This is a genomic window from Amycolatopsis sp. NPDC104775 (assembly GCF_055583325.1).
In genome coordinates, this window is sequence record NZ_JBVJOE010000007.1 from 422,799 (window position 1) to 471,345 (window position 48,547).

The following is a 48,547-nucleotide window of genomic DNA, read 5'->3' on the forward strand; positions in this document are numbered from 1 at the left end:
CCCAAACAAACGGGGGGTTTCCTCCTGATGGGGGGTCCCCGTTTCCCCCCCCCCCCAGCCGGCGCGCCTTGATCCCATAGAGCCAAATTCGGCAGCTAACACGGAAACGGCCACCCGTCGGGCGGCGGCTGAACGCCGGGCTCAACGGGTGGCCGATGGGAAGGACGCCGAACAAGCTGGTCGTGGTCGGCGATGGCGGTGGTACTACGCGCCGCCCAAGTTCAGGTGCTTATTCGGTTCCAGCGCTGCCTCCGCGAAGGCGGGAAGCTCGACAACCTCAATCCCAGCCTCCTGCATCAGCTCGACGCCGACCACGCCTGTCACGAACTTATCCGGCTCGCGCCAGGCGATAACGCAACGTTTAATACCGGACCGGATGACAAGCTGAGCGCATGGTGTCGGCCGGGACGCACGCTGTGAGCACGGTTCCAACGTGCTGTAGATGGTCGAGCCGGGCAACCGTGGATCATCGTCGGCCAGCTTTGCTAAGGCTGCCTCCTCCGCGTGAACCTTCGAATCGGTCTCACGTGAGTAACCTGTGGCGATCTCGTTTCCATCAGCATCGACAATCACCGCTCCGACCGCGAAGGCGCTCTCTGTCGGAGGACACTTCCACGAAAGCTCTACAGCCTTCTGCATCCAAGCATCGTCATTCATAGCCATATTTACCATAACCTTTGGTAGAGTGATTGATTATTCCGGCGTAGAGTCACTTAGGGCGGCCCTGAATTTCTTAACACTGTTTGCACTCGGCCAACGTTCTAGTTTTTCGTTTAACTGGGCAAGGTAATGCAGAATGCGCGACGATTTAGTTTCTCGGGCAATTTTTAGGGCAGACATTCCGATCTCGCTGGCCGCGTCCGGCTCGCTGGCTCCAGCCTTCGCCATCGCTTGCCAGGCAAGGTAAACGCCTCGGTCTCGACGGTATGTCGAGGGGAGATTGCCCAGTGCTACCCGGAACTTCTCGGCGGCCTGATCGTAACGGTCAAGTGCTGCGAGGCTGTTCCCTTCATAAACTAGGAGATACTCGGAAGTGAAAAACAATCCGTATTTATCTTCTGAAACGCTGGGGATTTGCTCAAGCTTGGACTTGGCTGTCTCGTAAAGTCGGTCACTTTCTTCCGCATTGCCGCGAAGCGCATAACCATGCGCGGCAAAAGTGGCCGCAATTGCGCTTACGCGCGGAGTTTTCGCCATGGAAAACGCTGCTTCGGCAGAGTCAATGGCTTCTGCGGTGTCGTGCAAGTCCGCAGAAAGTTGACTGCGGCGAGCGAGGACGAAAGCTACCGTTTCAGGTTCGCGGGCGTCATGTGCCCATTCCAGGGACTTGGCAACCCAGTAAGCCGCCTCGCTATACTTCCCGGTGTCCTGATGAAGCCAACCTAGAAGGTCCGCAAACTGCGTTTGGACTGCCACCAACTCATGGTAATTATCTCCACGCCATTTGTTCCGCAAAGACTTTATCGTTGCAATTTGCTGGCGCACGGTAAGCATCGCTTGATGCGGGCCGAACAAGTTATCGCTATCCGTTAGCACTGACTTCATTCGTTGGAAGTGTGCAACGGGGTTTATTCCAGATTCAATAATGCTGGAAGCTTGAGCGTCGGCCTCGGCGGAAAAAGAATCTTCGGTTAAGTTGGAATTGCCAGCAAGGAATCCCGCGCCGGAAAGCACACCCATGGACCCATCAACAAATGTTCGCCTTGGGATCTCGACGGTCACCACGTCCCCGCTCTCGGTAGTTGCGGGAAATGCGACCACTTCAGGATTGGCCGCACGAGAGGCGAACGAATCGTCATTCTGTAGTTGAACACGAATTACAGAATCAGATTCAACGGAACGCGCTTCTTCATTTGCTCCGCGGCCACTTTCCTGCGTATTTTCGTCCCCTGGTTCGCGGATTTCTGCGTAATCTTCCGGAACAAAGCTGACACGCTTTTTAAAATCAGCTTTAAATAGATCGTCGACAGCCCATCCGGGCAACATTTCTTCGAGGACGCGACAGTGTCCAGAGTGAGGCAATGTCTTAATGTCACCAGACAGCCAACGATAGAACTGCGCCTTGGCTGGCGGGAATGCATTCGGTATTTCCGCTTTCTTAACGACCCGTTTGTACTCGTCACGGAAAGCCGAATAGCTGTGAAGATGACGCTTTCTGAGCAGCTTTTTCAGGACGGTGGACGTGTCGCCGCCTGCTGCCCCTTGGTCGCCGTCGATGCCGCTCATGGACCCCAGCGTACCAGACATCACCCGGCAGGAAGAGACACCATGAGACTCCAGCTGGACGACACGAGACGACGTGAGCGCGCTGTAGCGGCACCGCGAGACGCGGTCTCTGCCGATAGTAGGTGGTGTCGCCGAGAGTCGGCGCAGACGATGCAGAGGAGTGAGAAGTGAAACGAGGCAACGGAGATGCACGCCTTTTGATTCGATGCGATGAGGTGTGATCGATATGGGCGCGCAGACTCCGTCACGTGACCTCATTACCGTGTGGCAATCCTTGTACAAAAAGTACGCGGACATGTCGACGAAGATGGACCAGAACCCACGTTCTGATGAGGTAGTGGCGCAGTACTGCGCGGTCTCCCGCGAAGTTGCTGCCGCATGGAAGCGGCTTGTTAGGCGGGACGTCGATCCGTGGTGGGTCGTGGCGGCGGTACAAACAGCGGCAGAAGCTTTAGAAGACCAAGCACGCGAATGGGATTTGCACGACTTGGAACATCCGTTGATGACCCGTTCCGGACCCTCATGGTTCGGCGAAAACGAAGAGAACAAGCACTAGATAATCTTAGTCCGGAAAAATTAAAGCATTAAGGGTTAATTATGGCTATTGAGCGTGGTCACCGGTTTAGCATTCCGTTCGAGGAGGCTTTTCCTCAGGGTTTGGTGATGGTCGGCGAGGTGTCGGCGGACAACGAATTTCAGTCCCGGGAAGACCGGGCGGCGAATCGTCCGACTCGTCAACGAGTGGATGAGATGACGGGCAAGCGGCAGTGGAAGTGCACGGTTACGGATCCGGGTGAGGAGAAGGCGAAGCGGGCTTCGTTCGACTTGACGTTTTTGGCGGATGTCCAGCCGGTGCCGACGACGTCGGAGGCGTTGCCGGGAATGCGGCCGATTGAGCTGGAAGGGCTGACGGCGGAGCCGCGTGTCGGCGGACAGGGAGAGTTCAAGTACCAGACGTACGTCTTCCGGGCGACGGGGTTCAAGGCTGTGGCGTCGGGTTCGGGTTCGGGCTCGGCGGGTGCGGCCAAGTCGTCGCGGTCGTCGGCGTCGTCCAATTCGGACGAGTCAAAGGCGGCTTAGTGTGGTCGCGCGGCGTCGTTCGGTGGAGGAGCTGGAAAGGGCGTGGATTGCGGCGTACCAGGCGTACGCGGGTCTATACAACGTCGAACAGCAGGAAAGCACGAACGAAGCGCGTGCACAGCTCGGCCACGCGACAGAAGCGGTAGCGCACCTCTGGCGTGAGTTACAGAGGGTGCAGGCGTGGCCGTGGTGGATCCACGCGGCGGTGACGCTGGCGGTGCAAGATTTCCTGGAACAGGCAGAAGATTTGGCCAGGAATCCGGCGGACCCGAAAGTGCAAGCGACGGCGGAGCGGGTCCAGTTGATCAATCCGCATCGGCTGCCGAGTTCGCGCCCGAGTTCCGGGCGTGGTCGCCGGAACGGCCCGGGTTCGGGTGGTCGGTGATGGCGGCGCGGACGAAAGGCGAGGCTCCGGCCGAGGAATCCGGTGCCGTGGCGGTCGAAGAGCCGGAGCGGCAGAAGCAGCCTCCGAAGGTTGTGACCGCAAAGAAACCGGCGGAAGAACCCCGAACGCTGACGGAGGCGCATAAATGGGTCCGGGACCGGTTCCCGAGGGGAGCAGTGTCGACGGAGGAGGAGTTGGGGTTTCGGCGGGAGAACCGGCGGATGTACATGCGGGTAGCGGATATCGACCGGCTGCATTTTCACGAGGCGATGAGCTTCGTGCTCATGGAAGAGATGAAAATCGCGGAGCTGGAAAACGCCGGACGCGGGAAAGAACCCGGAAGGGGGTGAACGGAGTGGAGGAAGAGGTCGGCCCGGCGGCCCGGTTCGTGCGGGAGCGTCGGCTGGAGCGGGACTGGCTGCAGAAGGACGTCGCCATGCGGGCGGGGTTCTCTCGGACCGCGCTGGCCCAGATCGAGGCAGGGAAACGGATTCTTAGGTCGGTGGCGATGGTGTCCGGGCTGGCGGACGCGCTGGAAGCGTCGCCGTACGCGCTGCTGCTGATGACTGTGGAGGACACGGGGCAGCTTGAGCCGCGGTGGCCTTGCAAGAGCTTTGAGGACGAGCTGAAAGGGCTGGGGCATGGCGGCAATGGAGCGCCGGAATGCTTGCCTGAGTTGGTGTTCCTGTGGCGGACGCGGGTGCGCCGGGAATGCCGGGAGGCTGCGGCGGATGCGAGCCTGTCCGTATCGACGTGGCACAGAATCGAGAGAGGGCTTTACCAGCCGTCGATTCCGGTGCTGGTCCAGGTAGCGGACGGGCTGACATGGGGCTCGCCGTCCAGTCGTCGGCCGTTTCTGATTCAGGCGATGCGCGATCAACGCGAGCGGGAAAGGCTCAAGCGGCACGGCGATACGTGGGATCCGTTGTGGCAGCGTCCCGAGAATTTCCGGCGGCCGTGGGACTACCGCGCCGCGCTGCGGGCGGACAAGAGGAAACAGCGCAAGCAGAGGGAGCAGGAGTTATGACGGACGTCGACGCGGTGACGACCCTGGAGGACGCGCGCAACGAAGCGAAACGGCTTGACCCGGGCGAGCGCGCAGACCTTCCGGAGCTCATCGGCTGGATGCGCCTGGTGGCGCAGCTGTACAAGAACGTCTCCGCGACCGACCCCGAGCACGAGTACGAGGCACGGGCGATGTTCCGCCAGCAGCTGCGAAAGATCGAGCGGTACACGCGGCGGCCGGAATACGTCTCCGACTATGACTAGCGGACCGGCAAGGGTGATCTCCGCGACACGCTGAGCGAATTATTTTCAATCGAATACAGAAAAAGCACGTGGGACGCGTGCTTATGGCTAACGCGTCCCACGTGCCCGGAATTGTCCCTATAAAAAACGCAGAACCGGCCTCATGTCGGCAAACCTGAACCGGTTCTGCGCTGTCCACTGGTGGTGAACGATGACAAAGATAAATGACAACCAACAACACTCGTCAACCGGGGTCACCCGAACGCGCTGCGAAAAATGCCAAAAGTTTGCACGGGTGCTGCCGGGCGAAACCGCGTGCGCCTCGTGCCAGGGCATGTTGCCGCTGGTCCTGCGGTTTCCGGATAGCTGCGCACGGCCCGAGGGCGGTGGTGCCCGATGAACGCGGCAACGGTGCTGATCGGCGGCGCGGGCCTGGCGGTGCTGGTGTGGGTGCTGGCCAAACTCGGCCGCGCTTTCGCCGCGATCGCGGAAACCCTGGCCGCCCTGGCGGTCATCGGCCTGGCCCTGTGGGGCCTCGCGCGGGCGGTCGGCTGGATTGTTCGGCAACTGGCCACCCACTGGCGCACCTGCCTCGCGCTGCTCGCCTTGGGCGCGTGGTGGCACTGGCTCGGCTGGCTCTCGCTGGCGATCACGGCCGGTTCTGTCGGCCTGGTGGCGCTCGTGTGGCGGCTGGGCTGGCGGGTCGGGTTCGAGCAGTGGTGCGGCCGGTGGGTGCGGGCCTGGTGGCTGCGCTGGGCCGTCTACGGGCGCAAGCTCCCGGGCTGGCTGCACGCCTGCGGCCTCACCGTGCGGGACGAAGCGATCCCGGTGGACGTGACGGTCAACCTGGTGTCCCGCCGTCGCAAGCGCGAAGCGGTGGCACAGTCCCGGCGTGACGCGGGCGTGGCCTTCCCGAAACTGCTGCGCGTCCGTTCCGGCCCGTCGTGGGACGAGGTGCGCGTGCGCCTGGTGCCGGGGCAGACCCCGGAGGACTTCGGCGAGGCTGCCCGGGCGCTGGCGACGGCGCGGCGGGTCACGCGGGTGCAGGTGCGGGAGATCTCGCCGGATGTCGTCTCGGTGGACTTCATGCGCCGGGACCTGCTGGCCTCGGCCGTGTCCTGCCTCCCCCTGCCGGAGGTCGCTGAGGCGTCCGCTGTGGACCTGCGGCGGGTGTTCGCCGGTTCCACCGAGTACGGCACGGCCTGGCGGCTGCCCCTGCTCGGCGGCGGCGCACACACCCTCGTGGCCGGTGCGTCCGGCGCGGGAAAGAACTCGGTCATGTGGTCGCCCCTGGTCGCGGCTGCCCCGGCGATCCGGTCGGGGCTGGTGCGGGTGTCCGGTGTGGACCCGAAGGGCATGGAACTCGCCTACGGGCGCGGGATCTTCTCCCGCTACGCCGTGTCCGGCGCGGAAACGCTGGAGGTGCTGGAGGCGCTGCGGGACGAGCTGGAACGGCGCAAGCGGGCGTTTGCCGGGCAGACGCGGGAAGTGCCGCTCTCGCAAGACTTTCCCTTGGAGCTGCTGGAGTTCGACGAGCTGGCGGCGCTGACGCGCTACACCGACCGCAAGACCCGAGAGGCGATCACCGAACACATTTCGGTGCTCACCACGCAAGGTCGGGCGGCGCTGATCTCGGTGCGCGGCTATGTGCAGGACCCGACGAAGGAAACCGTCCCGGTGCGGGAACTGTTCACCCGGCGGGTGTGCCTGCGGGTGACGTCCAAGTCTCAGGTGTCCATGGTGCTCGGCGACGGCGCGTACGAGCGCGGGGCGTGGGCCAACCGCATCCCCGAGAACACGCCCGGTGTCGGCTACGTGTGGGGAGAGGGCATCCGCGAACCCCTGCGCGTGCGCGCCGGGTGGGTCTCTGACGCGACGGTGAAGGCGCTGGAGAACTACGTCACCAACGGCGGGGCTCAGGTGATCGACCTCGCCCAGAACCGCCGTGACAGCAAGGAAAGGGGGACGGCATGAACCGGCTGATGGTCTTCCTCGACGCGATCCGTGACCACCTCGACACGCACGCGCTGCCCCCGGCGTGCTCGGTGGAAGTCACCCCCGAGTCCGGGCCGGTCCGGGTGCAGCTCGACACCTGCGACCTGCCCGGCGTAGCGCGCGGGTTGAGCGTGTGGGCGTCCACTCTCGACGGATCGCGGGCGAGCCTGCGGCGTATCGGGGACGGCACACGGGTTCTGGTGTCGCTGACCGGGCGCACTCCGTGCGGGGTTCCTGTCCGCGTCTACGGCGGGGTGCGGTTCGACCCCGCCACCTTCCCCGACCTGCCCCCGCGCACCGACCAGGACATGCCCGTGTGGCTGCTGCGGCAGTGGGCACGTGCCGGTGGGGAGGTCGCCTGATGACCACCTCCGAACAGGAACACGCTGGTCAGCCAATGCCGGCCACGCTTGCGGGGCCTGCATGGTCCAGCTCCGCGGCTGATGACGAAACCGCTGGTCAGCCAATGCCGGCAAGCGGATCGCGGGAGAAAATCCGCGGTGCGCTTGCCGCCGACGTGGTGAAGGCGACGGCCGAACAGCACGGGGTGTGCGTCCGGCCCTTCACCATGGAAGTGGCCGACACCGATACCGGGGAGCTGCGCTACGTCCCGGTGCCGTGCGGCTCGACGGTGGAATCGGTGTGCCTGCCGTGTGCCCGCAAGGCCAAGGCCCTGCGGCAGGCCCAGTGCCGGGAAGGCTGGCACCTCGCCGAGGAACCCGTCATCACGCGCGCGGAGCCGAGCGAGGCTCAAAGGGAGCTGCTGACCTACCGGGCGGACTTGGCCGCGCACTACCGGGACGCGGTCGAGGCAGGGAACGAGCCGGAAGCGGAGGAACTGCGGGCCGAAGTGTCCAGCGTGGACGCCGAGTTGCGGGAGTCGGGCATGACGGGCCGCCTCCCGGCCCTCGACGCACCCACTAAGAAGGCGGTGAAGCGCTCGACGCGTCGGCGGCAGGACGCGCCGAACCTGCCCCGCAAGAAGGTCGCCAAAACCACCGTGGGAAAGGAGTTCGCGGGCCGGTTCCGGCCGTCGATGTTCGTCACCCTCACCTGCGACACCTACGGCCGTGTCCGTCCGGACGGCTCGCCGGTCGACCCCAGCTCGTACGACTACCGGCGGGCAGCCCGGGACGCGGTGCACTTCGCCGCGCTGGTGGACCGGTGGTGGCAGAACCTCCGCCGGGTCGTCGGGTACGAGGTGCAGTACTTCGCGACCGTGGAACCCCAGAAACGCGCCGCACCCCACCTCCATACCGCGCTGCGCGGAGCCATCTCCCACGAGGTCATCCGCATGGTCACCGAAGCCACCTACCACCAGGTGTGGTGGCCCTCCCATGACGTCATGGTCTACGGCGGGGACCGGAAACCGTTGTGGGACCCAGATGTCCGTTCCTTTGTCGACCCCGAAACCCGGGAACCGTTGACGGCATGGGATGACGCGGTGTCCGAAGTGGAGGAACCGGCGCACGTCGTGCGGTTCGGCGAACAGGTGCACTCCAAGGGAATCCTCGGCGGCACCGAGGAAGCCGGACGGCACATCGGCTACCTGACCAAGTACCTCACCAAGTCCACCGGTGAAGTGGTCGACGCCGAGACTGCCGCGCAGCGTGATCACCACGACCGGTTGCACGCTGAGCTGGCGGTCACCCCGTGTTCGCCGCGCTGCCCGGTGTGGCTGCTCTACGGCATCAACCCCAAGGGGGCCAACGGAAAGACGACTCCGGGGCACTGCCGGGGGCGTGCGCATCGGCGGACCACGCTCGGGCTGCCGGGGCGTCGGGTGCTGGTGTCGCGGAAGTGGTCGGGCAAGACCGTGGCCGACCACAAAGCCGACCGCGTGGGGTTCGTACTCTCTGCCCTGGCGGCGGTCGGGATCGAGAAACCGCGTCCTGATCCGGACAAGCTGGCGTGGCGCAAGGTCGAGCCCGGCGACCCGCACTGTCCGCCCCGGGACCAGCTCGTGATGCGCGCCATCGCCGAACGCCTCACCTGGAAAGCCGAATACGAAGCGGCCCGGCTCGCCGCGTCCGGACCACCACCGCCTGAGCTGCCGGAAACTTCGGCAACTCCGGCGCTGGCGGCCTGACCGGGGAAGGGGGAGACCAAATCATGAGCAACAACCCGCGTGTGCGGCTGGTCAGCGTTGAGGGCCTGTGGAGCCCCGAAGACCTTTCCGCCTACCTCGGCATCCCGGCGGACACGCTCAAAGACTGGCGACTCAAAAGCTACGGCCCGCCCTGGCATCGCCTCGGCAAGCATGTCCGATACGACCCGGCAGAAGTCCGCGACTGGCTAGCCGGTCCCGAAACCATGCCCGCCGCCTGAAAATTTCGGCAACACACAGAAAGGAACACCACGCATGGCACACATCCAAGACCGCTGGTATCGGGACAAGAAAGACCCCGATACCAGCGAAGTCATCACCAACGCCAAAGGTAAACCCGTCCAGGAAAAGACTGAGCTGCACGGCACGGGATTGCGGTACAAGGTCCGTTGGCAAGACCCCGACAAGCGGGAGCGGAGCAAGTCCTTTCCGGACGGAAAGCTAACCGAAGCAAAACAGTGGCTCACGAAGGTAACCAACGATATTTACGCAGGAACCTACACCGACCCAAATAAGGGAAACATTACCTTTCGCGAGTACGCCAAAAAAGTGATGGCCACGCGCTCTCAAGATGAAAGCACCATCGCGATACAAGATATGCGCCTGAACAACTTGATTTACCCATATCTCGGCGACAAGTTAATCAAGTCATTCAAGACGCCAACAGTTATACGAGAATGGCTGGGCTGGCTGCGCGAACAAAAACCGAACATCGCCAGCTCGTACGAACGTGATCTCTTTTACCTGGTTTCCTCTATTCTCGACGCAGCGGTCGACGATGAGGAACTTGATAAGAATCCGTGTCGCAGCCAGTCAATTCAGGCACCAAAGGCGATGCACCGCAAGGTTCAACCGTGGGACGAGGAACGCCTATGGGCCGTCGAAGGCGTGCTTCCGGAGCGCTTCAAACCATACGCTGGAATCGGCGCAGGGCTCGGACTCAGGCAAGGCGAAGCATTCGCTTTCAGCCTTGACAAGGTCGATCGGAAAGAAATGATATACAACTGCGATCGGCAAATGGTAACCGTGAACGGCGTAAATAAATTCAAGCTACCCAAAGGCCACAAGGTCCGACAGATTCCGATAGCACGATCACTCTTGTACGATTTGGACGCGTATGCCGAGCGGTTTCCACCGACGTCCATTACTCTTCCGTGGGCCGAACGAGATGGACGGGAATTCGAGACAATCAACGTGCTAGTAGTCAATCGGCATGGCGGACTTTACCAACGAGTGGCCTTTAGTAATGTCGTGTGGAGGCCAGCATTCAAGACGGCCGGACTGTCCTACCGGGACCGCCAGGACGGCATGCACGCGCTCCGGCACCTGTTTGCCTCGGCGATGCTCGCCCGGGGAGTGAGTATCAAGGAACTCGCGGCCTACCTCGGCCACCACGACGAGGCGTTTACGTTGAAGACCTACACGCACTTGATGGCGTCCAGCCACGACCGGGCGCGGGCCGCCGTGCATGACCTCTTCAGCGGTCGCCCCCGGGCGCAGGAACCCCCGCAGGCGGCTTGACGGCCTGCTGACGGCCTGGCGGCCTAGGCACTGCGAAATTTGCTGTCAATGCCCAGGTCAAACGCTATTTCAGTGACAAACATCCTCCATGAGGAAACGGCCGGAGGGCATCAGGTTCACCAACGTGGGCACGGCCCGGACCAGCTCGTCGAAGTCGCTCATCGTCAGCGGGACGCCAACGCGTCCGGCCAGCGCGAGAAGGTGCACGATCGCGTTGGTGGACCCGCCGATCGCCGCGTTGACCCGGATCGCGTTCTCGAACGCCGCGCGGGTCAGGATCGCCGACGGCCGCAGGTCCTCCTCCACCATCGCGACAATGCGCTGACCGGCCGCCTGCGCGGTCTCGAAGCGGCGCGCGTCGACCGCGGGCCAGGTCGCCGAGCCGGGCAGCTGCATGCCGAGCGCTTCGGCGAGACAGGCCATCGTCGAGGCGGTGCCCATGGTCATGCAGTGGCCGTTCGAGCGGGCCATGCAGCCTTCGGCGAAGAAGCATTCTTCCTCGGTCATCCGGCCGGTTTTGCGTTCTTCCTCGAACTTCCAGACGTGCGTGCCCGAGCCGACGTCCTCACCGCGGAACTTGCCGTTCAGCATCGGGCCGCCGGTGACCAGCACCGCGGGCAGGTCGACGCTCGCCGCGCCCATCAGCATCGCCGGGGTCGTCTTGTCGCAGCCGGAAAGAAGGACGACGCCGTCGAGCGGGTTGGCCCGGATCAGCTCTTCGATCTCCATCGCCATCAGGTTGCGGTAGAGCATCGCGGTGGGGCGCATGAGCGTTTCGCCGGTCGCCATCGTGGGGAACGCGAGCGGGAAGCCGCCGGCCTGCCACACTCCGCGCTTGACCGCCTCGGCGACGCGGTCGAGATGGACGTTGCACGGGGCGAGCTCGGAGGCGCTCACCGCGATCCCGATCACCGGGCGGCCGTCGAACACCTCCGGGCCGAAGCCCTGGGACCGCATCCACGACCGGTGGATCATCCCCGCCCGGCCGGACGCCCCGAACCACGCCGCGCTGCGCCGATCGCTCACCCGCATCCGCCTCCTCCGGGTCTTCGATACCCGATCGGGCGGCTCCTGGCAATCAGCTGAGAATTCCCGCGAACCGGACACTTCGCGGGGACGCCGGGCGTTGGACCGGATGAGAACGCTGCCGGAGACGCGAGGTGTGCGATGAGCTTGATCGGGACCCTGGTCGGGTACGTCCTGACCCTGTTCATCCTGGTGCTGGTGGTCCGGATGGTGCTGGACTGGACCCGCGTGGTGGCCACCGGGCCCGCGTGGCTCGGCCAGGCGCGCCGGATCAGCCACCGCGCGACGGAACCGGTGATCGCCCCGGTGCGGCGGGTGCTGCCGCCGGTACGGGCGGGCGGGGTCGCCTTCGATCTGGCGTTCACGGTGGTGTTCGTGGCGGCGCTGGTGGTGCGGTCGATCGCGTTCGCGCTGTAGGCGGCGCGGGTTCTGCCGCGAGGACGCCGCACCTCGAACTCGGCACCCGGTTTCGGCCCCGACTCGCACCCGCGGGAGCGCAGCCCGCCGTACACTCCGCCTCGTCATCCAGAGGGACGTTGGGGGGCCGCGATGAGCGGGAACAAAGTGCTGGTGGCCGGGGCGAGCATCGCGGGTCCCGCGCTGGCGCATTGGCTGCGGCGGCGGGGAGCCGAGGTGACCGTGGTGGAGCGGGCTCCTGGATTGCGTCCCGGCGGTCAGGCGGTGGACGCACGCGGGGTGGCCAAGGAGGTCATCCGGCGGATGGGGCTGGACGCGGCGGTGCGCGCGGCCTGCACGGACACCGCGGGCGCGCACACCGTGGACGTCGACGGGAACGTGCTGGAGACCTACCGCGCCGACGACGACGGCGGCGACGGATTCATCGCGGAAATCGAGATCTTGCGCGGAGACCTGTCCCAGGTGCTCTACGACGACACCCGCGAGGGCGTCGAGTACGTCTTCGGCGATCGGATCGCCGAACTCGCCCAAGACGCGGACGGGGTCGACGTGACCTTCGAGAGCGGCGGACAGCGGCGCTTCGACCTGGTGGTCGGGGCGGACGGGCTGCACTCGTCGTTGCGCGCGGCGGTCTTCGGGCCGCGCGAGAAGTTCGTCCGCCACCTCGGGCTGGTGCTGTCCTTCTACAGCGTGCCCAACGAGTTCGGGCTGGACCGCTGGTTCCTCGAGTACCAGGACCAGGCGTCCGCGCGCTCCGCGGGCCTGCGGCCGATCCGGGACGCTGCGCGGGCGATGGCCGTGTTCACCTTCCCCGCGGCCGGTTTCGACATCGACTACCGCGATCTTGAAGGCCAGAAACGCCTGCTGCGCGAGCAGATGGCCGGGCTGGGCTGGTTGACTCCGCGCCTTCTCGCGCACCTGGACGACACCCCGGACTTCTACCTCGACCAGGCCGCCCAGGTGGTGATGGACCGCTGGTCGTCCGGCCGCGTGGGGCTGATCGGCGACGCGGCGTACAGCTCGTCGCCGATGTCCGGGGCGGGCACCGGGCTGGCCCTGATCGGCGCCTACCTGCTCGCCGGGGAACTGGCCTCCGCCCAGTGGGAGCCCGAGGCCGGGTTCGCCGGATACGAGGCCCGGATGCGCTCGTTCGTCGAGGCCAACCAGGAGATCGGCCGGCTGCACGCGGAGAGCCGGGCCGTTCCCCGGCCGGACGCCGAACCAGCCCCGGAACCGGACATGGCCGCGCTCACCGCGCTGATCGACCGCGCGCTCAACGGCGTCGAACTGCCCAGCTACGCCGGGGTGCCGGATTACGGGCCGAGCGTCCGGAGCTGATCCGCCGCGGTCAGCCGGGCTTTCCCGCCGCGACGGGGACCGGTTCGCCGCCGGAGCGCCGACGGGCGGCCCAGGAATCGTAGCCGCGCATGAGGAACCGGTGGGCCGGGCGTTCGACCAGGCGGGTGAGCGCCCAGCCGAGGACGACGCCGGTCGCGATCATGGCGGCGGTTTGCAGCAGCGGGTCGGCGCCGAGGCCGGACAGCCAGTGCAGCACGAGGTAGCCGATGGCCTGGTGGATCAGGAAAACGCCGTAGGAGACGCCGGCGAACCAGGTGATCGCGCGCTGGGCGAACGCCGGGAGGAAACGGTTCCAGTCCGGCCCCGCCGCGGCGAGCGAGATCAGCACGATCCCGATCGCGATGCCGATCGTCGAGCCCCATTCGACGTGGATTCCGGTCGGGGTGACGCTCGCGCCGTGCAGCGCGTGCGCGGTGACGCAGAGGACTTCCAGCAGGACGAATTCCGCCGTGGACAAGCGTTTCGTCGTCCAGAGGCGGACCGCGATCCCGGCGACGAACAGATGCCAGCGGTGGAATCCGAACCCGTCGACCACGACGCGGTACCACTCGGGCGGGCCGGCGATCCGCAGCGGCCATTGCGCGAGCGGGAGAAGCAGGGCGGTCCACATCACGACCCGGAACTTGCGGCCGTGGCCCCAGCTGCCGCGGTAGAGCAGAGCGGCGACGGTGAACGCCATGAGCTGGAGGGGAATCGTCCAGTGGGACCCGTCGAGGAACGGGAAGTCGGCGGGCTTCCAGTTCCAGAGCATCAGGAGGTTGCCGGCGAGGTCGCCGAACCGCGGGCTGAACCAGCCGGGCGGCGACAGGTACCGCAGCGCGAAGTAGATCACCACGACGGCGGCGAGAAACGGCGGCAGCAACCGCGCGATCCGCCCCCACCAGTACCGGCGGAGCGACCCGCGCCCGATCGTGACGGCGGCGAAGTACGCGGAAATCACGAGCAGCAGACTCGCCCCGACCTGATGCGGGAACACGAACCGCCGCGCCCCCAGCTCGGGATGCACGACGACGCTCATGTAGGTCGCGTGGTACAGCAGCACCAGCACGACGCACCCACCGCGCACGAGGTCCCAGCTGATCCGCCGGTTCCCCGAAGACACGCTCACCGGACGGAACGAGGACACGCGCGCCACCGTAACTGGTGCGGCTCGCGCGGCGGGGAGGGACCCTGGGGCGTGTCGGGCGGGGCATTTCCGGTACAGGGCGCGGGTTCCCGGGGCGGGGACGGGGGGCGGTTGGGGGAAAGGCGTGGTGGCAGAGGGGTTTCGGCAGGTTGGGTGGTGGGGCGGGCGGGGTGGCTTGGCCGGGCGGGGTTCCGGTGAGCGAGAGGGTTTGGGTTGGGGGCACGGGGATCCGCCCCTTGGATGGGACGGGCGAATGCTTGCTTGGTTTCGCTGGACGGGTCGGGGTGCCGGTGGGGTTGGGGCTGTGGCGCGGCTTGATCGGTCTTGTGGGTGGTCGTGGTCCGGCCGTGCTGCGCGGGTGGCTGCGGGGAGGTATGGGCGGGGTGCCGGGTTCGCGTTGTGGTAGTCGCTGTCAGATCCAGGGGTTGGGGATCTTGGCGCTCGGGTCGCCGACCTCAATGCCGCCCGGAGCCGCGGGAGTCTGGGCGCGGGCCTGGCTGCCGACGCCGTCGGCAGCGGCGGCAATGAAACATGGCTGGCCGCCGGGTTCACGTGACGGTTCCGCTCGCTGCGAGATCGATGGCTCGGCAGCTCGCCTGCGTGCTCGCCTCGCCGCGTTAGGAAGCCGGGCATGCGCCTGCTGGCCGAGACCGTCGGCCGCGCCGCGGCCTCCCGCCGAGCATGGTTCGACCGCCGCAGCGACTACACGTGGCTGGGCCACCGGGCTCGCGCGACGGTTCCGCTCGCTGCGAGATCGAGCACTCGGGATCGCGCCCGCGTGCTCACCTCACTGCCGCCCGGAGACCGCGGGACCGGGTGCGGGACTGCTCGCCGTCGGACGTGTCGCGGCCCTCTCGCTGAGCATGGTCCGACCGCGCTGCAGTGCCGAAACGGCTGGGCTGCGGTTCAGCTCGCTGCGAGCTCCAAAGCTGCGGGACCTCGACTGCGAGTCACTGACCTCGCCGCCGTCCGGAGACTGCGGAGCCCACCGTCGGCCGCGCTGTGGCCTTTCGCCGAGCGTCGTCCGACCGCGCAGCTCGGCGCACGCGTTGCCGACCTCAATGCCGCCAGGGAGTTGTACGAGGCGGATGCAAGCCTGCTGGCGAACGAGGCCGTGGCCGCCATCAGCCGCGACGGGGCCATCAGGCTCGGCCGACCTGGCGAACTTGCTCCTCCGGCTCCAGCCTCCTGCAGGCGCGACCGGCCCGGCACCGGAGCCCGGCCCCGGCACTCGGCCACCTGGCGCCCGGCCCGGCACCCCGCACTCCACACTCGGCATTCCCGCACTCCGCACCCGGCCACCCGGCACCCGGCCACCCGGCGCCCGGCCACCCGGCGCCCGGCCCGGCACCCAGCACTCCACACTCGGCATTCCCGCACTCCGCGCCCGGCGCCCGGCGCCCGGCGCCCAGCACCCAGCACCCAGCACCCAGCACCCAGCACCCAGCACCCAGCACCCAGCACCCAGCACCCAGCACCCAGCGACGGTCTCAGCCTCCGGCCGGGAAGGCAACCTCCTTCGTGGCGACGGTGCCCGCGGTCCGGCCGGGGGCGGACTGGTGGGTCCAGTACAGGTTGGTGTGCGCGATGACCTGCGCGGGCGGCGGCGCTCCCCAGGTGGTGCGGTCCACCGTGGTGTGGGCGTCGCTCACCAAGGTCGCGTCATAGCCCCGGACGAAGGCGCCGTGCAGGGTGGAGCGGATGCAGGCGTCCGTTTCGGCTCCGGCGACCACCAGGCGGCCTACGCCCCGCTCGGCGAGGACCGACTCCAGGGTGGTGTCCTCGAAGGAGTCGCCGTAGGACTTTTCCACCACGGGTTCGGCGGGAGCCGGTTTCAGTTCCGGGACCAGTTCCCAGTCGGTGCTGCCCTTCGCCAAGCCCTCGTCGTTGTGCTGCACCCACACGACCGGGACATCGGCCTCCCGGGCTTTGTCCACCAGCGCGGCCACGTTCGCCACGACGTTGTCCCGTTCGTGCGCGTCCGCGACGACGCCGTTCTGCACGTCGACGACCAGCAGTGCGGTGTTCGGCCGGTCTTTGAGTGTGGTCATCGGATCTTCCCTCCAGTCAGGTACCGCTCACGCTAGCGCCGCCCACCGACAAAAAAGGGGCGGAGTCACTCCGGGCGGAGGGCATCGTGCGGGGAGGACGGGCCGAACTCGGTTTCGAAGCGGGTCAGCAGGCGGGACAGGAGAGCGTTCAGCTCAGCCAGGTCGTCTTCGGGCAGGACGGACGTGAACAGGGACCGCTCTCGTTCGGTGCGCTTTTTCGTGGCGGCGGCCCAGCGGGCGCGGCCTTTGCGGGTCAGGCGGATGGGGCGGCTCCGGCCGTCCGCAGAGGCGGTGACGCGTTCTACCAGGCCTGCCCGTTCCAGGCGGTCGATCCGGACGGTGACAGTGCCGGAGGTGACGCCGAGGCGGTCGCCCAGCTCTTTCGGCGTCAGCACGGCGGAGCGGCCGGAGCGGTGCAGAACCGACAAGGCCTGCCAGTCCCCCGTGCTGAAACCGTATTCCTCCGCGACCCCGCGCAGCACCTGTTCGAACTGCCGCGACAGGCGGCCGATCCGCTGCCGGGCCGCTTCGACCGGGCCGTCGACACCGTCGGGCATCACGGCCAGCCAGTCGGCGAGGCCCGCCCCCACTGAGTCCACCTGGACACTCCCTCGATACTCAAGGTAGTTTGATTTGAGTATCAAAGTAACTGGCCCTGGGGAGGTCCGCAATGTCCGGACGCGTCTGGTTCATCACCGGAGCGAGCAGCGGGTTCGGCCGCGTGCTCGCGGAAACTGTGCTGGCACGCGGGGAAAGAGTCGCGGCGACTGCTCGCGACACGAGCGCGCTCGAAGGGCTGGAGACATTCACCGCGCGGCTGGATGTCACGGATCCGGCATCCGTGGAAGAGGCAGTGAACGCGGCGATAGCCGAGTACGGGCGGATTGACGTGCTGGTCAACAACGCCGGGCACGGACTGGTTGGCGCACTGGAGGAACTGACCGACCAGCAGGCTCGGCAAGTGCTTGAGACCAACGTGTTCGGCGTCCTGAACGTGACTCGCGCGGTGCTGCCGCATTTGCGGGCGCAGCGAAGCGGGCACATCGTGCAGATGTCGTCGGTGGGCGGAGTGGTCGGGAATCCCGGGCATGCGTTGTACGCGACGTCGAAGTTCGCGTTGGAGGGGATGTCCGAGGCGCTCGCCGGGGAGGTCGCGCCGCTGGGGATCCGGGTGAGCCTGGTAGAGCCGGGGCCGTTCCGGACTGACTTCGCCGGGCGGTCGATGACGTTTTCCGAACCCATCGACGACTACCGCGACACCCCGGCAGGCGTGATGCGCCAGCAGTTTTCCGCGCAGGACGGGGCGCAGCCGAACGATCCGGTCAAGGCCGCCGAGGCCATTCTCAAGCTGGTCGACACTCCGGACGCGCCGCTGCGGCTGCCGCTCGGGCCCGAGGCGGTGACCCGCATCCGGGCGAAGCTCGAGCGGCAGCTCGCCGATCTCGCGGCATGGGAGAAGGTTTCGCTGGACACGCGGTATCCGGACGACTGAACGGCCCAGCCGTCCGGACCACCCCGTCAGCCGACGGGGCCCTCAGCGGGCACGACGGTGACGTTCTGCTGCTGACCGGTCTGGTCGACGACGGTGACAGTCAGCTTGTCACCGGGGTGGTGCTGGTCCATCAGGGTGGTCAGCGCGGTGGGCGAGTCGACCGCTTTGCCGTCCACCGCGGTGATCACGTCGCCCGCCGAAAGACCGGCCTTCGCGGCCGCGCCGTCGGGGACGACCTGCTGGATCGCCGCGCCCGAGCCGGTTCCGCCCTGCTGTTGCTGCTGCTGTCCGGCGTCGCTGACGGTCACGCCGAGGAACGCGCTCTTTCCAATGTGGACAGTGTCGGAGCCGGTGCCGCCGACGATCTGGTGCGCGAGGGAAATCGCCTGGTTGATCGGGATCGCGTAGCCCTCGTGTCCGCTGGAGCCGTTCTGCGAACCGTCCGAAGAGCCGTTCTGCGAGCCGTTGCCTTGCGAGTCACCTTGCGAGTCGCCCTGGGAGTTGTCGCCGGGGAAGCCGTTGCCGAGCCCGCTGCGCCCGCGCCGTCCGCCGCCGCCGTTGAACTGGTATCCGGCCGATGCCGCGGTGTCCACGCCGACGACCTGGCCCTGCGCGTTCACGAGCGGACCGCCGGAATCGCCGGACTGGATGTTCGCGTCGACCTGGATCAGGTCCTTCAGCTGTTCGGACGAGCTGTTCGATTCGTCGGACGCGGTGATCGACTGGTTCAGCGCGGTCACCCGCCCGCCCGCCGGGACCGGCGCTCCCCCGGCGCCGCCTGCGTTGCCGAGCCCCACGACCGCGTCGCCGACCTTGACCGACGACGAATCGCCGAGCGTCTCCGTCGCCAGCCCGGACGCGCCGGCCAGTTTGAGCACCGCGACGTCGTGGCTGCGGTCGTAGCCGAGCACGGAGGCGGTGTAGGTCTGGCTGTTGCCGACGTCGGTGACCTTGATGCTGGTCGCGCCCTCGACGACGTGGTTGTTCGTGAGCACCTCGCCGTCGGAGGTGAGCACGATGCCGGTGCCCGCCGCGGCCGCGCCCTGGTAGCCCAGCTCGGTGTTGACGTTGACGATGCCCGCGCTGACCTTCTTCGCGATCGCCTGCGGATCGATCGCGGTGTTCGACGGATTGGTCTGGTTGCCGATCGAACCGAAGTTCTGGTTCCCGGAGACGCTGGGCGGCGCGGACGGCGTCCACACGAAGTGCCCGACCCCGAGCCCGACGGCGACCGACAGCGCGATCGCGCCGACCGTGACGGCCGCGGTCCGCAACGGGTGACTGGAACGCTGCGGCCGATGGTACGGCGTGGCGAACTGCTGAGTCGGGTGCGGCTGCCCCGCGTACTGCGGACCGTACGCACCGGGCGGCGGCGTGCCCCAAGCCTGCTGCTGACCCCAGCTCTGCTGGTACGGCTGATCCGTCCCCGGCGAGTACGGATACGCCTGCCCGCTGTAACCGGGCTGACCCTGGTCGTGCCCGGCGCGCTCCTGCTCGTTCATGGTCCGCTCCCGCGTCTCGTTACCCTCCGCCAGCTCAGGAAACACCCGCTACCTGAGATTTTCCTTGCCGCCGTCCGTGCGGAAGCTGTGTACCCGGACGGCGGCAAGGAAAAGCGGCGACAGCGATCAGCTCACATGCACGTAGTCGACCACCAGCTGTTGCGGGAACTGGGTGGCACCGTCCGGGTCGCCCGGCCAGTCGCCGCCCACCGCGAGGTTGAGGATCAGGTAGAACGGGTGGTCGTACACCCATTTCTTGCCGTTCAAATCCGCCGGGGTGCGGGTTTCGTAGGCCTGCCCGTCGACGAGCCAGACGATCTTGTCCGGCGACCAGTCGACCGCGTAGGTGTGGAAGTCGTCGGAGAAGTTCGGGCCGGTGAACGCCGCGCCGATGCCGCCCGCGCCCGAGTAGCCGGGGCCGTGGATGGTGCCGTGCACGGTGTTCGGCTCCTTGCCGATGTTCTCCATGACGTCGATCTCGCCGTCGTCCGGCCACTGCCCGCCGCCGAGCATCCAGAATGCGGGCCACATCCCTTGCCCGCGCGGCAGTTTCATCCGCACTTCCGCGTGCCCGTACGCCTGGCTGAACTTGCCGGAGGTGTTCAGCCGCGCCGAGGTGTACTGGCAGGCGCCGTACCAGCAGGTGTTGCCGGAGTTCTCTTTCTTCGCGGTGATCACGAGGTGGCCTTGGCCGTCGAGCGCGCCGTTCGCCGCGCCCGAGGTGTACCACTGCCGTTCGTGGTTGTTGCCGTTGTTGTCGCCGGTTTCGTAGTTCCACTTGCTCCCGTCGGCGGGCGAACCGGCCGGTCCGTCGAAATCGTCGGAGAACCCTGCGGCCGGAGCGGCGTTCCCGGCGGGCGCCAGCGCGACCGGGCTGATTAGGGCGAGCGCGGCGGACATCGCGAGGAGGCGCCACCGTGAGGTGTGCGTGGACGTCATTGTCATCCCTCAATCACTCGAGGGGCGGCCTGGCGGCGCCACCCCGGGTTTGTTGTGGATGGCAACAAAGTATGCCCACCAGCGCCTTCACCGGCAAGAGCGCACGTGGGTCATTTTCCGACCGCAGGCGGGTCAGGGCGCTCACGGGAGTGATTCCGGGCAAGACCGCGTGGCCGGACGGGCAAGCGGCCCGGAACTGCCGCTGCTGACGCCTATGCGCTCGGGCGGCGCGAGCGCATAGGCAAGGTTCGCGAGGGCCGCCTTCACGGACTCTGCGTCCCAGGGCTCTCCGCACGACCGCCGCCGCGCAGGAGCGGCGCGAACCAATCAGTCCTCAGTGGACGGACGATCCTCCAGCAGCCACACCACGCCGCTCGGCGGCAGCTGCAGCACCGCCGACGCGGGCTGCCCGTGCCACGGCTCCGCCGTCGCCTCCACCGCGCCCAGGTTCCCGACCCCGGACCCGCCGAACGACTCCGCGTCCGTGTTCAGCACCTCGGTCCAGCGGCCGGCCGACGGGAGCCCCACCCGGTAGTCGTGGTGCGGGATCCCGGCGAAGTTCGCGACGCAGGCCAGCCGCGAGCCGTCCGCGCCCAGGCGCAGGAAGCTCAGCACGTTCCCGGCCGAGTCGTTCGCGTCGATCCAGCGGAAGCCCTCCGGCCGGACGTCGCCGCTGAACAGCGCGGCGGTGTCCCGGTAGATCGCGTTCAGCTGCCGGATCAACTCCTGCACGCCGCGGTGCAGCGGACTCTCCAGCAGGTGCCAGTCCAGCGACCGCGACTCCGACCATTCGCGCGGCTGGCCGAATTCGCCGCCCATGAACAGCAATTGCTTGCCCGGATGCGCCCACATGAACGCCAGCAGCGCACGCAGCCCGGCGGCCTTGTTCCAGTCGTCGCCGGGCATCCGCTCCCACAGCGAGCCCTTGCCGTGCACCACTTCGTCGTGCGACAGCGGCAGGACGAAATTCTCGCTCCACGCGTACACGAGCGAGAAGGTCATCTCGTTGTGGTGGTAGGCCCGGTGGATCGGCTCGTGCTGCAGGTAGCGGAGCGTGTCGTGCATCCAGCCCATGTTCCACTTGAAGCCGAAGCCGAGACCGCCCAGATGCGTCGGGCGGGTGACGCCGGGCCAGGCGGTGGATTCCTCGGCCACCATGACCACGCCCGGGTGCCGCTTGTAGACAGTCGCGTTCAGCTCCTGCAAAAACCTTACGGCGTCGAGGTTTTCCCGGCCGCCGTACTCGTTCGGCAGCCACTCCCCGTCCTTGCGCGAGTAGTCGAGGTACAGCATCGAGGCGACCGCGTCCACGCGCAGGCCGTCGAGGTGGAACTCCTCCAGCCAGAACAGCGCGTTCGCGACGAGGAAGTTGCGCACCTCGTTGCGGCCGAAGTTGAACACGAGCGTGCCCCAGTCCGGCTGCTCGCCGCGGCGCGGGTCCTCGTGCTCGTACAGCGGGCTGCCGTCGAACCGCGCCAGCGCCCAGATGTCGCGCGGGAAGTGCGCGGGCACCCAGTCCACGAGCACGCCGATGCCGCGCTGGTGCAGATGGTCGACGAGGTAGCGGAAGTCGTCCGGCGAGCCGAAGCGCGACGTCGGCGCGTAATACGAAGTGACCTGGTAGCCCCACGAGCCGCCGAACGGATGCTCGGCCACCGGCAGGAACTCCACGTGCGTGAAGCCGGTTTCCTCGACGTAGTCGGCCAGCTGGTCGGCCAGTTCGCGGTAGCCCAGCCCAGGCCGCCACGAGCCGAGGTGCACCTCGTACACGCTCATCGGCGCGTCCGCCCAGTCGGTCGCCTCGCGCCGGGCGACCCACTCGCTGTCGCCCCAGGTGTAGTCCGATTCGGTCACCTTCGACGCGGTCGCGGGCGGGACCTCGGTGGCGAAAGCCATCGGGTCGGCTTTCTCGTGCCAGTGGCCGTCCGCGCCGAGGATGCGGAATTTGTAGCAGCTGCCGGCGGAAACGCCGGGCACGAACAGCTCCCACACCCCCGACGACCCGAGCGAGCGCATCGGGTGGCCGCGGCCTTCCCACCCGTTGAAGTCGCCGATCACCCGCACGCCGCGCGCGGTCGGGGCCCACACCGCGAACGACACGCCTTCGACGACGCCGTTCGGGGTGTCGTACCGGCGCACGTGCGCGCCGAGGACGTCCCACAGCCGTTCGTGCCGTCCCTCGCCGATGAGGTGCTGGTCCAGCTCCCCCACGGTCGGCAGCCAGCGGTACGGATCGTCGGTGACGACAGTGTGGCCGTCGTAGCCGACTTCGAGCCGGTAGTCGCCCGGGTGTTCCGGCAGCGTCGCGGCGAACAGCGCGTCCGCCACGCGTTCCAGCGGCACGCGGCGCTCGCCGGCGACGACCGACACCGAGGTCGCGCCCGGGCGCAGCGCGCGCACGACGATGTCGCCGCCGTCGGCGTGCACGCCCAGCACCGCGTGCGGGTCGTGGTGCTCGCCTCCCAGCAGCCGGTCGATGTCGAGCGGAGACGGCGCCGACGAGGGCAGGTCCGCGGGGACAGCGTTCACGGGGGTCACTCGCTTCCGTCGGTGCTGCGGGCGATCGCCGCCAGGGGCACGCTCAGCCAGTCCGGCCGGTTCGCGTGCTCGTAGGCGACCTCGTACACCGCTTTGTCCAGTTCAAAGACGCGGAGCAGGTCCGCGTGGTCCCGCGGGTCGCCGACCGGGCCGCCGGCGCGGGCGTATCCGGTGCAGAACGCGGTGCGGTTGCGCCGGGCCCATTCCATCGCGTGCCGGGTCACGTCCGCGTTCTCGGGCTGCCCGACGAGCCGCTGGTGTGCCGCGTAGTCGAACGACCGGAGCATGCCCGCGACGTCGCGCAGCGGCGAACGCAGCGCGTGCCGTTCCGCGACCGGGGCGGCCGGTTCGCCTTCGAAGTCCAGCAGCAGCCATCCGCTGACGGTACGCAGCACTTGGCCCAAGTGCAGATCGCCGTGGATGTACTGCATGGAGATCGGCGCTTCGTGCGCGCGCACCGCCTCGAACACCTCGCGCAGCGCGGGCGCGTGCACGGCCAGCTCCGGCACCATTTCCGACACCTGGTCGAGGCGCTCGGTCATCGCGCGCACCGTGCGGTCCAGCTCGTCGCTGTCCGCGGGCTCGACGCCGAGCGCGGTCGCCAGGTCCGCGTGCACCTCGGCCACCGCCGCGCCGAGCCGCTCGGCCTCGCCGGCGAAGTCGCCGCCCGCCTCGTCCGCGGGCTGGTCGGGGTCGGCCAGCAGGTCCCGCACGCTCGTGGTCGCCATCGCCCAGCCGTCGACCGCGTCCGGCAGGAACTCCTGCAGCATCCCCATCGTCGCGGGCTCGCCGTGCAGTTCGCCGGAGATCGAGCCGACCACCCGCGCCACGTGCTTGGACCCGGCGTCCTGCAGCGCCCGGTGCAGCAGCAGGTCCTTGTTCAGGCCGGCGCTGAGCTTGCGGAACAGCTTGAGGATGTACTGCCCGCCGAACACCAGCGAGGTGTTGCTCTGCTCCGCGGTGATCGGCCGCGAGCGCAGCCCGGGTTCGAGCGTCACGTCCGGCTCGGCCGCGAAATGGAGCGTCCCAGCGGACCCGCCCGCCGCCATCCGGTCCAGCAGCCCGGAGGTGAGGTCCGCGTCGCCGCTGGCCTCGTAGAACCGTTCGCCGAGCAGAGCGGCCGACGCCACCTCGGGAATCCCCGACCGGCGGCCGATCAGCAGCTGGTACGGCTCGGTGCGGTCGCCCTGCACCACGTCGACGACCGCGTGCACCAGCAGCGGATCCGGGCCCGCCAGCACGGTGAGGCCGGCCGGGCGCACCGCGTCGACCGGCCGGTCCTTGCCCGCGAACCAGCGCTGCGCGGGCAGCCAGTCCGGCAGCAGTTCGGTCAGCGCGGCCGACACCTCGGACAGGACGGGCGGGGAACCGTGGTCGGACAAGCGGACTCACCTCATTCTTCGGGCTCGAGCAGCTGGAACCAGTAGAACCCGTGCCCGGGCAGCGTGAGCAGGTACGGCAGCTCGCCGATGTCCGGGAAGCGCACCCCGCCGGTCAGCTCGACCGGCGTCGCGCCCTGGTGCGCGGACAGGTCCAGTTCCACCGGCTGCGGGAAACGGGACAGGTTGTTGACGCACAGCACGACGTCCTCGCGGCCGTCCGGGCGCCGCCACCGGCGCTGGTAGGCGAGCACGCTCGGGTTGGAGCCGCCGAGGTCGGTGAAATCGCCCTGCCCGAACGCGTGGTGCTGCTTGCGCACCTCGATCATCCGGCGCGTCCAGTTCAGCAGCGACGCCGCGTTGTCGGCCTGCGCCTCGACGTTCAGCGCCTGGTGGCCGTACACCGGGTCCATGATCACCGGCAGGTAGATGCGGCCGGGGTCGCAGGTGGAGAATCCGGCGTTGCGGTCGGGGGTCCATTGCATGGGGGTGCGGACGGCGTCGCGGTCGCCGAGCCAGATGTTGTCGCCCATGCCGATTTCGTCGCCGTAGTACAGGACCGGCGACCCGGGCAGCGACAGCAGCAGCGCGGTGAACAGCTCCTGCTGGTTGCGGTCGTTGTCCAGCAGCGGGGCCAGCCTGCGGCGGATGCCGATGTTGGCCTTCATCCGCGGGTCCTTGGCGTATTCGGAGTACATGTAGTCGCGTTCTTCGTCGCTGACCATCTCGAGCGTCAGCTCGTCGTGGTTGCGCAAGAAGATGCCCCACTGGGTGCCGGACGGGATCTGCGGCGTCTGCAGCAGGATCTCCGAGATCGGGAACCGCGACTCCCGGCGCACCGCCATGAAGATCCGCGGCATCAGCGGGAAGTGGAACGCCATGTGGCATTCGTCGCCGCCGGACTCCGCGTCGCCGAAGTACTCCACCACGTCGGTCGGCCACTGGTTCGCCTCGGCCAGCAGGATCCGGCCGGGGTACTCGTCGTCGACCACCTTGCGGCAGCGCTTGAGGAAATCGTGCGTGCGCGGCAGGTTCTCGCAGTTGGTGCCCTCCTGCTCGAACAGGTAGGGCACGGCGTCGAGGCGGAACCCGTCGATGCCGATGTCGAGCCAGAAGCGCAGCACGTCGAGCATCGCGTCCTGCACGGCCGGGTTCTCGTAGTTGAGGTCGGGCTGGTGGGAGAAGAACCGGTGCCAGTAGAACTGGCCGCGCACCGGGTCGTAGGTCCAGTTCGAGGTTTCGGTGTCGACGAAGATGATCCGCGCGTCGGCGTAGCGGGAATCGTCGTCGCTCCACACGTAGTAGTCGCCGTAGGGGCCGTCCGGGTCAGAACGCGACTGCTGGAACCACGGATGCGCGTCCGAGGTGTGGTTGAGCACCAGGTCGGTGATCACCCGGATGCCGCGCCGGTGCGCTTCGTCGAGCAGGTACACGAAATCGTCGACGCTGCCGAATTCCGGCAGCACCGCCCGGAAATCGCTGATGTCGTAGCCGCCGTCGCGCAGCGGCGAGGCGTAGAACGGCGGCAGCCACAGGCAGTCCACCCCGAGCCATTCGAGGTAGTCCAGCTTGCTCGCCAGCCCGCGCAGGTCGCCGGTGCCGTCGCCGTTGGAATCGGCGAACGCGCGCACCAGCACTTCGTAGAACACCGCGCTCTTGAACCATTCCGGGTCGCGCGGCGCCTCGTGCGCGTGCCCGAAGTCGTCCGCCTGGGGTTCGACCAGCAGGCCGTCCGCCGTCACTGCCTCCCCGGTGTGCGGCACGTCCGCCAGTCCCGCCGCGGCGCCGGGCCGGCTCTCCTCGTCCATCCGTTCCACCTTGTCGTGAGTGCTGCTGGTGAGTGGTTATCCCGGTTCTCGCCGCGATAACCCCTCACGAGGGGGTTTTTGTCCGGTCAGGCCGCGAGCCTGCGCCGCAGCGCGACGATGTGCGCCACCGCCCGCCACGGTTCGAGCCGGACGAAGTTCGCCTGGCCCCAGTCCCACGTCTCCCCGGTGACCTCGTCGTGCGCGATGAGCCGCTCGGGCCAGTCGAAGCCCAGCGCGGGCAGGTCGAGCCAGAGCGTGCCTTCCTGCGCGTTGTGCGGGTCGAGGTTCACCACCGCGACGACCGTGTCGCCGGTCGCCGGGTCCTGTTTGGAGTAAGCGAGCAGCGCGTCGTTGTCGATGTGGTGGAAGCGCAGCGACCGCATGCCCTGCAACGCGGGGTGCGCGCGGCGAATCGCGTTGAGCCGGGTCAGCCACGGTTCGAGCGAGCGGCCCTCGGCGAGCGCGCGGGCGAAATCGCGCGGGCGCAGCTGGTATTTCTCCGAGTCGAGGTACTCCTCGCTGCCCGGCCGCACCGCCTCGGATTCGAACAGCTCGTAGCCGGAGTACACGCCCCAGGTCGGCGACATCGTCGCGGCCAGCGCCGCGCGCAGCGCGAACATGCCCGGGCCGCCGTGCTGCAGCGATTCGTGCAGGATGTCCGGGGTGTTGACGAACAGGTTGGGGCGGCCGTGGTCCCAGTGCTCGACGAGGTCCGCGCCGAACTCGGTCAGCTCCTGTTTCGTGGTGCGCCAGGTGAAATACGTGTAGCTCTGGGTGAAGCCGAGCTTCGCCAGCCCCCACAGCCGGGCCGGGCGGGTGAACGCCTCGGCGAGGAACAGCACGTCCGGATGCGCGTCCTTCACCGACTGGATCAGCCAGGCCCAGAAGTCCGGCGGCTTGGTGTGCGGGTTGTCGACCCGGAAGATCCGCACCCCGTGCGACACCCAGTGCAGCACGACGCGCAGCACCTCTTCGTAGATCCCGCGCGGGTCGTTGTCGAAGTTGACCGGGTAGATGTCCTGGTACTTCTTCGGCGGGTTCTCCGCGTACGCGATCGTGCCGTCCGGGCGGGTGGTGAAGAACTCCGGGTACTTGACCACCCACGGGTGGTCGGGCGCGGCCTGCAGCGCGAGGTCGAGCGCGACCTCGAGGCCGAGTTCCTCCGCGCGCGCCACGAACGAGTCGAAATCGTCGATCGTGCCCAGGTCCGGATGGATCGCGTCGTGCCCGCCCTCGTCGGCCCCGATCGCCCACGGCGAGCCGACGTCGTCCGGCGTCGCGTGCAGAGTGTTGTTGGGGCCCTTGCGGTTCACGCGGCCGATGGGGTGCACCGGCGGCAGGTAGACGACGTCGAATCCCATGCCCGCGACGCGGTCCAGCTCGCGTTCGGCGGTGGCGAAGGTGCCGTGCACGGCGCGCCCCTGCGCGTCGACCCCGCCGGTCGAGCGGGGGAAGAATTCGTACCAGGAACCGAAAGCGGCGCGTTTGCGGTCGACCCACAGCTTCAGCGCGCGGCCCTTGGTGATCAGCTCGCGCACCGGGAACTCGTGCATCAGATGGCGGACCTCGGGCGAGAGCGCCGGCCCGACGCGCTCGGCGAGATCGCGCTCCTCGTCGCGCAGCGCGGCCGCGGCCCCGGCGAGCAGCGGGCGCTCGGCCCGGCGCTCCGGGCGGCGGGAGACGCGGTCGAGCAGCCGCGCCCCGGTTTCCAGGTCGTTCGCCAGCTCCCCCGGGCCCTGCCCGGCGGCGATCTTCACCTCGACGGCGTGCTCCCAGGTGGCCCACGGATCGCTCCACGCGTCCACCCGATAGGTCCACATGCCCTCCGCGTCGGGCACGATCACCGCGCCGAACCGGTCGAGCCCCCGGCCCTGCTCGGCCATCCGCGTCTGGCGCGCCGCGCGGTCGCCGGGACCGCGCCAGGCGACCGTCGCGGCGACCGCGTCGTGGCCCTCCCGCCAGACCGTGGCGGTGACCGGGAAATGTTCGCCTGCAACGGCTTTGGCCGGATACCGGCCGCAGCTGACCATGGGTGCGACGTCGTCGATCCCGAGCCTGCCGGTCATGGCAACGCCCCTTTTTCACGGTGGGTGGGAGATGAGACGGAGTGCGCTTCCGCGAGCACGGCCAGTGTGCCTGATTCCTCCAAAGCCATTGACAGCGGGGCCTTTCCCGGAAATTCCCGCCACCCGGTCGGGCGAAACGCGCCCATTCGGCGGAACTCCCGGTCGCATTCCCGTCTCCCGCCCGCAACACGCGCGCCTAATCGCGTTAACAATCTTCGGCGCGTTCCGGTGATTACCCGCGGGTATCAGCGGGTACTCCAAGCCGGAATGCCCGCGGCGGCGGCTCCTTAAAGCTGCGGGATCTCCACCGTGTCCCGCGGCGCGCGAAGCAGCAGCAGCGACCGCGCTTCGACGGTGATCCGCGCCTTCGGCTCCAGCACGCCGGGATGGGCCGGAGTGCCGTCGGCGGTGCTGGTGTCCAAAGTGGGCTTGAAGGTCTCGCCGTACTCCGGCCCGGGCAGCACGATCTCGGCCGGTTCCGCGCCCGCGTGGAGCACCAGCAGCCACGAGTGGTCGGTGACGAGCGCGCCCTCGCGGTTGCGCGCCTGGCTGTTCGACCCGTCGATCCACATGCAGAGCGTGCGGCGGTCCTCGTCGAACCAGTCGATCTCGTCGAACTCCTCGCCGTCCGCGCGGAACCAGACGAGGTCGGGCTTGCCGCTGACCGTGGTCCGGCCCTCGAAGAACTCCGGCTGCCGCAGCGCCGGGCTGTGCGCGCGCAGCCGGATCACGCGGCGGGCGAAGTCGAGCATCGGCTCCGAGGCCTCGGTCGGGGTCCAGTCGATCCACGACGTCTCGTCGTCGAGGCAGTAGGCGTTGTTGTTGCCGTGCTGGGTCCGCCACATCTCGTCGCCCGCGGTGAACATCGGCGTGCCGGTGGACAGCAGCAGCGTCGCGAACAGGTTGCGGGCCTGCCGGGTGCGCAGCGCGACGATCGCCGCGTCGTCGGTCTCGCCCTCCGCGCCGTGGTTCCACGACCGGTTGTCGTTCGTGCCGTCGCGGTTGTCCTCGCCGTTGGCCTCGTTGTGCTTTTCGTTGTAGGACACCAGATCCCGCAGCGTGAAGCCGTCGTGCGCGGTGACGAAGTTGATCGACTGCCATGGCCGGCGCAGGTTGTGGTCGTACAGGTCCGACGATCCGGACAGCCGGTACGCGAGGTCGCGCACGCCGGTCGCGCCGCGCCAGAAATCGCGGACGGTGTCGCGGTAGCGGCCGTTCCATTCGGCCCACTGCGCGCCGAAGTCGCCGACGCGATAGCCCTCGCCGGTCGCGTCCCACGGTTCGGCGATCAGCTTGCAGCGCGACAGCACCGGGTCGGTGGTGATCGCGGTGAGCATCATCGACTCGCGGTCGAACATCTCGCCGCGCGGGCGGCCGAGCGTGCTCGCCAGGTCGAAGCGGAATCCGTCGACGCCCATCTCCTGCGTCCAGTACCGCAGCGAATCGGTGACCAGCCGGACGACGGTCGGCGAACCGGCGTCGAGGGTGTTGCCGCAGCCGGTCAGGTCGGCCATGTGCCCGCGGCGGGTGTGCAGATAGTAGGCCGGAGCGTCGAGGCCGCGCAGCGAGAGCGTCGGGCCGTCCGGGCCGCCTTCGCAGGTGTGGTTGAAGACGACGTCGAGCAGCACCTCGATGCCCGCCGCGTGCAGCGCCGCCACCATCGTGCGGAATTCCTCGACCTCGCGGCCCGGCTCGCTCGCGTACCCGGCGTGCGGCGCGAAGTAGCCCAGCGGCGAGTAGCCCCAGTAGTTGTGCCGTCCCGCGCGGATCAGCGAAGGCTCGTCGGCGAACGAGTGCACCGGCAGCAGCTCGACCGTCGTCACGCCGAGGCGGGTCAGATGCTCGATCGCCACCGGGTGCGCGAGGCCGAGGTACGTGCCGCGCAGCGCCTCCGGGATGAACGGATGCTGCTGGGTGAACCCCTTCACGTGCAGTTCGCAGATCACCGATTCCTCGAACGGCACCTCGGGTTTGATCCCGGTGTCCTGCCCGCCCGGCGAGGTGACGACCGACAGCGGCACGGCGCCCAGCGAGTCCACTGTGGACATCGGGCCGCGCTCGGGGTCTCCGGTGAAGCCCTGCGCGGCGTGCAGGCTGACGAGCTTCCCGTCGATCCGGCGCGCGTACGGGTCGACGAGGAGCTTGGCCGGATTGCAGCGGTAGCCGCGGGCCGGGTCGTACGGGCCGTGCACGCGGTAGCCGTAGTGCTGCCCGACCGTGACGCCCGGGACGAGGCCGTGCCAGACGCCGAACGTGCGTTCGGTCAGTTCGATCCGCCGCTCGGAGCCGTCGTCGCCGACGAGGCACACCTCGACTGCCTCGGCGACGGCGGACGTCACCGCGAACCGGACGCCGCCCGCCTCCGGGTGGGCGCCGAGCGGGAACGGGCGTCCGGCGAGGACCTGGTTGTCGGATGCGGGTCGCTGTGCCATGCGCCGATCTTTTCAAACCCGGAGCGGCGGCGTGCTCCGGCGCTTGGCTGAACTTGGCCAGGACAGGGGTAGTGACCTGGGCGGACGGCGCGGCAAGGCGACATCGGCCCGGGCGCGCCCCGCAGGGGCTTGACCTGCTGGAAGCCCCTTCCGCCGGGTCCGCTGACAGTTTTTGTCAGGGCGCCCCGGCATGCTGGCCCCATGCGCGCGAGCCGGCTCGTCTCGATCCTGTTGCTGCTGCAGGCCCGGCAGCCGAGGACCGCCGACGACCTGGCTGCCCGGCTGGAGGTGTCCCCGCGGACGATCTACCGCGACATCGAGGCGCTGAGCGCGGCCGGGATCCCGGTGTACGGCGAACCCGGCCACGACGGCGGATACCGGCTGGTCGACGGCTACCGCACCCAGCTGACCGGCTTGACCAGGCAAGAAGCGGAGGCGCTGTTCCTCACCGGGCTGCCCGCCGCGGCTTCCGGGCTCGGCCTCGGGCCGGTCGTGGCGAACACGGAGCGCAAGCTGCTGGCCGCGCTCCCGGCCGAGCTGCGGTCGCACGCGGACCGGGTCCGCGAGCGGTTCCACCTGGACGCGGCGTCCTGGTATCACGGCGCGGAAGCCACGCCGGAGCTGCCAGCGGTCTCGGACGCGGTGTGGCAGCAGCGTCGAGTCCGGATCCGCTATCAGCGCTGGGCCGCGCCCCACGAAGTCACCCGCACTGTCGAGCCGCATGGCGTAGTGCTCAAGGCCGGACACTGGTACCTGGTCGCCCGGGGCACCGGAGAGTTCCGGACCTACCGGGTGGCGCGGATCGTCGCGGCGGCGATGCTGGACGAGACCTTCACCCGTGCCCCGGACTTCGATCTGGGCCGCTACTGGTCGGAGTACCTGGACGGCTTCGACACCCGGCGCCGCCAGGGCGAGGCGGTGCTGCGGCTGTCGCCGGAGGGGATGCGGCTGCTGCCTCAGCTCGCCGAACCCGCCGTCGCCCACGCCGCCGAGGACGGCGTGGGCGAAGCGGACGGATGGACCCGGGTGGTCGTTCCGGTCGAGCACCCGGACCAAGCCGTCCACGACCTCCTGCGGCTCGGCCCGCTGGCGGAAGTGGTGGCGCCTCAGGAGCTCCGCGACCGCCTGGCCGAGGCGCTCACGACGATGCTGCGCCGCTACGCCGGGTAGAGACCAGCACGAACGACTCCGAGGGCAATACCGTCGCGCTGTCCCCGACCTCGGGATTTCCCCACGAAGCCAGCACCTCCCCGGTCACCGGGAGCTCCGCCGGTTTCGCGCCGAAGTTGCAGGCCAGCCGCAGCCCGCCGCGGTGCAGGACGAGCCACGTGTCGTCCGGCGCGGTCTCGACGACGACCCGGTCCAGCCGCGGATCGGCCAGCTCCGGGTATTCCCGGCGGAGGCGGATCAGCGTCCGGTACAGGCCGAGGATCTCCCGGTGGCCCGGTTTGCCCGGTTCGGTCCAGTCGAGCCGCGAGCGGGCGACGGTGGCCGGGTCCATCGGGTCCGGGACGTCCGTTTCGCCCCAGCCGTGGCTCGCGAACTCGCGGCGGCGGCCGGTGCGGACGGCCTCGGCCAGTTCCGGGTCCGGGAACGACGCGAAGAACTGCCACGGCGTCTCCGCCGCCCACTCCTCGCCCATGAACAGCATCGGCGTGAACGGCGAGCAGAACACCACCGCGGCGCCGCAGGCCAGCAGGCCCGGCGAAACGGTCGCGGACAGCCGGTCGCCGGTCGCGCGGTTGCCGATCTGGTCGTGGTCCTGCAGGTAGGCCAGGAACCGGTGTCCGGGGGCGACGCGCCGGTCCAGCGGGCGGCCGTGCGTGCGGGAGCGGAACGACGACCAGGTCCCGGCGTGGAAGAACGCCTCTCGCAGAGTCTTGGCCAGCGCGCCGGGCTCGGCGAAATCGGCGTAGTAGCCGGTGGTTTCGCCGGTGAGCCTGACGTGCAGCGCGTGGTGCAGGTCGTCGGACCACTGCGCGTGCAGCCCGTAGCCGCCCGCGTCGCGGGAGGTGACGAGCTTCGGGTCGTTCTGGTCGGACTCGGCGATCAGCGTCAGCGGGCGGTTCACGGCCGCCGACAGCGCGTCAACTTCGGCGGCGAGTTCCTCCAGCAGGTGCACGGCGCGTTTGTCGACCAAGGCGTGCACGGCGTCCAGGCGGAGGCCGTCGATGTGGAAGTCGCGCAGCCAGCCCAGTGCGTTGTCGATGACGTAGCGGCGGACTTCGTCGGAGCCGGGGCCGTCGAGATTCAGCCCGGCGCCCCAGTCGGTGCGGCCGGCGAAGTACGGGCCGAACCGGTCGAGGTAGGCACCGGACGGGCCGAGGTGGTTGTAGACGACGTCGAGCACTACCGCGAGCCCGCGCGCGTGACAGGCGTCGACCAGGCGTTTCAGCCCGTCGGGGCCGCCGTACGGCTCGTGCGCGGCACCCCACAGCACGCCGTCGTAGCCCCAGCCCGCAGTGCCGTCGAAGGAGTTCACCGGCAGCAGTTCGACGTGCGTGACGCCGAGGTCGACCAGGTGCCCGAGCCGGTCGACGACCGCGTCGAACGTGCCCGCCTCGGTGAAGGTGCCGACGTGCAGTTCGTAGACCACGCCGCCGGGCAGCTGCCGTCCGGTCCAGGACTGGTCGGTCCAGTCGAACGCGGAATGGTCGTAGACGCGCGACGCTTCGTGCACGCCGTTCGGCTGGCGCAATGAACGCGGATCCGGCAGCGGGCGGTCGTCGTCGCCGAGCAAGAACGCGTAATCGGTGCCGGCGACGTTGGCCTGCCACCAGCCGTCGTCGGCGGCGGTCATCTCATGGTCGGTGCCGTCCACGCGGACGCGGACGCGCTCGGCGGACGGGGCCCACACGGTGAACATCAGGAGTCCTCCCGCACCAGAAGCGCGACCGGGTACCGGTCGAACAACGCGGACGCCGGCGGGGCGTCGCCCACTCCGCGGCCGGTGAGCACGTCAGTCCATTCGCCCGCGCGCAGCGGCAGGACGGTGTCGCGCCAGCCGCCCGCGCGGTCGAGTCCCAGCGGCAGCCGGGTGACTGCCACGGTCAGGCCATCGCCGCGTTCGAAGGCCAGAAGGTGTTCTGCGGCAACGCCTTCGGCATGCAACGGCCGGTAGCCGGTGAACAGTTCCGGCCGGTCCCGGCGCAGGGTCAGCGCGTGATGGACCACCAGGAGTTTCGCCGCGCCGGTGTCGTCGATCTCCGGCTGCTCGCCAGCCTGGACGCGTTCGAGCAGAGAGCGCCGGACGGCGTAGTCGACCTCTCGGCGGTTGTCCGGATCGACCAGCGAGTAATCCCACAGCTCGGTGCCCTGGTAGACGTCCGGCACGCCGGGTCCGGCCAGCTGCACCAGCTTCTGCCCCAGCGAATTCGCCCAGCCCGCGCCGCGCACCCGCTTGACGAACGCCTCGACGTCGGCCGCCAGCTCCGCGTCGCCAAGGACCGCGGAGGGCCACTCGGCGACGGCGCGCTCGAACTCCTCGTCGTGGTCCGTCCACGTGGTGCGGAGTTTCGCTTCCTTCGCGGCCTTGTCGAGATAGTCGCGCAGCCGCTCCGGCGAGATCGGCCACGCGCCCACGAGCGTCTGCCACGCCAGGAGATTCAGCGCGGGCTCGTCGATCCCGCACGCGGCCGTCCAGCGGCGGACCGCGACGGCGAACTCGTCCGCGACCTCCGACAGCGCGGCCATCCGCGCGCGAGTGTCCTCGGAGCGTTTCGTGTCGTGCGTGGTCAGCGTGGTCATCGTGGCCGGGGCCGCCGCTGCCCGGCCCGCGGCCAGCGCGTGGAATTCCCCGAGGCTCAAGCCGAACCGGTCCGGGTTTCCGCCGACCTCGTTCAGCGCGGCGAACCGAGTGAACCGGTAGAACGTGGTGTCCTCGGTGCCCTTCGCGACGACCATGCCGGACGTCTGCTGAATCCGGGTCGCCAGCTCGCCGTCCGGCGCACCGCGCACTTGGCTGTCCAGCGCGTCGAGCGCCGGGGCCAGTTCCGGCCGCCGTTCGCGCGCCCGGGCGACGGCGGTCGCCCAGTGCTCCGAACCCTCCGGCAGATACGAACGGTAGACCGGGAACGCGATCATCACCTCGGCCACGGCGGCGCGGGCGGCGTCGGCGTCCACGCCTTGCAGCAGCGCGGCGATCCGGTGCACCTCGGCGACCAGGATGCCGTCGGTGACCAAGCGCCGCGCGCCTTCCTCGACCGCGTGATAGTCGGTGCGCACGCCCTGCTCGCCCGCGAGCCGGGTGAACGCCGGCGCGGCGGCCGGGTCCACGAACACGCCGGTGATCTCGCGCAGCGCGTCGTAGCCGGTGGTCCCGTCGACCGGCCAGCTCTGCGGCAGCGCTTCGCCCGGGTGCAGGATCTTCTCCGCCACCAGCCACGCCCCCGGCGCGCCTTCGCGGAGCCGCCGGAAGTAGCCGCCCGGGTCGGCGAGGCCGTCCGGATGGTCCACGCGCAGGCCGGTGACGTCGCCGTCGGACACCCAGCGCAGCACCTCGCCGTGCGTCTCGGCGAACACCTCGGGCCGTTCGACGGTGACCGCGGCCAGGTTCGTGATGTCGAAGAACCTCCGGTAGTTCAGTTCCCGGTTCCCGCGCCGCCAGCCGACCAGCTCGTAATGCTGGCGCGCGTGCACTTCTCGCGGCGAGCCGTCGCCGGTGCCGGGCGCGATCGGGAACCGGTGGTCGTAGTAGACGAGTTCGTCCCCTTCGACAGCCAGCTCGTCGTTGTCGTCGCCGAGCACCGGAAGCAGCAGCCGGCCGCGGCTCCAGTCGATGTCGAAGAACGGCGCGTACGGCGAATCCCGGCCGTTCCGGAGAACGTCCCACCACCACCGGTTCGCCTTCGGCACTTCGACGGACATGTGGTTCGGCACGATGTCCACGACGAACCCGAGCCCGGCCTCTTTCAGCCGCGCCGCCAACGCCTTTCGCGCTTCTTCGCCGCCCAGTTCGCCCCGGGCGCGCGTCGGATCGGTGACGTCATAGCCGTGGGTGGACCCGGGTGTCGCGTCCAGCATCGGCGAGCCGTACAACGCTCCGACTCCCAGCTCGTGCAGGTACTCCACGATCGCGGCGGCGTCGGCGAAACCGAACTCCGGCCGCAACTGCACCCGGTACGTCGAGGACGGCGTGCTCATTCGCCCTCCCTGGCGGTGCGCTGGAGAACCACGAGCGACCGCGCGGCGAGGGTGAACTTGCCGCCGCCTTCGACCGGCTCGACGTCGCTGTGCCCGACGACCCCGGTGTCGGTGTCGACCACGACTGTCCATTCGCGACCGTAGCCGTTGCCGGGCAGGGTCATCGCGATGTCCTCCCAGTGCGCGTTGAACGCGAGCAGGAACGAATCGTCCTCCACCGGCATCCCGCGCGGGTCGAGGTCCGGGATCCCTTCCCCGTTCAGGAAAATCACCACGGACTTGCCGAACGCGTCGTCCCAGTTCTGCTCGGTCATCTCCTCGCCGGCCGGGGTGAACCAGGCGATGTCGCCCAGCTCCTCCCCCTTGCGAACCGGCTTGCCCTGGAAGAACCGGCGGCGGCGGAACACCGGATGCGCCTTGCGGAACGCGGTGAGCGCGGCGGTGAACTCGACCAGGCCGGCGTTCTCGGTGGCGAGTTCCCAGTCCATCCAGGACAGTTCGGTGTCCTGGCAGTAGGCGTTGTTGTTGCCCTGCTGGGTCCGGCCGAGCTCGTCGCCGTGCAGCAGCATCGGCACGCCTTGCGACAGCAGCAGCGTGGCGAGCAGGTTCCGCCGCTGCTTGGCGCGCAGCGCGAGGACTTCCTTGTCGTCGGTCGGGCCCTCGACGCCGCAGTTCCACGACCGGTTGTCGTCCGCGCCGTCGCGGTTGTCCTCGCCGTTGGCCTCGTTGTGCTTTTCGTTGTAGGACACCAGATCGGCGAGCGTGAACCCGTCGTGCGCGGTGACGAAGTTGATCGAGGCGAACGGGCGGCGGCCGTCGTCCTGGTACAGATCCGACGAACCGGTGATCCGCGAGGCGAACTCGCCCAGCGTGGACGGTTCGCCGCGCCAGAAATCGCGGACGGTGTCGCGGTACTGCCCGTTCCATTCCGTCCACAGCGGCGGGAAGTTGCCGACCTGGTAGCCGCCCGGCCCGACGTCCCACGGTTCGGCGATCAGCTTCACCTGGCTCACGATCGGGTCCTGCTGCACGAGGTCGAAGAACGTCGACAGCCGGTCGACGTCGTAGAACTCGCGGGCCAGCGCGGAGGCGAGGTCGAACCGGAAGCCGTCCACGTGCATCTCGGTCACCCAGTACCGCAGCGAATCCATGATCAGCTGCAGCGTGTGCGGGCTGCGCACGTTGAGCGAGTTCCCGGTTCCGGTGTAGTCCATGTAGTACCGCGGATCGTCCTCGACCAGGCGGTAGTACGCCTCGTTGTCGATGCCGCGCATGGACAGCGTCGGCCCGAGGTGGTTGCCCTCCGCGGTGTGGTTGTAGACCACGTCGAGGATCACCTCGATGCCGGCCTCGTGCAGGGCGCGGACCATGCCCTTGAACTCCTGCACCTGCCCGCCGTGGCCCTGCATCGCGGCGTACCCGTCGTGCGGCGCGAAATACCCGATCGTGTTGTAGCCCCAGTAGTTGCGCAGGCCCTTTTCGTCGAGGCCGTGGTCGGTGACGAACTGGTGCACCGGCATCAGCTCCACCGTCGTCACGCCGAGTTTCTGCAGGTGCTCGACCACCGCGGGATGCGCCAGGCCGGCGTAGGTGCCGCGCAGCCGCTCGGGGACGAACGGATGCGTCATCGTCATGCCGCGCACGTGCGTCTCGTAGATGACCGTCTCGTGGTAGGGCACCCCGGGCGAACGGTCGTTGGCCCAGTCGAAGAACGGGCTCACCACGAGCGAATACGGCACGTGGCCGGCCGAATCGTCCTCGTTGAACTCCTCGGGGTCGTCGAAGCGGTAGCTGAACAGCGCCTCGGACCAGTCGACGCCGCGGGACAGCGCCTTGGCGTACGGGTCGATCAGCAGCTTGTTCGGGTTGCAGCGCTGGCCGCGGCTCGGGTCGTACGGCCCGTGCACGCGGAAGCCGTAGCGCTGCCCGGGGCCGACGCCGAGCAGGTAGCCGTGGTGGACGAAGCCGTCGACTTCCTCCAGCCGCGACCGGGTTTCGTTCCCCTTGTCGTCGAACAGGCAGAGATCGACGTGCTCCGCCACCTCGGAGAACAGCGCGAAGTTCGTCCCCACGCCGTCATAGGTGGCGCCGAGCGGGTAGGGCTTTCCGGGCCAGGGCCGCACAGGGCTTCTCCTTGGGCATCGGTTTTCGTTGTCCGGACGGGTTTTTCCGAGAGTTTCAGCGCAGCGGGCGGGCCGCGGCGAGCGGGGCGAGGGCTGCCCGCACCCGGGGGTCGGCGAAGAACCCGTCGACGGTGACGGGAAGGGGGATGCGCCAGTTAGGGTACTCATCCACCGTGCCCGGCAGATTCGGCTGGCGCCGTTCGCCGACGACGTCCGCCGGGGAGGTGAGCACCAGCCGCGACGCCGCCGAGGCGAGCAGCGTGTGCAAGGCGACCACCAAGTCGTCGCCGGGAATTCCTTCGCTGGCAACCAGTTCGCGCAGCGCCCGGCGTTCCTCCGCCGCTTCGGCGTACTCCTGCTCCACCGGCCGGTCGAGCTGGCCGAGTTCCGCGCGGACCCGGACGTGCTCGGCGTCGAGCCAGCCGGACACGGTCGGCAGGTCGTGCGTCGAGATGCTGGCCATCGCGTCCGGATCCCAGCGGTCCGGGCGGACGAACGGCTTGCCGGGCGCGTCCCAGTCGCGCTGGAACCACAGCACCGCGGAGCTGAGCAAGCCGCGTTCGTGCATGGTTTCGGTGACGGTGTCCTCGACGGTGCCGAGGTCCTCCCCCACCACGACCGCGCCCGCGCGGTGCGCCTCCAGGGCGAGCACGCCGAGCATCGCTTCGGCGTCGTAGTGCACGTACGTGCCGCGGCCCGCGGGTTCGCCCGGCGGAATCCACCACAGCCGCCACATCCCGGCGACGTGGTCCACCCGGATGCCGTCGGCGTGCCGCAGCACTCCGCGCACGACGTCGCGGAACGGCGCGTACCCGGCTTCGGCGAGCCGGTCCGGCCGCCACGGCGGCAGATTCCAGTCCTGGCCCTGCTGGTTGAACGCGTCCGGCGGCGCGCCGACCCGCACCCGCGCGGCGAACACGTCCCGCAGCGCCCAGGTGTCCGCGCCGCCGGGATGCACCCCGACCGGAAGGTCGTGCACGACGCCGACCGGCATGCCCGCGTCGCGCGCCGCCTGGCGGACGCGATCGAGCTGCTCGTGGCAGAGCTGCTGCAGCCAGCCGTGGAATTCGATCCGCTCGGCCAGTTCCTCGCGCGCGGCGGCCGTCTCGGCGCTGCCGGAGTCGCGCAACGCCTCGGGCCACTCGCGCCAGTCGTTGCCGTGCACCTCGGCGAGCGCGCCGAACGCGGCGAAATCGCGCAGGTCGTCGTCCAGTTCGACGGGGTGCGGATGGTGCGGGCGCAGCAGTTCCAGCGCGGCGCGTTTGGCGGTCCACACGGCGTCGTAGTCGATCAGCTCGCCGATCGGGTCCGGCGCGAGCGCCCGCACCCGCCCCTGGGTTTCCTCGTCGGCGCGGGCGAACGCTTCGGTGTCGGTCACCCGCAGGTAGAGCGGGTTCGCGAAGCGGCGGCTGGACGGCGAATACGGCGATCGTTCGACCGGATGCGCCGGGGCGGGCGCCTGCACCGGGTTGACGAGCAGCACGCCCGCGCCCAGTTCGGCGGCCGACCGGGACGCCATTTCGGCGAGATCGGCGAAATCGCCCATCCCCCACGACTGCTCGGAGTGCAGGGCGTAAAGCTGCAGCATCCAGCCCCACGCGGGCGGCACCGCGGGCAGCTTCGCCGGGACGACGGCGAGCGAAACCCGTTGCTCAGCGGTGACGATCCGGTGCCAGCCGAGCGGAAGGTCAGCCGGAAGTGTGGTGCCGACGTCACGCGTTGTGCCGTCTTCGAGTTCGACAGTGACGGCTTGGCCGAGTTCGCGGGTTTGCCCGGCGCGCACCACGATCGTCGGCGGCAGCGCTCGCGACGCACGGGCTTCTCGCACGGCGGCCAATTCTCGTTCGATTGCTTGTGGAGTACCGGCGTCGACGTCCAGCTGCGCCAATACGGCGATCACCACATCAGGGTCTACCTGCACTTCGACCTGGTCGGCGTTTTCGTAGCGGGTGGCGACTCCGTGGGCGGCGGCCAGTTCGGCCAGTTCGGGAGTCACGTTTCGGTCCGGGGAAGGGGAAGGCGCACCGGACCAGTGTCCCGGGCCGCGGCCCTTGGCGCCATTCGCACCGCCGCCGCGGACGGGCGAAGCGGTGACCGGCCGGTCGGGGGGCGTGCCGGCCGGTCACCGCCACACGAAACGAGAGGGAAGGCGTTCCCGGGAATGACGCGCGGCGGCCGAGTTCACCCATTCAGGCGCTTTTCGCGATTTCAGCGCGCAGGTCCATACCAATGGAGGTAGTGCCGTCCGAAGTGGACTCCGGTCAGGCCCCGGCCGGCTGCCCGAGCTTCCCGGCGAGCCGGTCCAGCCACGCCTCGACCTCGCCCGCCGGCCGGTCCGGCAGGCCGAACACGACCTCGGTCACGCCCGCCTCGGCGAGTTTGGCCAGGCCTTCCGGATCCGGGCGCGGGCCGAGCGCGATCACCTCCGGGTCGCCTTCCCGGCCCTCCTCGCGCCAGATTTCGCGCAACCGCGCGACTTTCGCGGTGATGTCGTCTTCGCCCGGCGTCGTCAGCCAGCCGTCGCTGTGCCGCGCGATCCAGCGGAACGTCCGCTCCGTGCCGCCCGCGCCCACGATCACCGGCACCTGGGGCTGCACCGGTTTCGGCCACGCCCAGCTCGGCCCGAACTCCACGAACTCGCCCGCGTAGCTCGCCTCTTCCTCGGTCCACAGCGCGCGCATCGCCTCGAGGTACTCGCGCAAGGCGGTGCGCCGCCGCTTCCCCGGCACGCCGTGGTCGGCCAGTTCGTCGGTGTTCCAGCCGAATCCGACGCCGAGCGTGACCCGGCCGCCGGACAGGTGGTCCAGGGTCGCGACCGTTTTGGCCAGCGTGATCGGATCGCTTTCCACCGGCAGCGCCACCGCCGTGGCCAGCCGGATCGTCGAGGTCACCGGCACCGCGCTGGCCAGCGCGACCCAGGGGTCGAGCGTGCGCAGATAGCGGTCGTCGGGCAGCGAGGAGTCGCCGGTCCGGGGATGCGGGGCGTCCCGCCGGATCGGGATGTGGGTGTGCTCGGGCACGTAGAAGGTCGCGAACCCGGCCTCTTCCGCGGCCTGCGCGGCCGCCGCCGGGGAGATTCCCCGGTCGCTGGTGAACAGCACGATCCCGTATCTCACCCCCGGCACATTATTAGAACGTGTTTCAGTTGGCAACGACCGCCTGGCCTGCGGATTATTCCTGGGGAAACCCGGGCTTGACGGCGCCCCGGGGCGGGTACTCCACTGGTAATCGCGCACCCGTCGGCCCGTCCTGCCCGAGGAGGGGATCATGCTGCCTTACCGCGACCGCAGCGCCCTGCGGAAGATCGAAGAGGAACTCGCGGCGAGCGACCCCGTGTTCGCCGCGACGCTGAGCCAAGGCGTGCCCCCGGCGCGGACCCGGCGGTGGCAGAAGATCCTGATCCTCGCCGAGATCACCGTCGCCCTGATGCTGGTCTTCGGCCTGATGGCCGGGGAAACCGGCTGGTTCCTGTGGGGCCTGCTCGCCGCGCCGCTGCTGGTCTGGACGCACCGGGCCATGCTGCAGCACGGCCGTGAGCACACGGCCGACGACGAGCCCTGACCTTCAGCGCCGCGCGGCGCGTTCGAGCAGCGGAGTCAGCCGGTACGGCACCATCTCGCGCATGACGAGCGCGTTGTTGGTGCGCTCGACGCCGGGGATTTCCAGGATCTCCCCGGCGATCCGGTAGAGGTCGTCCGCGTCCGTCGCCACCACGTGCACCAGGAGGTCCTGCGCGCCGGTCAGTCCGCGCACCTGCAGCACCTCCGGCACCGCGGCGAGCGCGCGGCCGACTTCGTCCAGCACCCGCTGCCGGGCTTGCACGGTCACGAACGCGGTGAGCGGGTAGCCGAGCGCGGCCGGGTCGATCCGGTGCTCGGCCGAGCGCAGCGCGTCGCCCTGTTCGAGCCGGGCGAGCCGGCTTTGCACGGTGTTGCGGGACAGGCCCAGTTCGTCGGCGAGCGCGACCGCGGTGGCGCGCGGGGTGCGGCCGAGCGCGAGCAGGATCCGGGCGTCGGTGGCGTCGAGCCGCTGAGTGCTGGGCATGCTGCGCAATCCTTTCCACACCGCGCGGTGCTGGCTTGGGCGTTCTGCGCAATGTCGAACGCGCTTGTTGTGCACCCTACCCAGCTCTGCTGGACTGACCTGAACTTTCCGCCCAAGAAAGGCCCGATCCTTCGTGAGCAGCGCCGCCCCCGAACGCCTTCCGGACAACGACACGGTGACCGTCCTGCGCGAGGTGCAGGACCGGGTGCTGTGGCTGTCGACCGCGATCATCGACCACGCCAACCGGGTGCGGCCCAATCCGACCGGGCTCAAGGTCGGCGGGCACCAGGCGTCCAGCGCCTCGATGGTGTCGATCATGACCGCGCTGTGGTTCGCACGGCTGCGCGCGCAGGACCGGGTCTCGGTGAAACCGCACGCCTCCCCCGTGCTGCACGCGATCAACTACCTGCTCGGCGGCCTCGACGAGAAATACCTGACGACGCTGCGCGAATTCGGCGGCCTGCAGAGCTACCCGTCGCGCTCGAAGGACCCGGACCAGGTCGACTACTCCACCGGTTCGGTCGGCATCGGCGCGACCGCCCCGATCTGGGGCGCGCTGGCGCGGCGCTACGTCGAATCGCACGGCGGCGGCGCGGGAGCCGGACGGCAGTACTCGCTGGTCGGCGACGCGGAACTGGACGAGGGCGCGTGCTGGGAGGCGATCCTCGACCCGAACGTGGCCGAACTGGGCGAGGTCGTCTGGATCGTCGACCTGAACCGGCAGTCGCTCGACCGCGTGGTCCCGAACATCGGCGCGACCCGCCTGCAGGGCATGTTCGAGGCGGCCGGCTGGCAGGTGCTGACCGTGAAGTACGGGCGGCTGCTGCAGGACCTGTTCGAGCGGCCGGGCGGCGAGGCGCTGCGGCGGCGCATCGACGAGATGCCGAACCCGGAGTACCAGCGGCTGCTCCGCTGCACCCCGGCCCAGCTGCGCGAACGCCTGGCGACGCCGGAGCTGGCCCCGCTGCTGGACAGCCTCGGCGACGACACCCTGCACGCCGCCATCCGCAACCTCGGCGGCCACGACCTGTCCGCGCTGCTGGACAGCTTCGACGCCATCGAGGACCACCGTCCGACCGTCATTTTCGCTTACACCGTCAAGGGATTCGGCCTCGCCAGCGAAGGACACCCGCAGAACCACTCGTCGCTGCTGACCGCCGAGCAGCTGGGTGCACTGGCCGAACGCGTCGGAATCTCGCCGGACGACCCGTGGCAGAAGTTCCCCGACGGCTCCGCCGCCGCCCGGCTGTGCGCCTCGACCGCCGCCCGCCTGGAGCGGGAACCCGTTGAGCTGCAACCGGTTCCGGCGCTGCCGTCCGACATCGGGCGCACGCCTTCCGGCCGCACCACCACGCAAGCCGCGCTCGGCCGCGCGCTGCTCGACCTGACCCGCGAAGCGCCCGAAGCGGCGGAACTCGTGGTGACGCTGTGCCCGGACGTCTCGTCCAGTACCAACCTCGGCGGCTGGGTCAACAAGGTCGGCGTGTGGTCGCCGCAGGAACGGGTCGACTGGTTCGCCGACGACCCGGAGACGATCCTGCACTGGCGCGAGCGGCCCAGCGGACAGCATCTCGAACTGGGCATCGCCGAGGTGAACCTGGTGAGCGCGCTCGGCGAACTGGGCACGACGTGGTCGCGCTGGGGCCGTCCGCTGCTGCCGATCGGGGTGCTTTACGACCCCTTCGTGGAGCGCGCGCTGGAACCGTGGTCGTTCGGCATCTACGGCGGCGGACAGTCCATTTTGGTCGGTACGCCGTCCGGCGTCACCCTCGCGCCCGAGGGCGGCGCACACCAGTCGGTGACCACGCCGTCGGTCGGGCTCGAACAGCCGGGTTGCGTGACCTACGAACCCGCGTTCGCCCTGGACGTCGAGTGGACCCTGCTGGCGTCGCTTTCCCGGCTCGGCCGCCCCGACGGCACCTCGGCGTATCTCCGCCTGTCGACCCGTCCGGTGGACCAAAGCCTGGCCGCGGTGCCCGCTGATCCGGCCGCGCGGGAACGCCGCCGCCGTCAGGTCGTGGCGGGCGCGTACCCAATCCGCACCGCGGCGGTCGCCCGCCCGGACGTCACGCTGGTGACGATGGGCGCGATGGTCACCGAGGCGCTGGAAGCCGCCGATCGGCTGGACGCGCTGGGCAAGCACGCCGACGTCGTCTGCGTGACGAGTCCCGGCCTGCTGTTCCGCGCCGTGCAAGCACGAGCGGGCCAGGACACCGCCGACACGTGGATCCTGGAGTCGGCGCTGCCGTCGGAACGGTCCGCGCCGATGGTGACAGTGCTCGACGGGCACCCGCACACGCTGGCGTTCCTGGCGAACGTCCACCGCGTGCGGGCGGCGCATCTGGGCGTGACGCGGTTCGGGCAGTCGGGCGACCTGGAAAGCGTGTACCGGCACCACGGCATCGACACCGACAGCATCATCCAGGCCGCGCTGGACGTGGCGGACTGATCCCGGGCGGTCCGGATCGGCCCGTCAGCCGCCGATCCGGACCAGCGACCGGGCGCCCTCGCCGCGCCGCATCCGGTCGAACGCCTCGCCCACCTCGGCGAGCGAAATCCGGTGCGTCACCAAGGTTTCCAGGTCGAGCGCGCCCGACCGGACCTCGTCGGCGAGCGCCGGGATGTCGCGGTCCGGGTCGGAAGCGCCGTAGACCGTGCTGGTGAGCGTGCGGGCGAAGTGGAAGATCTCCAGCGGGCTCAGCACGACCTGCTCGTCCTTCCGCCCGACGCCGACGACCGTGCACTGCCCGCCGCGGCGCACCGAACTCCACGCCGTGCGGATCGTCGTCGCCGCGCCGACGCATTCGAAGGCGTGGTCCGCGCCGCGCCCTTCGGTCAGCCCGCGCACCCGCCTGGCGAGTTTGTCGTCGCTCACCAGGAAATCCGTCGCACCGGCCGCGCGGGCGAGCGCCTCCTTCTCCGGCGACAGATCGGCCGCGATGATCTGCCCGGCACCCGCGAGCTTCGCCCCGAGCACCACGCACAACCCGATCCCGCCGAGCCCGAGCACGAGCACGCTCTGTCCTTTTCGGACCTTCGCGGTGTTGCGCACCGCGCCGACGCCGGTGAGCACCGCGCAGCCCATCAACGCGGCCAGATCGAGCGGCACGCCGTCCGGCAGAGGCACGACAGACCGCCCGGGCAGCACGGTTTCCTCGGCGAAACCGCCAACGCCCAGCAAGACGTTCAGCTGCTCGCCGTCCAGTTCCCCGCGCGGCAACGTGGTGACGCCTTCGATCGCCGAACACAACCAGGGTTCCCCGGCCAGGCAGAACCAGCATTCCCGGCACGCGGCGGCCCAGTTGAGCACCACCCGGTCGCCCGGCTTCACGTGCGCGACTTCGCTGCCGACCTCGGCCACGATTCCGGAGGCCTCGTGCCCCGGCACGAACGGGTACTGCGGGCGCAGCGTTCCGTCCACCATGGACAGATCGGAATGGCACACCCCGGCGGCCGCGATCCGCACCCGCACGTCCTGCGGCCCGACTGGCGGCAGCGCGATGTCGCACACTTCCGGACGCCCGCCCTGCTCGCGCACGATCACGGCTTTGACCACGGTGTCTTCTCCTTCGGGCCGGGCTAGAGCTGGATGGATTTGAGCTCGATGAACTCGTCGAGCGCGGCGCGGCCCATCTCGCGGCCGAGGCCGGACTGCTTGTAGCCGCCGAACGGGGCCAGCGGGTTGAAAGCCCCGCCGTTCACGTCGATCTGCCCGGTCCGGACCTTGCGCGCGAAGGCCAGCGCCCGGTCCTGGTCGGCCGACCACACCGCGCCGTGCAGGCCGTAGCGGGAGTTGTTCGCGATCCGCAGTGCGTCTTCCTCGTCGTCGAACGGGATGATCGACAGCACCGGGCCGAAGATTTCCTCCTGCGCGATCGTCGAATCCGGGTCCACGCCCGCGAAAACTGTCGGTGCGACGAAGTAGCCTGTGGCGGAAGGAGCTTCGGTCCCGCCGGTCACCAGAGTCGCACCCTCCGCGATGCCTTTTTCGATGTAGCCGCGCACCCGGTCGCGTTGCGCTGCCGAGACGAGCGGGCCGAGTTTCGTCTTGGGGTCCAGCGGATCGCCTGTCGTGAACCCTTCGGCGAACGTCTTCGCGAGCGCGGCCGCTTCGTCGTGCTTCTCGCGCGGCACGAGCATGCGCGTCCAAGCCGTGCAGGTCTGGCCGCCGTTGAGGAACGCGTTGGAGACGCCGACCTTGACTGCCGTCGCCAGGTCCGCGTCTTCGAGGATCACGTTGGCGGATTTGCCGCCCAGCTCCAGCGTGACGCGCTTGACCGTGCGCGCCGCCAGCTCCGCGACCCGTGTTCCGGCGCGCACCGAGCCGGTGAACGACACGACGTCCACCTCCGGATGCGTCGCGAGCGCCTCGCCGACCTCCGGCCCGTATCCGGTGACCAGATTGACCACGCCAGGCGGAAAACCGGCCTCGTGGATCGCGTCGAACAGCTGGTAGGCGCTGAGCGGTGCGACCTCGCTCGGCTTCACCACGACCGTGCACCCCGCCGCCAGCGCCGGCGCGATCTTGCAGGTGATCTGGTGCAGCGGGTAGTTCCACGGCGTGATCGCCGCGACCACGCCCGCCGGTTCGCGCACGATCAGCGAGTTGCCGACTTTCTCCTCCGGCTCCTCCTGGCCGAGCAGATCGACGTAGGTCTGCACGTCGGTCTGCGGCAGCGCGGCCTGGATCCGGGTGGCGATCCGCAACGGCGTGCCGACGTCCTTCGCGATCGTCTCGCCGATCTCGTCAGCTCGTTTCGCCAGCCCGTCGGCCAGTGCGCGCAGCAGCTCCGCGCGTTCTGCCCTGGTCGTGGCTGCCCACGCCGGAAACGCCTCGCGCGCCGCCCGGACCGCCCGGTCGATGTCGGCGGCCGTGCCCTCCGGGATGTGCGCCTGGACCTGTTCGGTGGCCGGGTTTTCCACCGGAATCGAGGCTCCGCCGTCCGAACGGACCCATTCGCCGCCGATGTACAGCACGTCGCGCTCAGCCACCGAGTCTCCTCCGACCTAGGTTCTCCCTCGGCCGGATTCTATAGAAAACACTCCGGCTGTCTAGTGCGCCGCGAGCACGCCTTGCGCCGCGAGGAAGTCGACCAGCAGGTCCCCCGCTTCGCGGATGTGCGCCGCCATCGCTTCCCGCGCCGCGTCCGGCTCGCGCTCGTTCAGCGCGGCGAGCACCCGGTCGTGGTCGTCGCGGGCTAGCAGCGGCCAGCCCGGGATGTCGGCGTACGCGGAGAAGGGGACGTACCTGAGCGTCAAGGACAGCATCCAGGTGAACTTGGGCGCGGCGGCGGCGTGATTCACCATGCGGTGCAAGGCGAAATCGGCTCGTTCGGTCGCGTCGAGGTCGCCGTCGCGGACCGTCTTCTCGATCTCGCGCTGGAGATCGTCCAGCCGCGCCAGCCCGGCCGGCTCCAGCCGTTCCGCCGCCCGGGCCGCCAGTTCGCCGGAAACGTAGGCCTGCATCGCGTAGACGTCCACGACGTCCCGGCGCGTCACCGGGATCACCCGGAATCCGCGCCCCGGACGGAAATCCACCATGCCCTCGCCCGCCAGCGCCATCAGCGCCTCGCGGACCGGGGTGGCGCTGACGCCGAGCCGTTCCGCCAGATGCTCAGTGCGCAGCCGCTCGCCGCCGCGGACCGCGCCGGTGAGGATCAGATCGCGCACCTGCTTGGCGACCCGCGGGCTCAGCCGTTCGCGCGCTTCTCCGGCCACTGTCACGAAAACTCCCCGCCAGCGTTGGGTTTCCCGCCATCGTAGCCGTTCTCCGGCGATGTGACCCCAGTCACTTTTCGCGCCGGAGAGAACCCGCGGCCGGGGTCGCCTCGACTATCCGGACGAACCCGTGCACGGGTGAACCGCAGAGTGTCCTCAATGGACACTTCGAGGAGGGAAAACGGAATGTCAGTGAAGTCTTCGATTCTGCGCCACGGCCGGCTGGCCGCCGGGACAGCGCTCGCCGCCGCCGTCATCGCGGGCGGAACGATCGGAGTCGCCGCCGCGGCCACCGGCGATCACCCGGCGCCCGCTGCCGCCCCTGCCGCCGCTCAGCCTCCCGCCGCCGAACAACCCCCGGAGGGCGCGCGGGCGGTCGTGAAGGCCGACCCGAACCCGGCCACGCCCGGCGGGGAGGTCACGATCACCGGCAACTGCGGCGGAGGCAAGGGCCTGAAAAAGGTGATCGGCGGCTATCCCGGCCATCAGATCCTCAAGGACGTCAAGATCGTCGACGCGAACCCGGAAGCCTTCAAGGCCACGGCGAAACTCACGACGAAGATCGGCGACGGCGTAGGCCCGGTGATGGTCGACTGCGACGGCGAAGCGGGCGTGACCCTGCTGGTGACGCACTCCCAGCCGGAGGGCGGGCAGTGATGAGCCGCGGCACACGCGTGACCCGCTCCGGTCCGGAGCTGGTGTCGGCCAACTAGGCCCGCACTCGCCGGTCGCCGACTCGGGGGGGGGGGGGGGGGGGGGGGGGGGGGGGGGGGGGGGGAGGGGGAAAAAAAAAAAAAAAAAAAAGGCGAAGACACCGGCGGTG

39 protein-coding genes and 1 pseudogene are annotated in these 48,547 nt (G+C 69.1%); 18 read left to right on the top strand and 22 right to left on the bottom strand.

The annotated features are described in order from the left end of the window. Nucleotides 1–204: 204 nt before the first annotated feature. Together ACZ63D_RS30335 and ACZ63D_RS30340 are read right to left on the bottom strand one after the other, a co-directional pair. On the bottom strand, nt 205–672 hold the full coding sequence (locus ACZ63D_RS30335) for a deaminase (protein ID WP_465357774.1): 468 nt from the start codon (nt 670–672) through the stop codon (nt 205–207). A gap of 21 nt (nt 673–693) precedes the next feature. Continuing rightward, entirely contained in the window at nt 694–2,226 is a 1,533-nt protein-coding gene (locus ACZ63D_RS30340; RefSeq protein ID WP_465357775.1) for a hypothetical protein, read from the bottom strand. A 226-nt stretch (nt 2,227–2,452) separates the two neighbouring features. Here ACZ63D_RS30340 and ACZ63D_RS30345 point away from each other — a divergent pair, with 226 nt between their 5' ends. The 11 genes from ACZ63D_RS30345 to ACZ63D_RS30395 all read left to right on the top strand — a co-directional run bounded on the left by ACZ63D_RS30345 (nt 2,453) and on the right by ACZ63D_RS30395 (nt 10,562). Further along, entirely contained in the window at nt 2,453–2,782 is a 330-nt protein-coding gene (locus tag ACZ63D_RS30345) for a hypothetical protein (RefSeq protein ID WP_465357776.1), read from the top strand. 41 nt (nt 2,783–2,823) lie between these two features. After that, a complete protein-coding gene (locus tag ACZ63D_RS30350) occupies nt 2,824–3,306 on the top strand; it encodes a hypothetical protein (protein WP_465357777.1) in 483 nt (160 codons plus the stop codon). A gap of 22 nt (nt 3,307–3,328) precedes the next feature. After that, nucleotides 3,329–3,691 (top strand): hypothetical protein, encoded by a 363-nt coding sequence (locus ACZ63D_RS30355; protein ID WP_465357778.1) that lies wholly within the window; start codon nt 3,329–3,331, stop codon nt 3,689–3,691. After that, on the top strand, nt 3,691–4,041 hold the full coding sequence (locus tag ACZ63D_RS30360; RefSeq protein WP_465357779.1) for an AMED_5909 family protein: 351 nt from the start codon (nt 3,691–3,693) through the stop codon (nt 4,039–4,041). Before ACZ63D_RS30355 ends, ACZ63D_RS30360 begins: the two co-directional genes overlap by 1 nt. 5 nt (nt 4,042–4,046) lie before the next feature. Next, on the top strand, nt 4,047–4,718 hold the full coding sequence (locus ACZ63D_RS30365; protein ID WP_465357780.1) for a helix-turn-helix domain-containing protein: 672 nt from the start codon (nt 4,047–4,049) through the stop codon (nt 4,716–4,718). Next, nucleotides 4,715–4,960: an AMED_5909 family protein gene (locus ACZ63D_RS30370; protein WP_465357781.1), complete on the top strand. Its 246-nt coding sequence runs from the start codon at nt 4,715–4,717 to the stop codon at nt 4,958–4,960. Before ACZ63D_RS30365 ends, ACZ63D_RS30370 begins: the two co-directional genes overlap by 4 nt. A gap of 375 nt (nt 4,961–5,335) precedes the next feature. Further along, the gene (locus ACZ63D_RS30375; protein WP_465357782.1) at nt 5,336–6,913 is read left to right on the top strand and encodes an FtsK/SpoIIIE domain-containing protein; all 1,578 of its coding nucleotides are present in this window, start codon (nt 5,336–5,338) and stop codon (nt 6,911–6,913) included. After that, on the top strand, nt 6,910–7,296 hold the full coding sequence (locus ACZ63D_RS30380) for a hypothetical protein (protein WP_465357783.1): 387 nt from the start codon (nt 6,910–6,912) through the stop codon (nt 7,294–7,296). The genes ACZ63D_RS30375 and ACZ63D_RS30380 overlap by 4 nt, the downstream gene beginning before the upstream one ends. Nucleotides 7,297–7,400: 104 nt before the next feature. After that, on the top strand, nt 7,401–9,023 hold the full coding sequence (locus ACZ63D_RS30385) for a replication initiator (protein ID WP_465357784.1): 1,623 nt from the start codon (nt 7,401–7,403) through the stop codon (nt 9,021–9,023). Nucleotides 9,024–9,046: 23 nt separating this feature from the next. Beyond that, a complete protein-coding gene (locus tag ACZ63D_RS30390) occupies nt 9,047–9,262 on the top strand; it encodes a helix-turn-helix domain-containing protein (RefSeq protein WP_465357785.1) in 216 nt (71 codons plus the stop codon). Nucleotides 9,263–9,296: 34 nt separating this feature from the next. Then, entirely contained in the window at nt 9,297–10,562 is a 1,266-nt protein-coding gene (locus ACZ63D_RS30395; protein WP_465357786.1) for a tyrosine-type recombinase/integrase, read from the top strand. Nucleotides 10,563–10,631: 69 nt separating this feature from the next. On the opposite strand, the gene ACZ63D_RS30400 is transcribed toward ACZ63D_RS30395, so the two are convergent. Continuing rightward, nucleotides 10,632–11,588 (bottom strand): dihydroxy-acid dehydratase domain-containing protein, encoded by a 957-nt coding sequence (locus ACZ63D_RS30400; RefSeq protein ID WP_465357787.1) that lies wholly within the window; start codon nt 11,586–11,588, stop codon nt 10,632–10,634. Nucleotides 11,589–11,729: 141 nt separating this feature from the next. Between ACZ63D_RS30400 and ACZ63D_RS30405 the strand changes: the two genes are divergently transcribed. Both ACZ63D_RS30405 and ACZ63D_RS30410 read left to right on the top strand, forming a co-directional pair. Beyond that, nucleotides 11,730–12,005, top strand: a complete 276-nt coding sequence (locus tag ACZ63D_RS30405; protein ID WP_465357788.1) for a YggT family protein — start codon at nt 11,730–11,732, stop codon at nt 12,003–12,005. 132 nt (nt 12,006–12,137) lie between these two features. Continuing rightward, nucleotides 12,138–13,343: an FAD-dependent monooxygenase gene (locus ACZ63D_RS30410; RefSeq protein WP_465357789.1), complete on the top strand. Its 1,206-nt coding sequence runs from the start codon at nt 12,138–12,140 to the stop codon at nt 13,341–13,343. A gap of 10 nt (nt 13,344–13,353) precedes the next feature. On the opposite strand, the gene ACZ63D_RS30415 is transcribed toward ACZ63D_RS30410, so the two are convergent. From ACZ63D_RS30415 to ACZ63D_RS30425, 3 genes are all read right to left on the bottom strand, one after another. Beyond that, entirely contained in the window at nt 13,354–14,490 is a 1,137-nt protein-coding gene (locus ACZ63D_RS30415) for an acyltransferase family protein (RefSeq protein ID WP_465357790.1), read from the bottom strand. A gap of 1,490 nt (nt 14,491–15,980) precedes the next feature. Further along, a complete protein-coding gene (locus ACZ63D_RS30420; protein WP_465357791.1) occupies nt 15,981–16,541 on the bottom strand; it encodes a cysteine hydrolase family protein in 561 nt (186 codons plus the stop codon). A gap of 65 nt (nt 16,542–16,606) precedes the next feature. Next, complete coding sequence (locus ACZ63D_RS30425) at nt 16,607–17,140, bottom strand: MarR family winged helix-turn-helix transcriptional regulator (RefSeq protein ID WP_465357792.1); 534 nt, start codon at nt 17,138–17,140, stop codon at nt 16,607–16,609. Between the two features lie 71 nt (nt 17,141–17,211). Between ACZ63D_RS30425 and ACZ63D_RS30430 the strand changes: the two genes are divergently transcribed. Next, complete coding sequence (locus tag ACZ63D_RS30430; RefSeq protein WP_465357793.1) at nt 17,212–18,033, top strand: oxidoreductase; 822 nt, start codon at nt 17,212–17,214, stop codon at nt 18,031–18,033. Between the two features lie 26 nt (nt 18,034–18,059). Here the strand turns inward: ACZ63D_RS30430 and ACZ63D_RS30435 are convergent, their stop codons facing one another. The 7 genes and pseudogenes from ACZ63D_RS30435 to glgX (ACZ63D_RS30465) form a co-directional block, all read right to left on the bottom strand. Beyond that, nucleotides 18,060–19,535, bottom strand: coding sequence for a S1C family serine protease (locus tag ACZ63D_RS30435; RefSeq protein ID WP_465357794.1), 1,476 nt, complete (start codon nt 19,533–19,535; stop codon nt 18,060–18,062). 129 nt (nt 19,536–19,664) lie between these two features. Then, nucleotides 19,665–20,435: pseudogene (locus tag ACZ63D_RS30440) on the bottom strand (glycoside hydrolase family 16 protein); the annotation flags it as partial. Between the two features lie 366 nt (nt 20,436–20,801). Beyond that, a complete protein-coding gene (glgB, locus tag ACZ63D_RS30445; RefSeq protein WP_465357795.1) occupies nt 20,802–23,003 on the bottom strand; it encodes a 1,4-alpha-glucan branching protein GlgB in 2,202 nt (733 codons plus the stop codon). 5 nt (nt 23,004–23,008) lie between these two features. Continuing rightward, nucleotides 23,009–24,394 carry a maltokinase N-terminal cap-like domain-containing protein gene (locus ACZ63D_RS30450; protein WP_465357796.1) on the bottom strand — a complete coding sequence of 462 codons (1,386 nt, stop codon included), beginning with the start codon at nt 24,392–24,394 and terminating at the stop codon, nt 23,009–23,011. 11 nt (nt 24,395–24,405) lie between these two features. Then, nucleotides 24,406–26,199, bottom strand: coding sequence for a maltose alpha-D-glucosyltransferase (gene treS, locus ACZ63D_RS30455; protein ID WP_465357797.1), 1,794 nt, complete (start codon nt 26,197–26,199; stop codon nt 24,406–24,408). An 86-nt stretch (nt 26,200–26,285) separates the two neighbouring features. Next, nucleotides 26,286–28,265, bottom strand: coding sequence for an alpha-1,4-glucan--maltose-1-phosphate maltosyltransferase (locus tag ACZ63D_RS30460; protein ID WP_465357798.1), 1,980 nt, complete (start codon nt 28,263–28,265; stop codon nt 26,286–26,288). 287 nt (nt 28,266–28,552) lie between these two features. Next, a complete protein-coding gene (gene glgX / locus ACZ63D_RS30465; protein WP_465357799.1) occupies nt 28,553–30,697 on the bottom strand; it encodes a glycogen debranching protein GlgX in 2,145 nt (714 codons plus the stop codon). 201 nt (nt 30,698–30,898) lie between these two features. On the opposite strand from glgX (ACZ63D_RS30465), the gene ACZ63D_RS30470 reads away from it, so the two are divergent. Further along, entirely contained in the window at nt 30,899–31,867 is a 969-nt protein-coding gene (locus ACZ63D_RS30470; RefSeq protein WP_465357800.1) for a helix-turn-helix transcriptional regulator, read from the top strand. On the opposite strand, the gene treZ is transcribed toward ACZ63D_RS30470, so the two are convergent. From treZ to ACZ63D_RS30495, 5 genes are all read right to left on the bottom strand, one after another. Continuing rightward, a complete protein-coding gene (treZ, locus tag ACZ63D_RS30475; protein ID WP_465357822.1) occupies nt 31,836–33,566 on the bottom strand; it encodes a malto-oligosyltrehalose trehalohydrolase in 1,731 nt (576 codons plus the stop codon). The genes ACZ63D_RS30470 and treZ overlap by 32 nt on opposite strands. After that, nucleotides 33,563–35,839: a malto-oligosyltrehalose synthase gene (treY, locus tag ACZ63D_RS30480; RefSeq protein ID WP_465357801.1), complete on the bottom strand. Its 2,277-nt coding sequence runs from the start codon at nt 35,837–35,839 to the stop codon at nt 33,563–33,565. The genes treZ and treY overlap by 4 nt, the downstream gene beginning before the upstream one ends. Then, nucleotides 35,836–37,962, bottom strand: coding sequence for a glycogen debranching protein GlgX (gene glgX / locus ACZ63D_RS30485; RefSeq protein WP_465357802.1), 2,127 nt, complete (start codon nt 37,960–37,962; stop codon nt 35,836–35,838). The genes treY and glgX (ACZ63D_RS30485) overlap by 4 nt, the downstream gene beginning before the upstream one ends. Nucleotides 37,963–38,017: 55 nt before the next feature. Beyond that, nucleotides 38,018–39,958, bottom strand: coding sequence for a 4-alpha-glucanotransferase (malQ, locus tag ACZ63D_RS30490; RefSeq protein ID WP_465357803.1), 1,941 nt, complete (start codon nt 39,956–39,958; stop codon nt 38,018–38,020). Between the two features lie 265 nt (nt 39,959–40,223). Beyond that, entirely contained in the window at nt 40,224–41,078 is an 855-nt protein-coding gene (locus ACZ63D_RS30495; RefSeq protein ID WP_465357804.1) for an LLM class F420-dependent oxidoreductase, read from the bottom strand. Between the two features lie 151 nt (nt 41,079–41,229). Here ACZ63D_RS30495 and ACZ63D_RS30500 point away from each other — a divergent pair, with 151 nt between their 5' ends. Further along, entirely contained in the window at nt 41,230–41,523 is a 294-nt protein-coding gene (locus ACZ63D_RS30500; RefSeq protein WP_465357805.1) for a DUF3040 domain-containing protein, read from the top strand. Nucleotides 41,524–41,526: 3 nt separating this feature from the next. Here the strand turns inward: ACZ63D_RS30500 and ACZ63D_RS30505 are convergent, their stop codons facing one another. After that, entirely contained in the window at nt 41,527–42,006 is a 480-nt protein-coding gene (locus ACZ63D_RS30505; RefSeq protein WP_465357806.1) for an Lrp/AsnC family transcriptional regulator, read from the bottom strand. A 133-nt stretch (nt 42,007–42,139) separates the two neighbouring features. Between ACZ63D_RS30505 and ACZ63D_RS30510 the strand changes: the two genes are divergently transcribed. Continuing rightward, nucleotides 42,140–44,455: a transketolase-like TK C-terminal-containing protein gene (locus ACZ63D_RS30510; protein WP_465357807.1), complete on the top strand. Its 2,316-nt coding sequence runs from the start codon at nt 42,140–42,142 to the stop codon at nt 44,453–44,455. 24 nt (nt 44,456–44,479) lie between these two features. Here the strand turns inward: ACZ63D_RS30510 and ACZ63D_RS30515 are convergent, their stop codons facing one another. Genes ACZ63D_RS30515 through ACZ63D_RS30525 form a run of 3 tightly spaced genes read right to left on the bottom strand, consistent with a single transcriptional unit; the run spans nt 44,480 to nt 47,730 of the window. Then, complete coding sequence (locus tag ACZ63D_RS30515; RefSeq protein WP_465357808.1) at nt 44,480–45,562, bottom strand: alcohol dehydrogenase catalytic domain-containing protein; 1,083 nt, start codon at nt 45,560–45,562, stop codon at nt 44,480–44,482. 23 nt (nt 45,563–45,585) lie between these two features. Beyond that, nucleotides 45,586–46,998 (bottom strand): aldehyde dehydrogenase family protein, encoded by a 1,413-nt coding sequence (locus ACZ63D_RS30520; RefSeq protein ID WP_465357809.1) that lies wholly within the window; start codon nt 46,996–46,998, stop codon nt 45,586–45,588. Between the two features lie 60 nt (nt 46,999–47,058). Beyond that, nucleotides 47,059–47,730, bottom strand: a complete 672-nt coding sequence (locus ACZ63D_RS30525) for a GntR family transcriptional regulator (protein WP_465357810.1) — start codon at nt 47,728–47,730, stop codon at nt 47,059–47,061. A gap of 180 nt (nt 47,731–47,910) precedes the next feature. On the opposite strand from ACZ63D_RS30525, the gene ACZ63D_RS30530 reads away from it, so the two are divergent. Next, nucleotides 47,911–48,381: a hypothetical protein gene (locus tag ACZ63D_RS30530; RefSeq protein WP_465357811.1), complete on the top strand. Its 471-nt coding sequence runs from the start codon at nt 47,911–47,913 to the stop codon at nt 48,379–48,381. Nucleotides 48,382–48,547 lie beyond the last annotated feature (166 nt).

Excerpts from the sequence above, each read along its gene's own strand:
- ACZ63D_RS30335 (WP_465357774.1), bottom strand. The coding sequence starts at position 672 with ATGGTAAATATGGCTATGAATGACGATGCTTGGATGCAGAAGGCTGTA.
- ACZ63D_RS30340 (WP_465357775.1), bottom strand. The coding sequence starts at position 2,226 with ATGAGCGGCATCGACGGCGACCAAGGGGCAGCAGGCGGCGACACGTCC.
- ACZ63D_RS30345 (WP_465357776.1), top strand. The coding sequence starts at position 2,453 with ATGGGCGCGCAGACTCCGTCACGTGACCTCATTACCGTGTGGCAATCC.
- ACZ63D_RS30350 (WP_465357777.1), top strand. The coding sequence starts at position 2,824 with ATGGCTATTGAGCGTGGTCACCGGTTTAGCATTCCGTTCGAGGAGGCT.
- ACZ63D_RS30360 (WP_465357779.1), top strand. The coding sequence starts at position 3,691 with ATGGCGGCGCGGACGAAAGGCGAGGCTCCGGCCGAGGAATCCGGTGCC.
- ACZ63D_RS30370 (WP_465357781.1), top strand. The coding sequence starts at position 4,715 with ATGACGGACGTCGACGCGGTGACGACCCTGGAGGACGCGCGCAACGAA.
- ACZ63D_RS30375 (WP_465357782.1), top strand. The coding sequence starts at position 5,336 with ATGAACGCGGCAACGGTGCTGATCGGCGGCGCGGGCCTGGCGGTGCTG.
- ACZ63D_RS30380 (WP_465357783.1), top strand. The coding sequence starts at position 6,910 with ATGAACCGGCTGATGGTCTTCCTCGACGCGATCCGTGACCACCTCGAC.
- ACZ63D_RS30385 (WP_465357784.1), top strand. The coding sequence starts at position 7,401 with ATGCCGGCAAGCGGATCGCGGGAGAAAATCCGCGGTGCGCTTGCCGCC.
- ACZ63D_RS30390 (WP_465357785.1), top strand. The coding sequence starts at position 9,047 with ATGAGCAACAACCCGCGTGTGCGGCTGGTCAGCGTTGAGGGCCTGTGG.
- ACZ63D_RS30395 (WP_465357786.1), top strand. The coding sequence starts at position 9,297 with ATGGCACACATCCAAGACCGCTGGTATCGGGACAAGAAAGACCCCGAT.
- ACZ63D_RS30405 (WP_465357788.1), top strand. The coding sequence starts at position 11,730 with ATGAGCTTGATCGGGACCCTGGTCGGGTACGTCCTGACCCTGTTCATC.
- ACZ63D_RS30410 (WP_465357789.1), top strand. The coding sequence starts at position 12,138 with ATGAGCGGGAACAAAGTGCTGGTGGCCGGGGCGAGCATCGCGGGTCCC.
- ACZ63D_RS30420 (WP_465357791.1), bottom strand. The coding sequence starts at position 16,541 with ATGACCACACTCAAAGACCGGCCGAACACCGCACTGCTGGTCGTCGAC.
- ACZ63D_RS30430 (WP_465357793.1), top strand. The coding sequence starts at position 17,212 with ATGTCCGGACGCGTCTGGTTCATCACCGGAGCGAGCAGCGGGTTCGGC.
- ACZ63D_RS30435 (WP_465357794.1), bottom strand. The coding sequence starts at position 19,535 with ATGAACGAGCAGGAGCGCGCCGGGCACGACCAGGGTCAGCCCGGTTAC.
- treS (WP_465357797.1), bottom strand. The coding sequence starts at position 26,199 with ATGGACGAGGAGAGCCGGCCCGGCGCCGCGGCGGGACTGGCGGACGTG.
- ACZ63D_RS30460 (WP_465357798.1), bottom strand. The coding sequence starts at position 28,265 with ATGACCGGCAGGCTCGGGATCGACGACGTCGCACCCATGGTCAGCTGC.
- glgX (WP_465357799.1), bottom strand. The coding sequence starts at position 30,697 with ATGGCACAGCGACCCGCATCCGACAACCAGGTCCTCGCCGGACGCCCG.
- ACZ63D_RS30470 (WP_465357800.1), top strand. The coding sequence starts at position 30,899 with ATGCGCGCGAGCCGGCTCGTCTCGATCCTGTTGCTGCTGCAGGCCCGG.
- treY (WP_465357801.1), bottom strand. The coding sequence starts at position 35,839 with ATGAGCACGCCGTCCTCGACGTACCGGGTGCAGTTGCGGCCGGAGTTC.
- ACZ63D_RS30500 (WP_465357805.1), top strand. The coding sequence starts at position 41,230 with ATGCTGCCTTACCGCGACCGCAGCGCCCTGCGGAAGATCGAAGAGGAA.
- ACZ63D_RS30505 (WP_465357806.1), bottom strand. The coding sequence starts at position 42,006 with ATGCCCAGCACTCAGCGGCTCGACGCCACCGACGCCCGGATCCTGCTC.
- ACZ63D_RS30530 (WP_465357811.1), top strand. The coding sequence starts at position 47,911 with ATGTCAGTGAAGTCTTCGATTCTGCGCCACGGCCGGCTGGCCGCCGGG.